The organism is Granulicatella seriolae (assembly GCF_024543085.1).
Taxonomy (GTDB): domain Bacteria; phylum Bacillota; class Bacilli; order Lactobacillales; family Aerococcaceae; genus Granulicatella; species Granulicatella seriolae.
The window spans coordinates 1-57671 of record NZ_JANHNZ010000009.1 but is presented as its reverse complement, the minus strand read 5'-3'; the positions used below and the strand labels follow the sequence as shown (position 1 = coordinate 57671).

General features: G+C 38.9%; 54 protein-coding genes, 1 pseudogene, 1 riboswitch and 1 other annotated feature (1 of these 57 running past the window's edge). Of the genes and pseudogenes, 42 read left to right on the top strand and 13 right to left on the bottom strand.

All coding sequences use genetic code 11. The features are described 5' to 3' along the window. Positions 1–339, top strand: the 3' portion of a protein-coding gene (locus NPA36_RS08375; protein WP_256945676.1) for a hypothetical protein. It extends 279 nt beyond the left edge of the window; the window shows 339 of its 618 coding nt (coding positions 280–618); its start codon lies off the left edge, out of view; the stop codon is at positions 337–339. A gap of 166 nt (positions 340–505) precedes the next feature. Continuing rightward, positions 506–1006: a kinase gene (locus NPA36_RS08370; RefSeq protein ID WP_256945675.1), complete on the top strand. Its 501-nt coding sequence runs from the start codon at positions 506–508 to the stop codon at positions 1004–1006. 158 nt (positions 1007–1164) lie between these two features. On the opposite strand, the gene NPA36_RS08365 is transcribed toward NPA36_RS08370, so the two are convergent. Both NPA36_RS08365 and NPA36_RS08360 read right to left on the bottom strand, forming a co-directional pair. Beyond that, the gene (locus tag NPA36_RS08365) at positions 1165–1671 is read right to left on the bottom strand and encodes a GNAT family N-acetyltransferase (protein ID WP_256945674.1); all 507 of its coding nucleotides are present in this window, start codon (positions 1669–1671) and stop codon (positions 1165–1167) included. A 75-nt stretch (positions 1672–1746) separates the two neighbouring features. Then, a complete protein-coding gene (locus NPA36_RS08360) occupies positions 1747–2613 on the bottom strand; it encodes a LysR family transcriptional regulator (protein WP_256945673.1) in 867 nt (288 codons plus the stop codon). Between the two features lie 133 nt (positions 2614–2746). On the opposite strand from NPA36_RS08360, the gene NPA36_RS08355 reads away from it, so the two are divergent. The 22 genes and pseudogenes from NPA36_RS08355 (at position 2747) to NPA36_RS08250 (ending at position 25184) form a co-directional block, all read left to right on the top strand. Then, entirely contained in the window at positions 2747–3493 is a 747-nt protein-coding gene (locus NPA36_RS08355; RefSeq protein ID WP_256945672.1) for an SDR family oxidoreductase, read from the top strand. A 416-nt stretch (positions 3494–3909) separates the two neighbouring features. Beyond that, on the top strand, positions 3910–5370 hold the full coding sequence (abc-f, locus tag NPA36_RS08350) for a ribosomal protection-like ABC-F family protein (protein WP_256945671.1): 1461 nt from the start codon (positions 3910–3912) through the stop codon (positions 5368–5370). A 61-nt stretch (positions 5371–5431) separates the two neighbouring features. Beyond that, positions 5432–5785: a Fic family protein gene (locus NPA36_RS08345; protein ID WP_256945670.1), complete on the top strand. Its 354-nt coding sequence runs from the start codon at positions 5432–5434 to the stop codon at positions 5783–5785. A gap of 244 nt (positions 5786–6029) precedes the next feature. Beyond that, the gene (locus tag NPA36_RS08340; protein ID WP_256945669.1) at positions 6030–6230 is read left to right on the top strand and encodes a helix-turn-helix transcriptional regulator; all 201 of its coding nucleotides are present in this window, start codon (positions 6030–6032) and stop codon (positions 6228–6230) included. Then, the gene (locus NPA36_RS08335; RefSeq protein WP_256945668.1) at positions 6227–6697 is read left to right on the top strand and encodes a DUF6773 family protein; all 471 of its coding nucleotides are present in this window, start codon (positions 6227–6229) and stop codon (positions 6695–6697) included. Before NPA36_RS08340 ends, NPA36_RS08335 begins: the two co-directional genes overlap by 4 nt. Before the next feature lie 389 nt (positions 6698–7086). After that, positions 7087–7875 carry a TrmB family transcriptional regulator gene (locus NPA36_RS08330; RefSeq protein WP_256945667.1) on the top strand — a complete coding sequence of 263 codons (789 nt, stop codon included), beginning with the start codon at positions 7087–7089 and terminating at the stop codon, positions 7873–7875. 21 nt (positions 7876–7896) lie between these two features. After that, positions 7897–8751 (top strand): sulfite exporter TauE/SafE family protein, encoded by an 855-nt coding sequence (locus tag NPA36_RS08325; RefSeq protein ID WP_256945666.1) that lies wholly within the window; start codon positions 7897–7899, stop codon positions 8749–8751. 19 nt (positions 8752–8770) lie between these two features. Continuing rightward, positions 8771–9766 carry an ornithine cyclodeaminase family protein gene (locus NPA36_RS08320; protein WP_256945665.1) on the top strand — a complete coding sequence of 332 codons (996 nt, stop codon included), beginning with the start codon at positions 8771–8773 and terminating at the stop codon, positions 9764–9766. A 421-nt stretch (positions 9767–10187) separates the two neighbouring features. Beyond that, a complete protein-coding gene (locus NPA36_RS08315; protein ID WP_256945664.1) occupies positions 10188–10808 on the top strand; it encodes a hypothetical protein in 621 nt (206 codons plus the stop codon). Positions 10809–11373: 565 nt separating this feature from the next. Further along, complete coding sequence (locus NPA36_RS08310) at positions 11374–12444, top strand: winged helix DNA-binding domain-containing protein (RefSeq protein ID WP_256945663.1); 1071 nt, start codon at positions 11374–11376, stop codon at positions 12442–12444. Between the two features lie 12 nt (positions 12445–12456). Next, positions 12457–12795: pseudogene (locus NPA36_RS08305) on the top strand (GNAT family N-acetyltransferase); the annotation flags it as partial. Between the two features lie 117 nt (positions 12796–12912). Then, the gene (locus tag NPA36_RS08300; RefSeq protein ID WP_256945701.1) at positions 12913–13461 is read left to right on the top strand and encodes a DNA-3-methyladenine glycosylase I; all 549 of its coding nucleotides are present in this window, start codon (positions 12913–12915) and stop codon (positions 13459–13461) included. A 295-nt stretch (positions 13462–13756) separates the two neighbouring features. Continuing rightward, entirely contained in the window at positions 13757–15196 is a 1440-nt protein-coding gene (gene proS, locus NPA36_RS08295) for a proline--tRNA ligase (RefSeq protein WP_256945662.1), read from the top strand. A gap of 315 nt (positions 15197–15511) precedes the next feature. Beyond that, entirely contained in the window at positions 15512–16174 is a 663-nt protein-coding gene (locus NPA36_RS08290) for a hypothetical protein (protein ID WP_256945661.1), read from the top strand. A 430-nt stretch (positions 16175–16604) separates the two neighbouring features. After that, entirely contained in the window at positions 16605–18119 is a 1515-nt protein-coding gene (locus NPA36_RS08285; RefSeq protein ID WP_256945660.1) for a UDP-glucose--hexose-1-phosphate uridylyltransferase, read from the top strand. A gap of 11 nt (positions 18120–18130) precedes the next feature. Then, positions 18131–19168, top strand: coding sequence for an aldose epimerase family protein (locus tag NPA36_RS08280; protein ID WP_256945659.1), 1038 nt, complete (start codon positions 18131–18133; stop codon positions 19166–19168). 29 nt (positions 19169–19197) lie between these two features. Further along, positions 19198–19719: a signal peptidase I gene (gene lepB / locus NPA36_RS08275; RefSeq protein ID WP_256945658.1), complete on the top strand. Its 522-nt coding sequence runs from the start codon at positions 19198–19200 to the stop codon at positions 19717–19719. A 75-nt stretch (positions 19720–19794) separates the two neighbouring features. Beyond that, positions 19795–20526 (top strand): tRNA (adenosine(37)-N6)-threonylcarbamoyltransferase complex dimerization subunit type 1 TsaB, encoded by a 732-nt coding sequence (gene tsaB / locus NPA36_RS08270; RefSeq protein WP_256945657.1) that lies wholly within the window; start codon positions 19795–19797, stop codon positions 20524–20526. 28 nt (positions 20527–20554) lie between these two features. Beyond that, on the top strand, positions 20555–21616 hold the full coding sequence (gene rimI, locus NPA36_RS08265; protein ID WP_256945656.1) for a ribosomal protein S18-alanine N-acetyltransferase: 1062 nt from the start codon (positions 20555–20557) through the stop codon (positions 21614–21616). A gap of 1 nt (position 21617) precedes the next feature. After that, on the top strand, positions 21618–22646 hold the full coding sequence (gene tsaD / locus NPA36_RS08260; protein WP_256945655.1) for a tRNA (adenosine(37)-N6)-threonylcarbamoyltransferase complex transferase subunit TsaD: 1029 nt from the start codon (positions 21618–21620) through the stop codon (positions 22644–22646). Between the two features lie 527 nt (positions 22647–23173). Then, positions 23174–24238 carry a PTS transporter subunit IIC gene (locus NPA36_RS08255; RefSeq protein ID WP_256945654.1) on the top strand — a complete coding sequence of 355 codons (1065 nt, stop codon included), beginning with the start codon at positions 23174–23176 and terminating at the stop codon, positions 24236–24238. Positions 24239–24254: 16 nt separating this feature from the next. Further along, on the top strand, positions 24255–25184 hold the full coding sequence (locus NPA36_RS08250) for a 2-dehydropantoate 2-reductase (protein WP_256945653.1): 930 nt from the start codon (positions 24255–24257) through the stop codon (positions 25182–25184). Positions 25185–25520: 336 nt separating this feature from the next. Here the strand turns inward: NPA36_RS08250 and argH are convergent, their stop codons facing one another. Together argH and NPA36_RS08240 are read right to left on the bottom strand one after the other, a co-directional pair. Further along, on the bottom strand, positions 25521–26840 hold the full coding sequence (gene argH, locus NPA36_RS08245) for an argininosuccinate lyase (protein ID WP_256945652.1): 1320 nt from the start codon (positions 26838–26840) through the stop codon (positions 25521–25523). Between the two features lie 7 nt (positions 26841–26847). After that, on the bottom strand, positions 26848–28053 hold the full coding sequence (locus tag NPA36_RS08240; protein ID WP_256945651.1) for an argininosuccinate synthase: 1206 nt from the start codon (positions 28051–28053) through the stop codon (positions 26848–26850). A 66-nt stretch (positions 28054–28119) separates the two neighbouring features. After that, positions 28120–28415, bottom strand: a binding site (T-box leader). A gap of 185 nt (positions 28416–28600) precedes the next feature. Here NPA36_RS08240 and NPA36_RS08235 point away from each other — a divergent pair. Further along, a complete protein-coding gene (locus tag NPA36_RS08235) occupies positions 28601–29701 on the top strand; it encodes a DUF7309 domain-containing protein (RefSeq protein WP_256945650.1) in 1101 nt (366 codons plus the stop codon). 51 nt (positions 29702–29752) lie between these two features. Beyond that, positions 29753–30784, top strand: coding sequence for a glycosyltransferase family 4 protein (locus NPA36_RS08230; protein WP_256945649.1), 1032 nt, complete (start codon positions 29753–29755; stop codon positions 30782–30784). Between the two features lie 190 nt (positions 30785–30974). Here NPA36_RS08230 and NPA36_RS08225 read toward each other — a convergent pair whose 3' ends face one another. From NPA36_RS08225 to NPA36_RS08215, 3 genes are all read right to left on the bottom strand, one after another. Beyond that, positions 30975–32873 (bottom strand): beta-glucoside-specific PTS transporter subunit IIABC, encoded by a 1899-nt coding sequence (locus tag NPA36_RS08225; RefSeq protein ID WP_256945648.1) that lies wholly within the window; start codon positions 32871–32873, stop codon positions 30975–30977. Between the two features lie 140 nt (positions 32874–33013). After that, positions 33014–33862, bottom strand: coding sequence for a BglG family transcription antiterminator LicT (gene licT / locus NPA36_RS08220; protein WP_256945647.1), 849 nt, complete (start codon positions 33860–33862; stop codon positions 33014–33016). A gap of 191 nt (positions 33863–34053) precedes the next feature. Further along, entirely contained in the window at positions 34054–36006 is a 1953-nt protein-coding gene (locus tag NPA36_RS08215; protein WP_256945646.1) for an ABC-F family ATP-binding cassette domain-containing protein, read from the bottom strand. Between the two features lie 358 nt (positions 36007–36364). Here NPA36_RS08215 and NPA36_RS08210 point away from each other — a divergent pair, with 358 nt between their 5' ends. From NPA36_RS08210 to NPA36_RS08160, 11 genes are all read left to right on the top strand, one after another. Continuing rightward, the gene (locus tag NPA36_RS08210) at positions 36365–37015 is read left to right on the top strand and encodes a redox-sensing transcriptional repressor Rex (protein ID WP_256945645.1); all 651 of its coding nucleotides are present in this window, start codon (positions 36365–36367) and stop codon (positions 37013–37015) included. A 189-nt stretch (positions 37016–37204) separates the two neighbouring features. After that, positions 37205–37915: a response regulator transcription factor gene (locus NPA36_RS08205; RefSeq protein ID WP_256945644.1), complete on the top strand. Its 711-nt coding sequence runs from the start codon at positions 37205–37207 to the stop codon at positions 37913–37915. Continuing rightward, positions 37915–39303: a sensor histidine kinase gene (locus NPA36_RS08200; RefSeq protein WP_256945643.1), complete on the top strand. Its 1389-nt coding sequence runs from the start codon at positions 37915–37917 to the stop codon at positions 39301–39303. Before NPA36_RS08205 ends, NPA36_RS08200 begins: the two co-directional genes overlap by 1 nt. A 149-nt stretch (positions 39304–39452) precedes the next feature. Beyond that, positions 39453–40121, top strand: coding sequence for a VanZ family protein (locus NPA36_RS08195; protein WP_256945642.1), 669 nt, complete (start codon positions 39453–39455; stop codon positions 40119–40121). After that, on the top strand, positions 40078–41262 hold the full coding sequence (locus NPA36_RS08190) for a class I SAM-dependent rRNA methyltransferase (RefSeq protein WP_256945641.1): 1185 nt from the start codon (positions 40078–40080) through the stop codon (positions 41260–41262). Before NPA36_RS08195 ends, NPA36_RS08190 begins: the two co-directional genes overlap by 44 nt. Positions 41263–41542: 280 nt before the next feature. Continuing rightward, a complete protein-coding gene (locus NPA36_RS08185; protein ID WP_256945640.1) occupies positions 41543–42700 on the top strand; it encodes an ABC transporter substrate-binding protein in 1158 nt (385 codons plus the stop codon). A 153-nt stretch (positions 42701–42853) separates the two neighbouring features. After that, positions 42854–43732, top strand: a complete 879-nt coding sequence (locus tag NPA36_RS08180; RefSeq protein WP_256945639.1) for a branched-chain amino acid ABC transporter permease — start codon at positions 42854–42856, stop codon at positions 43730–43732. A gap of 9 nt (positions 43733–43741) precedes the next feature. Continuing rightward, positions 43742–44713 (top strand): branched-chain amino acid ABC transporter permease, encoded by a 972-nt coding sequence (locus tag NPA36_RS08175; RefSeq protein ID WP_256945638.1) that lies wholly within the window; start codon positions 43742–43744, stop codon positions 44711–44713. Further along, entirely contained in the window at positions 44710–45483 is a 774-nt protein-coding gene (locus NPA36_RS08170) for an ABC transporter ATP-binding protein (protein ID WP_256945637.1), read from the top strand. The genes NPA36_RS08175 and NPA36_RS08170 overlap by 4 nt, the downstream gene beginning before the upstream one ends. Position 45484: 1 nt before the next feature. Then, positions 45485–46189 (top strand): ABC transporter ATP-binding protein, encoded by a 705-nt coding sequence (locus NPA36_RS08165; protein WP_256945636.1) that lies wholly within the window; start codon positions 45485–45487, stop codon positions 46187–46189. 2 nt (positions 46190–46191) lie between these two features. Further along, on the top strand, positions 46192–46839 hold the full coding sequence (locus NPA36_RS08160) for a CBS and ACT domain-containing protein (RefSeq protein WP_256945635.1): 648 nt from the start codon (positions 46192–46194) through the stop codon (positions 46837–46839). 210 nt (positions 46840–47049) lie between these two features. Here the strand turns inward: NPA36_RS08160 and NPA36_RS08155 are convergent, their stop codons facing one another. Then, on the bottom strand, positions 47050–47616 hold the full coding sequence (locus NPA36_RS08155) for a GNAT family N-acetyltransferase (protein ID WP_256945634.1): 567 nt from the start codon (positions 47614–47616) through the stop codon (positions 47050–47052). Next, positions 47613–48461, bottom strand: coding sequence for an AraC family transcriptional regulator (locus tag NPA36_RS08150; RefSeq protein ID WP_256945633.1), 849 nt, complete (start codon positions 48459–48461; stop codon positions 47613–47615). The genes NPA36_RS08155 and NPA36_RS08150 overlap by 4 nt, the downstream gene beginning before the upstream one ends. 154 nt (positions 48462–48615) lie before the next feature. Here NPA36_RS08150 and NPA36_RS08145 point away from each other — a divergent pair, with 154 nt between their 5' ends. From NPA36_RS08145 to NPA36_RS08135, 3 genes are all read left to right on the top strand, one after another. Beyond that, on the top strand, positions 48616–49770 hold the full coding sequence (locus NPA36_RS08145) for an aminotransferase class I/II-fold pyridoxal phosphate-dependent enzyme (RefSeq protein WP_256945632.1): 1155 nt from the start codon (positions 48616–48618) through the stop codon (positions 49768–49770). Between the two features lie 12 nt (positions 49771–49782). Then, positions 49783–49894: riboswitch (THF riboswitch) on the top strand. Positions 49895–49973: 79 nt separating this feature from the next. Next, a complete protein-coding gene (locus NPA36_RS08140; protein ID WP_256945631.1) occupies positions 49974–50516 on the top strand; it encodes a folate family ECF transporter S component in 543 nt (180 codons plus the stop codon). A 190-nt stretch (positions 50517–50706) separates the two neighbouring features. Beyond that, entirely contained in the window at positions 50707–50886 is a 180-nt protein-coding gene (locus NPA36_RS08135; protein WP_256945630.1) for a 2-hydroxymuconate tautomerase, read from the top strand. Between the two features lie 68 nt (positions 50887–50954). On the opposite strand, the gene NPA36_RS08130 is transcribed toward NPA36_RS08135, so the two are convergent. The 4 genes from NPA36_RS08130 to NPA36_RS08115 are packed head-to-tail and all read right to left on the bottom strand — an operon-like array spanning position 50955 to position 54579. Next, the gene (locus NPA36_RS08130; RefSeq protein ID WP_256945629.1) at positions 50955–52169 is read right to left on the bottom strand and encodes an ABC transporter permease; all 1215 of its coding nucleotides are present in this window, start codon (positions 52167–52169) and stop codon (positions 50955–50957) included. Further along, on the bottom strand, positions 52159–52851 hold the full coding sequence (locus NPA36_RS08125) for an ABC transporter ATP-binding protein (RefSeq protein ID WP_256945628.1): 693 nt from the start codon (positions 52849–52851) through the stop codon (positions 52159–52161). Before NPA36_RS08125 ends, NPA36_RS08130 begins: the two co-directional genes overlap by 11 nt. Then, on the bottom strand, positions 52851–54035 hold the full coding sequence (locus tag NPA36_RS08120; RefSeq protein WP_256945627.1) for an efflux RND transporter periplasmic adaptor subunit: 1185 nt from the start codon (positions 54033–54035) through the stop codon (positions 52851–52853). The genes NPA36_RS08125 and NPA36_RS08120 overlap by 1 nt, the downstream gene beginning before the upstream one ends. Continuing rightward, on the bottom strand, positions 54022–54579 hold the full coding sequence (locus NPA36_RS08115; protein WP_256945626.1) for a hypothetical protein: 558 nt from the start codon (positions 54577–54579) through the stop codon (positions 54022–54024). Before NPA36_RS08115 ends, NPA36_RS08120 begins: the two co-directional genes overlap by 14 nt. A gap of 279 nt (positions 54580–54858) precedes the next feature. Here NPA36_RS08115 and NPA36_RS08110 point away from each other — a divergent pair, with 279 nt between their 5' ends. Both NPA36_RS08110 and NPA36_RS08105 read left to right on the top strand, forming a co-directional pair. Further along, positions 54859–56253 carry a sugar transferase gene (locus tag NPA36_RS08110; protein ID WP_256945625.1) on the top strand — a complete coding sequence of 465 codons (1395 nt, stop codon included), beginning with the start codon at positions 54859–54861 and terminating at the stop codon, positions 56251–56253. Between the two features lie 77 nt (positions 56254–56330). Further along, positions 56331–57230 carry a prephenate dehydrogenase gene (locus NPA36_RS08105; protein WP_256945624.1) on the top strand — a complete coding sequence of 300 codons (900 nt, stop codon included), beginning with the start codon at positions 56331–56333 and terminating at the stop codon, positions 57228–57230. Positions 57231–57671: the final 441 nt, after the last annotated feature.

The window sequence follows — 57671 nt, the reverse complement described above, 5'->3', positions numbered from 1 at the left end:
GTTTTTGCTAGTCATGTGGACCTTAGTCCGTATCAAGATAAGATTGATATGGTTAAAGAAACCTATAGTTCTACAGATAGTGTTGAAATTACTAGAGGGATTGAATCAATAGATAACAGTCGCAATACGGATTATCCAGATGATGTCTTGGTTTACTTGCTTGCTGAGAACAAAGATCCAGAAGGCTGCTGGGTGCGTTGCCTTGATGTTGATGAGAACGAGATAAAAGGTCAGTTGTTAAATGAACCTAGTCAAAGTTTTGGGATTCATAGTGGTGATGTGATTGGTTTTGGCGTAATGAGCCAAGAAGATGGCGATATTTGCGTGGCTATGGTTTGAGATAGATGATTTGTGAAGTGATTATACTACTTTAGAGTATAATCATCATGAGTAGTATAATTATTCTGGTTATTTATAGGAATATTCTAGATTTTAAAACAGTCTTTACAGGTATAAGACCACATAATTAGAACTTCCACTCTACAAACCATAAAGGAGATACAACTTGAAAAAAGTAATCATTCTAAGAGGCAATTCTGCTAGCGGTAAAACGAGTGTTGCCAAAGAACTTCAAGAGCGACTGGGATGTAATACTATGATGATTTCTCAGGACATGATTAGAAGAGACATCCTACATGTCAAAGACGGCCCCAATACTTTAGTCATACCTTTACTTACCAATCTAGTGGAATACGGACACCAGCACACAGAAATCACTATCCTTGAAGGCATATTCAAATTCGAGTGGTATGAACCATTTTTTAGTCATGTTAAAGACTTGTTTGGTGATGAGATTTATGCTTATTACTGGGACATTCCATTTGAAGAAACACTTAGACGGCATCAAACAAAGATAGACAAAGCAAAAGAATATGGCGCAACTGCTATGCACAAATGGTGGAGAGAAAAAGATTACCTCACTTCCATAACTGAAACGATTTTCCATGAAAATGTAAGCCTTGAAGAAGCCGTGAATCATATTCTTCAAGACCTAGACCAACATTAATGACATGTAGAAAATGAAGTAACTGGACAAAAAGTCTCCATTTGCTCTGTTAGACATAAGAAGAGTGGTATCACCGAAAGACGTTAGCTTTCAATGATACCACTCTTCTTATGTCTGTATTTTTCGGACACTCTTTCATGATTTAGAAATAAAAGTTTCTATTTCTGGACCCCTTGCCCAGCGACATGGCTAAAATCTGACAACAGCATTCCATAAACAAAACTATCTGTCCATTCACCTTTATTCCAATAGTCTTCTATGAAATGAGCTTCTTGTCGCATGCCAAGTCTCTCGCATAACTTGGCGGAAGAAATATTTCTAGAGTCAAGATTGGCTTGGATTCGATGGACTTTTTCAACAGCGAAGAGAAAATCTATCACAGCTTTTAGAGCTTCGGTGGCATAGCCCTTACCTGCATAGTTCTTGTTAAAGACAAAACCAATCTCTACCGTTTCTTTCATATCCGTATACCATATTGAAATATCACCTATAACTACATTACCTAACTCACAGGCCAAACTGATAGGGGAAGTTCTTGTTAAGCAATTTTCTGATAATTTCTTTTGAAATTCACTATCTTTAGTGGCACTTGTCCAAGGTTTATGCAACAAGTATCTACAGGTTTCTTCATCTTTGTAAATTTCAAAAATATTATCTATATCCATTTGCTCAAAAGCTCAAATTTTCAGTCTTTTAGTAATAATGTTCATATAAACCTCCTTATTTCATACAACCAAACCTTAGGCTGGCAGATACTTATCACTAAGTATATCCAATAATTTTTTTGATAGACGATTTTGAGTCACAGATTTCTTCCAGATGATATGCAGTCCATCGGTGTTGGGCAGCTTGACTGGCGTAAAGGAAAGTTCCGTGTCAGTCAAGTTGAGAATCCCCTCTATGGTGATGGCAATGCCCAACCCTGTTTTAACCAGCAGACTGGCATTGTATAAGAGATTGTATGTCGCTACTACCGTATAATCACCAAGTCCTTGTAAATAATGCTGACCGTGATTAGCTTGCGCAGATAGAATTAAGGGATAGTCAGTCACGTCTTTCAAATTGACTTCTGATTTACCAGCAAATGGATGGTCAGTTCGTGTCAGCACGCCCCATCTTTCCGTCATAGGCATGGGTAATCCATCATACTTTCGACTATCAAAGTCACCAATAACCAAACCTAGGTCCAAAATACCACTATCTATTCTTTCAAAGATGTCTTGTGCATTGCCACTGTGAAGATGGAATTTTACTTGTGGATATTGTCGTCTCATCTCACTGACGGCAAGTGCTAAGGGTTCAAATGATGGAATTTCAGCAGCACCAATAGAAATATCACCAGAGTATGCATCAGATTTGCGTAAATTACCCTGAGTCTTCTCTACTAAGGCTAAAATTTCTAAGGCACGATTATAGAGGTACTGCCCGTCCTCCGTTAGTTGGATTTCCCGACTACCTCGATGAAATAGGAGAGTATCTAATTCTTCCTCCAAGTCTTTTATTTGCCTAGATAAAGTCGGTTGTGTCACATGTAAATGATTGGCAGCATGTGAGATGCTTTTACTTTCTACAATAGCGACAAAATAGGTCAAAATACGAATATCCATCCAATCACTCCTTTTATTATTATAGTAGCATGATATAGGTAATAAGCATAGTAATTATGCAATATAACTATTTGTAATAGAATGAATTTGACCTTATACTAAAGACATCAAAAACAAGCAGGAGGAGAATTCGATGACAATCAAAGATAAGGTAGTAATTATTACTGGCGCTTCATCAGGAATTGGAGAAGCGACTGCTTACAAGTTGGCAAAAGAAGGGGCAAAGGTAGTATTAGGGGCTCGCCGTGAGGACAAACTAAAAGCTATCGTGGACAAGATTTCAGCTGAGGGTGGGCATGCGGTTTATCAGGTGACTGATGTTGTTAAACGGGAAGATAATCTTTCTCTAGTGGAACTGGCAAAAACAAGTTTTGGTAAAGTTGATGTAATCTTCCTTAACGCTGGACTCATGCCTAATGCACCTCTATCCGCCTTAGAACAAGATAACTGGGATGCCATGATTGATGTCAATATTAAAGGTGTTCTTAACGGTATCGCAGCCGTCCTACCAGAATTTACAGCTCAAAAATCCGGACATGTGATTACAACCTCATCCGTAGCAGGTCTAAAAGCTTATCCAGGAGGAGCTGTATATGGCGCTACAAAATGGGCTGTTAGAGATTTAATGGAAGTACTACGTATGGAGTCTGCTCAAGAGGGAACCAATATCCGAACCGCAACCATCTATCCAGCAGCGGTTCAATCAGAATTAGTCGATAGCATCACTAACCCTGATACCAATAAAAATATGAGAGCCCTCTACGACGTCTATGAAATCCCGGCAGAACGTGTTGCCAATGTTGTTGCTTTTGCAATTGATCAACCAGAAGATACCAATGTTAACGAATTTACCATGGGTCCAACGAATCAGCCTTGGTAAAGATCAAAAACATAGAATTCCTTGAACCACAAACCTCAATCAAGTATAATAAAACAAACAAATGAATTTGAGGTGGGAAAATGAAGTAATTTCTTGCAGGTAACCAAGTACAAACAAACCAAACTAGCCCATGCTTTTTTGGTGTGCTTATGCAAGAAGTTATTCTTTTCCTCTAAATGATCCACTGGGCTCAGTCTATCTATAGGTCTGGGCAAGTATATTTATGAGCTGCGAGAATAAGTCCATTCTTGCAGCTCATATTTTTTATGCAAATTTTGACAAGGAGGTTGGTCCAATGCGCATAGCTGCTAATTTACGAAGACACGTTACTTTTCAATAAAGTCTGATTTCATGGGCTATTTTAATGCCTGAGACTCCGACTTTGTTAGAAGCCATTTACAAAGGAGGACACCTATATGTCATTAATTAATGTAACAAACCTAACGTTTAGCTATGAGGGTAGCTACGATACTATTTTTGAAGAAGTTAGCTTTCAGATAGACACTAATTGGAAACTCGGTTTTACCGGCCGTAATGGTCGTGGAAAGACGACTTTCTTTAACCTGCTGCTTGGAAAATATGAATACAAGGGAACGATATCAGCTGATGTTACCTTCGAATACTTTCCTTATGAAGTTGAAAACATGGATGATGTTACCATAGACATCGTCCGCCAAATAAGCCCACAAGCCATGGATTGGGAAATTGAGCGTGAGCTGTCCTTACTAGATATGGATTATGATGCCCTATACAGACCTTTTGGCACTCTATCCAATGGCGAACAAACCAAAGTCTTGCTGGCCGCTATGTTTTTGAAGGAAAATGCCTTTCTACTCATAGATGAGCCCACCAATCATTTGGATATAGACGCCAGAAAAATGCTCAGTGCCTACTTGAATAAGAAAAAGGGCTATATTTTGATTTCCCATGACCGCTTGTTTTTAGATGATTGTATTGATCATATCTTGTCTATCAATAAGACCAATATTGAGATTCAAAAAGGCAATTTTTCATCCTGGTGGGCTAACAAAGAGATGCAGGATAATTTTGAACGTGCTGAGAACGAGAAGTTGAAAAAGGACATCAAGCGTCTGACCAAAGCCGCTAGACGTACTTCAGACTGGTCGGACCAGGTGGAAAAAAGTAAAGTAGGAGCGGCGGATAAGGGCCATATTGGGCATATGGCGGCTAAGATGATGCAAAAGTCCAAAAACCTAGAACGCAGACAAAAGAAATCCATTGAGAAAAAATCGCAACTTCTAAAAAATATTGAAGCTAAAGAAGAATTGAAGATTGTTAGCTTGAAGTTTCACGATAAGAGGGTGCTTGAATTAAGCGATATCGCCATTCATTACGGCGATAAGCTGGTCTGTGAAGGCATCAATTTTACCATTGAACAAGGAGAAAAAGTTGCACTCCAAGGTAAAAATGGTAGTGGCAAGTCCAGCATTTTAAAACTAATTTTAGGGCAAGACGTTCCTTATGAAGGTCTACTAAAAAAGAATCCTCAGCTAGTTATCTCTTATGTATCGCAGGATACCTCTCAATTACAGGGCAATCTAATAGATTTTTCGAAGCAGCATGACCTAGACCAAATTATCTTTAGGGCTATGTTGAACAAACTGGACTTTTCTAAAGACCAATTCGAGAAAAATATTGAAGACTTGAGTCAAGGACAAAAGAAAAAAGTCCTTATCGCTAAAAGTTTGTCAGAGCGTGCCCACCTCTACATCTGGGATGAGCCCTTGAACTTTATTGATGTTATCTCACGCATGCAGATTGAGAATCTGCTCAAAGAACAAGATATCACCCTTCTATTTGTAGAACACGACCGAGCATTTTGTGAGAGTAATGCTAGTAAGGTGGTTAAGTTGTAATACAATAAATTGACTAATCAAACTGTCACTTACCGCTAAAAATTCAGACGGTAATGGTCGTATGGGAAGACTTTGGCAAAATCTGATCCTATCAAAATGGAATGAGATTTTTCAATGGATACCAATTGAGACGATTGTTTATCAAAATCAATCACAATATTATGACATGCTTGCTATTGGTGGAAAAGAAAATGATTCAAGCAAATTCATTGAGTTTATGTTAGAAGTTATTCTTCAAACGGTTTCTGATGTCTATATAAGTAGAGAAGAATATTCGGAACCAATCATTTTGAGCGATAAAACGAGCGATAAAATGAGTGATAAAATGAACGATAACGAAAAATTATTTTTCAAAAAGATTTATCCATATCTAAAGGTGCATGGAGAAATTGGGAATGCAAAGCTACTCAATTAAGTCAAAAATCTAGTGGGACAGCACGTAGATATTTAGTTCGGCTTGTTGAACTAGGCTTTTTAGTAACTAAAGGTGAGAATCGAAATCGCAAGTATATATTAATAGATACAGTTAAAAAGGATAATAATTGACTATCAAAGTAGCAGACCGAAAAATGGTTTGCTATTTTTATGAAACATAATGTAATATATAGTTGACATTAAGTGTGTTATTCATTACAATATAAGTGTAAGGAGGGAACTGGATGAAAAATAAAAAGATGAAGATTGCACGTATTGAACTAGATATGAACCAAGAAGACCTTGCTAATGCAGTTGGTGTGACAAGACAAACGATTGGACTAATTGAAGCGGGCAACTATAACCCGACCCTCAAGTTGTGCCTTGCTATCTGTAAGGTACTCGGAAAAACATTAAATGATCTATTCTGGGAGGAATCACAATGAAAAAACAAGTTGTTACAGATGAAAGAGTCGTTAGTCAAAAAAGAATAGTAGCCAGTGGAGCTTTTCAAATCGTCATGATAGGACTGCTGGTATCGGTACTAGTACAACAGTATTATTTTAAGGCACCATTTTCACAATATATAGTGGAGATGATAATCTTTCTCTTTGGTACTGCCTATATTCTTATTGGAAATATACTTGTGGGAAATGATGTTTTTAGCTCAAAGCTATCTGGACAAAAAATTATTATTATCAACAGTCTGATAACAGGCTTAGTTGTGGCAATAGTAAACTCCTACCTTAATAAGGACCTCTTTAAACTAGGTACTGGAATTGGGTGGGCAGGAATTTTAGTGACTTTTATTGCTGCAACCATATTTTCCTTTCTGACATTTGAGCTTCTCTACATTTTAAATAAGAAAAAACAAGAAAAGATGGAATCAGAATTATTTGATGATAAAGATTAAAAAATAAGAATAAGCTAGTCTACGAGGTTATATGTAGGCTAGCTTATTTGTATTTAGGGGGATAGAAAAAACTTTTTAACCTGTAAACAAAGTTTTATATCACAAAAGAGTTCCCGAGAAATATTTCCGAAATAACAGTGCAAAGGCTGACGTAGAGTAGCTGTTCGACTTTTGTCGATTACAGATACGTGGCAGTTAAGCTCGGAGACTGAGGCTCACAGTGGTGCCAGCTTCCTTATTTCTGACAGCCGACATCTGGAGACTTTAATACCTTAAGCAGAAATTTTTCTAGATCAAAAAAAATTTAGCGAAAAAGATTGTAATTTCACGAACAATGATATATAGTAGTCACTAGAGTAGCTACTATATTTTAAAGAAAGGAAATGCCTATGATTTTTTCGACGATGAAACATTTTGGTTATTCAGAGTTGGAATCGAAAGTCTATTTAACACTCTTGGAACATGGCGCTCTGACCGGATACGAAATTAGTAAAAAGTCTGGAGTTGCTCGTTCGAAAGTCTACAATGTTATCGAGGGTTTAGTACAAAAAGGGGTTATCCTAGTTAACAAATCGCAACCGATTCTTTATTCAGGATTACCATCTGACGAATTTTTGGATAAACTAAAACACTCTACAACCAATGATCTCAAAGCTTTAGACTCTTACTTGACTAAGGTAAAACCAAAAGAGGAAGATAACCTACTTTGGAAATTAGACAGCATGGAAACCGTATATGAAAAGGCCATTTATATGTTGAATCATGCGCAAGAGAGTGTCTATATTCAGATTTGGAGCCAAGAATTAAGTTCGGAATTGATAGAATTGTTAACAGAAGCCGAAAAACGAATTGAAAAATTTGTCTGTATTTTATTTGGTCCGGATACGGATAACCAGTTGCCCTTTAAACGGTATTACGATCATGGTTTTACCGAGATGAAACTGCAGGACATGGGTTCACGTTGGATTAATCTAATTTGTGATAATAAAAGCGTACTTTTTGGAGCTGTTGGGGATTCTTGTGATGTTATTTGGACGCAAAATAGTTCTATGTTGTCGCTAGCTAAGGAGTACGTCAAACACGATGCCTATACTTTGAAGATTATTGGTGAGAATGAGCCTATCATGAAAAAAGTTTACGGCGATCATTTTGAAAGAGTTAGAAATATTTACGAATAAAAAAATTTAAGGAGATGTCACATGTCAGTTAAAAATATTTTGTTAATATTGGTAGTCTTAGTGAATTCATATTTTGCTTTTGTCTTAATCAAAGACTTTATTGCTCACAAAGGTGAGATTATGAAAGAAAAGGCAAGTTCGATTGGGTTGGTATTTTCAAGTGCTATTATTTTCTTCTTCTCAACGTTAGGAATTTCAGATTTTGCCGTTAGTACCTCTCTCTACCCAAAATTGAACTGGGTTAGCATTAAGAAGTTACCTGGAACCTTGAATACACAGTGTACAATTCCTGTTGCGGTTATGGCTTTGGCTTATATTCAAAGTATTGAAGTTAGTATCGTGACTCTGTCTGTGTGTATCATTAGCCAAGTTATCGGTTCTTATTTTGGGGCCAAGTTTGCGGTTAAGTTACCTGCTCAAAAACTAAAACTTTCTATCGGGATTGGTATGCTCATTGCTGCGCTAATTATTTTTGGTGGGAAATTTGGTTTTCTTCCAGCAGGCGGAACTGAAACAGCCTTGACTGGTATCAAATTAGTTATTGCAGCTGTTGCTCTATTTATCTTTGGAGCCTTAAACAATATTGGTATTGGATCATACGCGTTAACTATGATTACTGTTTACTTACTTGGACTTAATCCTGCTGTAGCTTTCCCAATTATGATGGGTGCAGCAACTTTCTCAGTACCTGTAGGAAGTATCCAATTCGTTAAATCAGGCGAATACAGCCGTAAGATTACCTTGTTTACCTCAACTTTTGGGGTTCTGGGAGTGCTTTGTGCCGTATTTATTGTGACTAGTCTAGATGTGGCTATGTTACAATGGGGAGTAGCTTTCATTTTAATCTATAGTGCATATGGTATGTTGAAAAAATAGAAGTATTGGAGGAATTTAGATGTTATTTTTAAATAAAGAAGCTATTGAAAACTCATTTAACATGGTGGATGCTATTGAAGCTAGTAAGGCTGCCTTGGTAATGTATTGTCAAGAGCAGGCCAATGTACCGCTAAGAACCAATATTAACGTGACAGAATATGAAGGTCAAAGCCTTTACATGCCAGCCTACACTAACGGCCAAGTTGAAGCTTTAGGCGTAAAAATCGTATCGGTCTACCCTAAAAATATTGAAAAAGGCTTGCCATCAGTACCATCTACCATGGTGGTTTTGAATCCTGAAACAGGAATCGTATCTGCTGTTTTGGACGGTACGCATTTGACACAGTTACGGACTGCTGCTGTTCAAGGTGCTGCAACAGACTTAATGGCTAATAAAGATGCAGAAATTGCGGCTCTAATCGGTACAGGTGGGCAAGGATTCCAACAAGCTATTGCCATGATGACGGTTCGTGACTTGAAGGAACTAAGAGTTTTCGACATTAACTTTGAACGTTGTAAGGAATTTAGTGCCCAACTACAAGAGTACGCTAATGGCAAGTTCTCTACTAAAATTATTGCTGTCGAAACATCAAAAGAAGCTGTTACAGGTGCTGATATTGTTACAACAGTTACCACGTCTAAAATGCCTACTTTTGACGCGGCGGATATCAAGGCTGGTGCTCATGTAAATGGTGTTGGGTCTTACACACCGGAAATGATGGAGTTACCGACTGAACTTTTAGTCAAAGCTAATAGTATTATCTTTGATACCAATGATGGTGTGCTTGCGGAAGCGGGTGACATTATTACACCACTGAAAGAGGGCAAGATTTCTAAAGAAGATTTGAAAGGTCAACTTGGTGAGGTGGCGCTTGGAAAAGTGACAGCTAGACACAGTAACTCAGACATCACAGTCTTCAAAACCGTAGGAACAGCCGTCTTAGATGTAGTAACTGCTCATCTAATCGTAGAAAAATGCCAAGAAAATGGTCAAGGTGTAGAAGTTAATTTTTAAAATTAAGAATGGGGCTAGGCAAAAAGTCCCTGCTGCTATTTAAACAAAAGAGTTTTGCGAAAATCTTATCAGAAATGAGAACGGTGGCACCGCCGTGAGCCAAGGTCTCACTGGCTTAGCTGTCTACGTGGCTGTAATCGGCTGAAGCCGAAACATCCACTGTACGCCAGCTATGCTTTACACCGTTATTTCTGGTAAGATTTTCGCAAAACTCTTTTGTGCTTTAAAAATAAATAATAATCGTTATGGACTTTTTGCCCAACCATCGTACTCCTCGCTCGCTATTAAAGAAGCTACTTCCATGTTAAACTGGGTATGTATGACAAGAGAAGCTGCGTGAAAAATTCAAGGATTATCTAGTAGGATACACAGAAACTTAAGTGTAGTAGATGTTATCGGTGTAAGCGGAGGGGGAGATTGTATGAGAACATTACAATTAGAAAGAGATATATTTTTTATATCGAAGGAGTTCTATGATGGCAATATAGAAACTTTGCGGAATGTTTTAGTGATTCCTAAAAAAGATTTTTTTGATCACTCTGACTACTCAAACGTAGTCAATGTAAGCAATCATGCTACTTGGAAAATAACGTTTGACTATGCCATTATTACAAAAGAAGGTTGGTATGAATCAAACAACGAGTTGTTTAAAAAGGCCTTATTGGAAGAATCTATCAAAAATGGAACGATGATGGTACTTAATGATGAATTATTAACCATAAAAAAATGGAATGGTTTAGATTTTGAAGCAAAAACTAAGTTTATTGAACAACGGGATGACCCTGAATATAAAACAGATCTTGATGCTATAGAAGGGTTGGAACATTTAAAAAAATTCCATAATATATTTCCAAATAATCATGGAGCAAACTGTTTTGCCAGTGTCATGTATGCTGTAACTACCAACGAAGAATTGATTAATAATTGGGTGTTTAGTGATACACTATTTTTATTTTTAGAGACATATGGTTACCAAAAGCTAACAGAGTCAGATATCAATTTGATAGAATCTGGAGATGTTTTAGTTATTTATTCAAGTTAAAAACCCATACATGGGACCTACTGTATTAATGATGAGCTATGTTTTAACAAGTTTGGACAAACCATGCACGAGCAGTGGGCCATATGCGAAATAGATTATGTAATCCAAGAATTTGGTGCTTCTTCTTGGTCCATCTATAGAGAAGACAAAAGTAAGCTGAACAAAAATTTGTAATAAATAAAATTCACTTTTAAAGCATAAAATAAAGGGCTGGGCAAAAAATCTAAATGCTAACCAAATAAAATAGTTCCCCAGAAATCTATCCGTACAGAACGGTGTAAAGCATAGCTGACGTACAGTGGATGTTTCGGCTTCAGCCGATTACAGCCACGTAGACAACTAAGCCAGTGAGACCTAGGCTCACGGCGGTGCCACCGTTCTCATTTTGGATAGATTTCTGGGGAACTATTTTATGATTTAAAATGCTTTTATTTTACTCTAGACTTTTTGCCCAGCCCCACTCGATAGCAAGCACGAAAAGCTCTTGTTCGCTATTAAAGCAGCCATTTTCATGCTAAACTGGGTTCATATGTGAAGTCAAATTTCAGTAGAGGGAGCTATTTTTATGGACAATCACTTGCTGACAATACGAGAAGACCGACTATTGAAGAGTGGGCTAGTGGATCAATATCAGTCGTTGGAAACTTGTGTCAGAGATCATATTGGGATTCAAGCACAGTATACCAACTATTCCTTAATATCCATGCTACTTCGAACCCAAGAACACGTGGACATCGATGATATCTATCAAAGCCCAAACTTGATTCGTTCGTGGATTCAACGAGATACCGTTCATTTTCTGCATAAAGATGATTTCTTTGCCATCAGTAGCCTAAGACAAAGCAAGCATAGTTGGGTATATGACTACTTTGAACGTCACGAGATTCAACATAGGGATGTCTTGGACTTTATTCATAAACAAGTTCCAGAAGAAGGGATTCTTTCTACCCGCCTTTCTGAATTACTTAAGGCGCAATTCGGCAAAGAAGCCAATAACTGGAGTAGCGCTCTAATTCTAGGGAACATCAACCACCGTATTTATGGAAAAGCCAGTGACAAGGGCATTCTTTTTTATCAATTCCAAGATTCGGATAAAGGTCAGATGACACATTTAGACTGGCAAGACCTCTTTGAAAATTATCTTAAAACCTATGGGCCTGCTACCTTGAATGACTTCGCTCACTGGATGGGAATTGGGATGATGCAGCTTCAAAAGGTTGTTGATTTGAACGCAGAGGTAGTCGAGAAAATAGAACTTGGTAAGAAGAGTTACTATTCATTTAAAAATACCCAGACTAAGAAAGTTAGTCCTTCCAAAAAGATTGACTACCCAATTATTCTGAGCAAGTTTGACCCACTAATGGTTTCCTATAAAGATAAATCTTGGCTGCTCAATGATATGAATGCTAGAACTATCTGGGGTAGTGGTGGTCAGATCGAGGCAGTTATCCTTGATGAAGAGGGCATTATGGCAAGTTGGCGTATGAAGACTACTCCTAAAACAATAAGCATAACGATTCAAGCATTCAAGCCAATTCAAGAAAATGACAAAGCAAAGCTCCGTGAAAAATTCGAGCTATTATCTAGGCGAATGCATCGAGACATGGTTACGATAGAGTTTATTAGTGCAACTTAAGGAGGTCAATCCATGGGGATAGGCGAAATAACCAGCAATAAGAAGGTCTTTTTAGACTTGTTACTTTTAGCAGATGAGCAAGAGAGCATGATTGATAGCTATTTAGAAAGAGGTAGATTGTTTGTCCTTGAAGAGGATGAAAAGCCAATAGGGCTCTGCCTTGTGACAGACCAAGGAGATTCTATCTTAGAGCTTAAGAATTTAGCGGTGGCTGCTGACTATCAAGGTCAAGGTTACGGTAAGCAGTTAATCAATTATATAGAAGAAACTTTTCAAAACGACTTTTCTGTACTGAGAGTTGGTACGGGTGATAGCCCACTAACGCTTGGTTTCTATGAGAAATGTGGCTTTATCAAGACTGATATCATCAAAAATTTCTTTATCGATAATTACGACCAGCCCATCTATGAAGCTGGTAAACAGTTGATAGACATGATTGTGTTAGAAAAAACACTCAAGGCAAATACTATCAGCAGATGTTCTTGGGCGATCCATAGCCCTTTAGAAGAAAAATACCACGATACGGAATGGGGCAAGCCAACTCATAATGAAAGAGAACTTTACGAGTTTTTGCTATTAGAAAGTATGCAAGCTGGCTTGAGCTGGTATACGATTTTGGTGAAACGTCAGGCGTTTTCAGATGCTTTTGACCAGTTTGATTACCAAAAAATTGCCACTTATGGCGAGGAGAAAGTAGCTGAACTCTTGGGCAATGCTGGAATTGTTCGCAATCGGCTTAAAATCCGAGCCGCCATTTCCAATGCACAGGCTTTTATGGAGGTTCAAAAAGAGTTTGGTAGTTTTGATGCTTATATTTGGAACTTTGTTGAGAACACACCTATTACGAATCCTTGGCAGACGATCGAACAAGTTCCGGCTAAGACTCCTCTAGCTGAAATCATCAGCAAGGACCTAAAAAAACGAGGCTTCAAGTTTGTCGGACCGACCATTGTCTATTCCTACATGCAGGCTATTGGCATGGTCAACGATCATTTGGTGACTTGCGCCTTTAAATAGCAGATTTTGTTTGAAAACCTGTGATAAATCAGTTATGATAGGAACAGTGATTAGACTAGTAGATAGCCTATGTGTACAGAAAGCTCCGTTGCTGAGAAGGGGCCACCGCTGAACTATTGAACCTGCTAAGAGAATTGTTTATGAAAATAGACCGGTGTAGGCACCGTTATCAATGTACAAGAGAAATAAGTAGTCAAATCGCTTATTTAATAAAGGTGGTACCGCGAGTCTTTCGTCCTTTTCATAAGGAGAAAGACTCTTTTTTATTGAAAAAATACAAGAAAGAGGGAAAAAGATGACCAACTTACAAAAAGAAGATTTTTCAAAATGGTATATTCAAACGATTCAACAGGCTGACTTAATGGATTATTCGCCAGTACGGGGCTGTATTATTTTTAAACCAGATAGTTATGAGATCTGGGAACATATTCAAGAGGAGTTTAACCGCCGTTTCAAAAAAGAAGGGATTCGCAATGCTTACTTCCCAATGTTAATTCCTGAAAGTTTTTTTACCAAAGAAGCAGACCATATTGAGGGCTTTGCACCTGAATTGCCATGGGTAACAGAAGCAGCTGGTGAAATATTAGAGGAGCGTCTTGCTCTACGTCCAACCTCTGAAACAATGATTGGGACAGCTTTTAGTGATTGGATTAACTCTTACCGTGATTTGCCATATGAAATCAATCAATGGGCCAATGTATTCCGTTGGGAAAAGAAAACTTTACCATTTTTAAGAACATCTGAGTTTCTTTGGCAAGAGGGACATACCGCGCATGAAACCGAGTCTGAGGCTCGTCGCCGTACCTTACGTATGTTGACCATCTATAAAGAAGTAGTCGAAGAACTATTGGCGGTTCCTGTTTACGAAGGGCAAAAAACTCCTTCAGAACGCTTTGCTGGTGCTGTAGATACCTTCTCCATCGAATCTATGATGAAAGATGGTAAGGCGGTTCAAGCTGGGACGTCTCATTACATGGGGACTAAGTTTGCCCAAGCTTTTGACATTAAATTCTTGAACCGTGACAATGAGCATGTTTTTGCTCACACAACGTCATGGGGCGTTTCTACGCGTTTGATTGGTGCTTTGATTATGACCCATGGAGACGAACAAGGTTTGGTATTGCCTCCACGTGTTGCGCCAACCCAAGTTGTCTTGATTCCAGTTGGTCCTTGGAAGAAAAATCCTGAAATTGTTGAACGATTAGCTGCTATTCAAAAAGAACTGCTAGCAAAAGATGTTCGAGTGAAATTAGACGATACTGATAATTCACCAGGTTACAAGTTTAATGAGTGGGAACTAAAGGGTGTACCATTGCGCATTGAGTTTGGCCCAAGAGACATGGAAAACAACCAAGTTATGACCAAACTTAGAGACCAATCTGAAAAAGTTGCGGTTAAACTGGACGACTTAGAGGATTACATTTTCACTCAACTGGACCTTATGCAAGGTAGATTGTTAGAAAGTGCTAAGGAAATGAACCGAGCTAATGAATACACCAATATAGATACCTTAGAAGAATTGAAAGCTCATATTGAAGCTAAGAAAGAAGAAGGGGAAGTGCCTGGTTGGGTATTAGCTGGTTGGGATGGAACAGAAGAATCTGAAGCAAAAATCAAGGAAGAAACTGGCTTTACGACTAGAAATATTCCATACGCACCACCAGTTCTTAAGAGTAAATGTATCGTAACAGGAGAAAAAGCTAAGCATACTGTTTGGTTGGCAAGAGCCTATTAAGTTTAATCTGGATAGGCAAGGAAATTTAATTAAACAAATGTTCTTGGTCAGTAAAGAGTCTCCAAGGTATTGGTCAGAAATAACGGTGTATGAGCATAGCTGACGCACAGTGGATGTTTCGGCTTTAGCCGATTACAACCACGTAGACAGCTAAGCCGGGAGACCAAGGCTCACGGCGGTGCCACCGTCTTTATTTCTGACCAATACCTTGGAGACTCTTTGCTAAGCACTAATCAATAGAAAATTCTACCACAAACCAATATCGCTAAGAAATCGAAATCGTAAACCAATTGGAACACCACCCAAGGAGCAACTATGTCTACCAACAATAAACACCTATCAGCTTTTCAAACCATTTTCTATCTAACCGTATCCATCCTCATTAACGCTATGGGGAATGGATTAACTGTGGCCTTAAACCTAGGTAGTGCTATGTGGACGGCTTCGGCTGTCAATATTTCAAACTATTTTAATATACAGCTAGGCTCGGTCATGGTTGGTTTGGGAGTAACGTGTATCGTCATCAATGCTATCATAAATAAAAAAGTAGACTGGAAAAAAATATTAGGGAATCTAGTTTTTATGGTTCCCTTCAGCTACTTAGTCGCTATGTTCTCGCTTTTGTTCGCTTACTCAGGAATAGGTGAATTACCTTTAGCTATTCGCGTCTTCTTAGATATTTTTGGCATTATGATGTTAGCCACAGGGGTATCCATTTACCAACGGGTCAACTTAATCTTGCACCCAATAGATGAACTCATGCACAGCATACGTTTCATCTACTGCAAGGGAAATCCTGCAATAGCGCAAATCGTATCATTTATCCCACCTATGCTTATCCTAATCGGTATGTTCATCATCAGTGGGCAACTGTACGCTGTTAACATCGGAACCTTAGTGTCTTTACTCTTCCAAGGAAGTTTTGTTGGACTAGCGGACAAATACATTTTCCCAAGCTTAAAGCACCGCTTTTTATAATTAGGTAAAAGTTGCAGCAGATACCTGATGTAGGTAAAGATATTAGCATATTAAAGAGTTTTTAGCTCCTCTATCGGAAATAACGGTGTATGAGCATAGCTGACGCACAGTGGATGTTTGGCGCTTTAGCTGATTACAGCCACGTAGACAGCTAAGCTAGTGAGACCTAGGCTCACGGCGGTGCCACCGTTCTGATTTCCGATAGAGGAGCTGGAGACTCGCATAGATCAAGCAAAATTAATGACTAGTCTCTTTATTAATCTAACCAAGAACACAAAATGTATAAGGAAACGCTAAAAAGAAGAAAAACTCTTGTATTCAAGAGTTTCTTTTACTAGTATTGAATGTAAAGGAATACATTACCCTTGTGAGCATAAGTCCAATTGACAGAAAGCTCAAAACAAGTGATAAGAGAAAGGACCTTTGCCTTATGCCAGTAGCCATTGAGCAACTTATTGTTGACTTTGTAACGGAGTCTGTAAGAAAGAACCTCACCCATAGTCTAGATACGACCTATACGATCAACCGACTTGCAGTCATTTTACAAGTCAAGGGTTTGATAACCGGCTTATCAGCCAGAGAAGAGCGACCAAGCTTATTAGAATTATTGGAACAATTAGTGGATTACGGACAAGTTAGTGGACTGATTGAAGATAGCTCAACTCAACGGCAACAATTGGAAAATGACATCATGGACCAAGTGACGCCAAAACCATCCACCATCAATAAAAAGTTTTGGGTTAATTACAAGACAGCACCCATCAAGGCTACAGACGAGTTTTACCGCCTTTCGCGCAAGGCCAATATTGTACGAACAAAAGATATTGAAAAAAATATCGTCTTCTCAGGACCAAGCCCATATGGTGACCTAGAAATCACCATCAACCTGTCCAAACCCGAAAAATCTTCCAAAGACATTGCTCTCGAAAAAATGGCCACAGCACAAGAATACCCTATTTGCCGACTATGTATTGAAAATGAAGGGTATGAGGGCCGTGTCGATTGGCCAGCAAGAGCCAACCACCGCTTGGTACGCCTAGCACTTTTAAATGGGCTTTGGTACTACCACTATTCGCCTTACGCCTACTTTAATGAACATGCCATCTTCTTGTCTGAAAAGCACGAACCAATGGTGGTTAACCAAAATGCTGTTAACCGTCTCTTGGAAATCGTCACTATCTTTCCACATTATTTTGTGGGCTCCAACGCTGGGCTTCCTATTGTTGGAGGGTCTATATTAGGTCATAACCATTATCAAGGTGGTCGCTATGTCTTTCCCATGAATAAGGCAAAAACGTTTGCTCAGGGGTCTATGAAGGATTTTTCAAGTGTCAAAGCCGACTTACTTCACTGGCCAGTTTCCGTGGTAAGACTTAGAGGTCAAGACCGAGACCAAGTTGAAATGGCGGCACTAAGCATCGTGGACTTGTGGAAGGATTATTCTGATGAGTCGTCACATATTTTCGCCTTCAGTGGTGGGCAAGAGCACAACGCCGTGACCTTGATTGCTAGTCGAAACGGATCGGAATATGAACTCCATCTAGCCCTTAGAAACAATCGTACTACGGAAGAATTTCCAGAAGGGATTTTCCACCCCCATCAAGATGTGCAACATATCAAAAAAGAAAATATCGGTCTGATTGAAGTCATGGGGCTGGCTATTCTGCCACCACGCTTAAAGGAAGAAATAGCCTTTGTCAAAGCTTTTCTCTTAGATGAAATAGGTCTAGATGAAGTTTCGCCAATTCATCAGGATTGGGCACAAGAGTTAAAGCTTCAACATACCTTTACAGAAGAAAACAATCAAGAACTCATAGAACAAGCTATTGTCAAGAAGTTTCAACGTGTCTTAGAAGATGCTGGGGTATTTAAACAAACACCAAGTGGCAGGCAAGCCTTTTTAGATTTTGCAGCACAATTCATGAATATTTCAAAAACAAGTTAGGAGGAAAAGTGATGAAAGACTATCAAGTAGATGTATATGGAACCTTTGAAGGGACAGAGGTTTTGCGCTACACCTTTGAAAATGAAGCTGGGCATCGGTTAGTTGTGATGACTTATGGCGCGACTATCCTAGAATATTGGACGCCAGATAAAAATAATACCTTTGAAAATATTACTATTGGGTTTGATAACTTTGAAGATTATATCCAAAACGCACCAAAATGGGGTGCTGCTATTGGTCCAGTTGGTGGACGAATTGCAAAAGGTCAATTTACCCTAAATGGGCAGGATTATCAGTTAGAAACCAATCAAAATGGCAATCACCTACATGGAGGAACGACGGGTTTTGATGGTGTTCTCTTTCAAGTGGACAGCGTAGATAACCATGGAATTACTTTATATGAAGCTAGACCTGATGGGACAGGCAATTATCCTGGCAATCTACAAACTTGGATTACTTATAGCTTGGATGAAACAGGCGATCTACAAATTGACTACAAGATGGAAAGCGATCAAGATACCTTGGTCAATCCAACCAACCATACCTACTTCAATCTTTTGGCAGATGACCAAAAAACGGTAGATTCTACCATATTCCAGTTGAATACAAAAGGCTTGGTGACGGTGAATGACAATAGCATTCCAACGGGACAAATCGATCAAGAGTCTGATGTTGTCAAAGGCTTACAAGAAGGACTCACTTTCGCACAAATTTTTGCTAGCGACCATCCTCAATTGGTGTCAGCTGGTGGCTTAGACCACCCTTTTGTCCTTGACCTTGATGTTACTGAAAAGGGTAGTCTCTATGAGGCATCAAATGGGCGTCGTCTGAGCTTTGAAACTGACAGACCAGCTGTAGTGGTTTATACTTCTAATGGATATGATGACAAGACCTTTATTAAAGGGCAGGTGCCAAAAGCACATATTGGGGTTGCCTTAGAAACACAACAACTACCTGATGCCATTAACCAAGAAGGCTTTGGCGATATTCGTTTACTAGCCGGACAAGTCTTTCAATCCACTACCATTTACCATCCGTCAGTGGTTTAAGCTAAAGCTAATGAAAAAGGAGGAAACTTATGTCTCGATTAGAAGAATTTATTAAGAATATCCTCTTGTTCCTTTTGGCTATAGCCATTGGAATTGGCTTACGAACCTTTGTTTTTGGGGCCTATATTGTTGAAGGTCAATCCATGAGCCCAACTATGCAAAACGGACAAGTTGTTATGGGGTTGAAATTACTTGGCGACATTGAACGGTTTGACATTATTACTTTTAAGGGGACAAATGGTAAGGATATGGTCAAACGGGTCATTGCTTTGCCCGGGGACCGGATTCGTTATGAGGGAGACCAACTCTATATCAATGACCAATTGATTGACGAGGTCTTTTTAGATGAGAGAAAGGCTCAAGAATCTAGTCTGGTAACCGAGGATTTTTATGTAGCAGATGTTGTTCCTCAAGGGATGTACTTTGTTATGGGGGATAATCGTGATCATTCTACTGATAGTCGGGACTTTGGTTTTATTAGCCACAGCTCCATTTATTCCAAGGTCAAACTCATCCTTTTTCCCTTTGAGTATTTTCGATGGGACCCTTAAGAGTTTTCACTTCCATCCTTTCAAAAATATGCTAAACTATTACGGTAAATGAAAGCGAAAGGAGCTAGTCAATCAATGAATATGTTAGCCATGGATTCATCCAATAAGACTATGACAGTAGCCATAATGGAAGATGACTGCTGCTTAGCGGAAATCACCGTTACCAATACTCTGCAACATAGTACACAGTTAATGCCAGCTATCGAACAAGTTTTTCAACAATCAAAACTAAAAGCTAATCAGATTGACCGTATTGCGGTGGCACAAGGACCAGGCTCCTATACTGGACTTCGGATTGGTGTCACGCTAGCCAAAACCTTAGCCTATGCGATGAATTGTGAATTGGTCGGAATCTCTAGCCTAGCCGTCTTAGCAGCAAATGTAGACGAACAAGCTGCACAAGGGTCGCAACTAGTACCTTTTTTTGATGCTCGAAGAGATAATATTTTTACTGGTGTCTATGCTTGGCGAGAGGGACAGCTAGTAGAAACACAAACTGAGAGACACATTTCTTGGGAAAAGTGGTTGGAATTGCTACAAGCTTCTAAAGAAAACTACCACTTTATAGGGCAAATGGATTCTGCTCAAGAGGCCCGTGTTTTAAGTATCTTAGGGGATAGAGCTCATTTTGCTGACGAGGGAGAAACTATTCCTAAAGCTAGTCAACTAGGGCGATTAGCCCTTTCTGCTAACCCAGTAGACCAAGCTACTTTTACACCTACCTATTTAAAGCTGGCTGAAGCAGAAGAAAATTGGATGCAAAACCATCCTGATATGCAGGAGGTTGATTATGTGGAACGTCTTTAGGGAGTGGTTTCACGGTTGGTGGAACCGAATGAAATATCTACGTGACCCATCCCGTATTCCAGTACCTGTATTTTCACAACTTGACCAAAGTCACAAGCGTATTCAGCTAGACAATGGTCATGTGGCAACCATTCGTATGGCAAATCATCAAGATATTGACGCCATTTATCAAGTGGAATATGAAGCCTATAATGGCAATCCACCCTGGTCGCGCTATCCATTTGTTGTGGATATCAAGCAGTCGGTGGATGCCGTTTATTTTCTCTTGGAATATCGTCAAGAAGTCGTTGCCTTTATCGGATCCAGATTTTCGGACAATAAAGATGTACATATCACTAATGTGGCTGTGATACCAGAATATCGCTATCTAGGCTGTGGCAAAAAGCTAATCGAACGGTTAGAAGAAGCGGCTAGACAATACGGTCAAGAGCAACTGAGTTTAGAAGTTCGGAAATCCAATGCCAAGGCAATTAAGCTCTATCACAAAATGGGCTTTTCACAGACGGGTTATAAGAAAGATTATTACACGCCAGATTTTGAAGATGCCATTGAAATGACCAAGAAATTGCTGCCACAAACACCAAGTTCATTTTTAACAGCGGAATATAGTTTTAGTCGTTTAACTGCAAATGAACCTTTACCGATTCTGCAACAAATCTATCGTTTGGTGCAACAAAATTATCATTATGCTTCTAACTGGACACAAGAAGGCTTTCAAGAAGATTTGCAAGCTGAGACTAGTCGTTATTATGGTATCTTTTGTCAAAAGGAACTAATTGGTTTTGCAGGATTTCAAACGGTCTTAGATGAGGCAACTTTGACCAATATCGTTGTCTCTCGTGATTACCAAAGACAGGGATTGGCCAAAAGACTCTGGTCCATGGCTTGGTATGACTTGAAGAGCCAAGGCGTTAAATCCATCTTTCTCGAAGTAAGAGAGTCTAACCATCGGGCGAGAGCATTTTATGAAGAAATCGGGTTTAAAGAATATTATCAACGACGAGATTACTACCATCAACCGTTAGAAGATGCATTCTTATATCGCTATGACCATGAGGAAGTAGCACATCAAACAGGACAAGGAGCTTAGTATGGAAACAGAAGAGCATAAATCAACTTTAATACTGGCTATCGAATCCAGTTGTGATGAAACCGGTGCGGCTGTCATTGAAGACGGCAAAACTATCCTATCTAATGTGGTTGCTTCACAGGTTAAATCCCACATGCGTTTTGGTGGCGTCGTGCCAGAAATTGCTAGCCGACACCATGTCGAGCAAATGACTCAAATCATTGAGCAAGCCCTGCTTGATTCTGGTAAGACCTTAGAGGATATGTCAGCTATCGCTGTAACTCAAGGGCCGGGATTGGTTGGGGCGCTCTTAATCGGTATTTCGGCTGCCAAGGCGTTAGCTTTTGCGGCACAAAAACCATTAATTGCGGTTAACCATATGGCAGGGCACATTTATGCCAACCAACTGGTAGAGCCCTTAGAATTTCCTTTGATGGCACTTGTGGTTAGTGGAGGGCACACGGAACTGGTCTATATGCCAGAAGACGGTCATTTTCAAATTATTGGAGAGACTAGGGATGACGCAGCTGGGGAAGCCTATGATAAGATAGGACGAATTCTGAATTTGCCTTATCCCGGTGGTAAGAAAATGGATGAGCTGGCGCATGAGGGGCAGGATGTCTTTCATTTTCCTCGTGCTATGATTCAAGAAAGTCATTATGATTTTAGCTTTAGTGGGCTCAAGTCGGCGGTCATTAACTATGTTCATAATGCCAACCAAAAGGGAGAGACTATTTCTCAGATGGATTTGGCTGCGAGTTTTCAGGCTAGTGTGGTGGAGGTTTTGGTTACTAAAACTAAAGCTGCCCTAGAAGAATACCCAGTTAAGCAAGTCGTTTTAGCTGGGGGAGTGGCTGCCAACAAGGGGCTTCGTAGCAGTATGAGCCAGATGATGCAAGATAACTTCCCTCAGGTTCGTTTTTCCATTCCGCCACTAAGCCTCTGTGGTGACAATGCAGCTATGATAGGTGCTGCGGCTTATAGTCAGTACCTTAAAGGGGATTTTGTGGACTATAGCTTGAATGCTGTTCCTGGATTGGAGTTGTCGTAAAGGGACTGGCAAAAAGTCCGTATTACAATAAAACAAAAGAGTTTTGCGAAAATCTTATCAGAAATGAGAACGGTGGCACCGCCGTGAGCCTTGGTCTCACGGCTTAGCTGTCTACGTGGCTGTAATCGGCTAAAGCCGAAACATCCACTGTGCACCAGCTATGCTTATACACCGTTATTTTTGATAAGATTTTCGCAAAACTCTTTTGCTTAAATAGCTGCTTGGACTTTTCGCCCAGCCCCAACATCCACTGTACGCCAGCTATGCTTTACACCGTTATTTCTGGTACAGTTCTCGGGAACTCTTTTGTGATTTAGAAATAAATTATATTCTTTACAGACTTCTTGTACAGTCCCTTGAATTATTTTATTTCTTTGGGACTGGGTTCCTCCAACTCACCACAAATTCTAAAGAAAATCATAGAATATTTTTCCGGATAATAATTTACTATTCCCTTATCAAATGGTATATTCTTACTTGTCTATGTAAAAATTATGTAGAATTAATCATAAAAAGGAGAAGGTATCATGTCACAAGTAAAAGCTTCAATTACACCCAAGCAATTTTTAATGAATATTCTAAATGGCTTAGCTTTAGGAACAGTGGTTTCATTGATTCCGGGTGCTCTTTTTGGAGAACTGCTAAAAGTTTTATTGCCAGTTTTTCCACAAGGGCAAACGTTACTTCAAGCGGTAACCATGTCAAATTCTATGATGGGAATCGTTATCGGGGTAATTATTGGATTAATGTTTAAATTTACACCGATTCAAGCAGCGTCAGTTGGGCTTGCGGTTATTTTTGCAGGAGGTGCACCAAAATTTGATCCAGCTGTTCAAGGGATTGTTTTCTCAGGAACGGGAGATATTATCAACATGGGCTTAACCGCCGCATTAGCAGTAGCTATTATTCTTTTGATTGGTGACAAGGCTAAGGCTTACACCGTTCTTGTTATCCCAACCGTCTCTCTCTTGGTTGCTGGTGGTATTGGTCGTACTATCTTACCGTATGTACAAAGCGTGACCGTTCTTTTAGGTCAAGCAGTTGCTTCATTATTAACCTTACAACCAATCTTGATGAGTATCTTAATTGCAATGATTTTCTGTTTCTTGATTGTTTCCCCGATTACAACTGTCGGAATTGCCGTTGCTATCGGAATCTCAGGGATCGGTTCTGCTGCAGCAAACCTAGGTATTTGTGCCGCTGGTTTTGGTCTTGCCATTGCTGGTTGGAAAGTCAACTCAGCAGGAACCTCTGTAGCCCATTTCATCGGTTCGCCTAAGTTATCTATGGCAAATGTTTTAACCAAACCAAAAATCTTGTTGCCAATGCTTTGTAGTGCTGCAATTCTGGGAGCTCTTGGCGCTATCTTCAATCTGCAAGGAACCCCTATGAGTGCCGGTTTTGGCTTTAGTGGGTTAGTTGGTCCAATCAATGCCTTAAACTTGGCACCTGGTGGCTGGACAATGGGTAATATTGTCCTAATCACTCTTATTTTCTTAGTAGCACCAGTTATTTTAGGCTTAATTTTTAATCATTTGTTCGTTAATGTGTTTAAAATTATTCAACCAGAAGATTATAAAATTACTATTTAAATAGGAGGATGTATTGATGAAGATTGCAATTGCAGGAGCAGGGGCTATGGGGTGTCGTTTTGGTTACATGTTGGCTAAAACAGGAAATGAAATTTTGCTAATCGACGAGTGGCCAGCTCATATTGAGGCGATTCAGAAAAATGGTTTGACTGCTGTTGACGGAGATGTGCGTGACACGATTCAAATCCCGATTGTTCGACCTGAAGAAGCAAGAGGACAAGTAGACTTGGTCATCGCCTTTACCAAATCAATGAAACTTGGCGAAATGTTAGGTAAGATTAAAGGGATTATTCATGAAGACACTAAGGTATTGTGTTTGTTGAACGGCTTAGGACATGAAGAAACGATGCGTAAATATGTACCTGAAAAAAATATTATTATGGGTGTAACCATCTGGACAGCTGGTATCATTGAACCGGGTGTTGTCCGCGTTGGTGGCGTTGGTTCTGTTGAAATCCAAGCTATCGATCCAAGTGGCGAAAAAGTAGCCCACGAAGTAGTAGAGGTCATGAATGAAGCTGGACTATGTGCCGTTTACAGCCAAAATGTTCTATTTTCAATTTGGCGTAAAGCCTGTGTAAATGGTGCTATGAACTCAACTTGTGCCTTGTTGGATACGAATTTGGCTGAGTTCTTTGCTTCGAATTATGCAGAAGACATCGTTCGAGAAATCGTGACTGAATTCTCACAAGTAGCCGCAAAAGAAGGCATCACCTTGGATATCGATCAAACAACGGATTATGTGATTACCGCTTCTAAAAAAGTTGGTTCCCACTATCCATCCATGCACCAAGACTTAGTACAAAACCATCGCTTAACAGAAGTAGACTTCCTAAACGGCATGGTCAACAAAAAAGGTGAAAAATATGGCATCAACACACCATACTGTCGCTTGATTACGCAAATGGTGCATACCAAAGAGCAAGCTTTAGGCATCAAACAATAATTTTTAAAAGAGAAAACCTTCAGGTAAGCTATCCTGAAGGTTTTTTTGTTTCATATAGAGGGGGTGTTTGGGGCTGGGCAAAAAGTCCATAATGACTAATAGTTATTTTTAAATCACAAAAGAGTTTTGCGAAAATCTTACCAGAAATGAGAACGGCGGTGCCACCGTTCCCATTTCGGATAGATTTCTGGGGAACTATTTTATTTGGTTACCATTTGGACTTTTTTCCCAGCCCCTAATAAATTTTTGTTTCGTACCCAGAATATCCAAATAAACGTTAGAAATAAGAGTGTCATCGTTCTGATTTTTGTAGGTAACTGTGTACTATAACTCCCTTTAAAACATATCCTTCTTGGTTCCTAATCTCATGATATCCTCAGGTCGCAGAGCACTATAGACATCCTCCTCAATCAAGGGGCTAAATGGTTTCATTTTCGCCAAGTCAATATCTTGTAACTGTACTTCTTCTTCAATACAATAGAGCACCATTTGACCGACGATATGGTGGGCTTGTCTGAAGGGGAGGCCTTTTTTGACTAGGTAGTCAGCTAGTTCAGTAGCGTTTAGGAAGCCGTCATTGATGGTTTCAGCCAAGCGTTCTTCTTTAACGGTTAATGTTTCTACAACGCCAGCCAAGATTTTGACGCAAGCGGTAGTTGTATCTAGCGCTTCAAAATAAATGGCTTTATCCTCTTGTAAGTCTTTGTTGTAAGTCAAAGGTAACCCCTTCATGGTCACATACATGGCTTGCAGAAGCCCGATAACTTTAGCTGATTTTCCACGAATTAGTTCTAAGGCGTCGGGATTCTTTTTTTGCGGCATCATGCTGGACCCTGTGGAAAAGGCATCTGATAGCTCGACAAAGTCAAATTCCTGACTGGAGTATATGATAAAATCTTCTGCAAACCGACTCATATGCATCATAAGACTGGACATGCAGTGGAGGGCATCCAAGATAAAATCACGGTTGCTGACGCTATCCAGAGTGTTTTTCTGCACACTAGCAAAACCCAATAAGTCCGTTGTTTGCTGCCGATTAATAGAGTAGGTCGTTCCAGCAAGAGCACCACTTCCTAAAGGGTTAGAGTCCAGTAGATCAATAGTCATATTAATCCTTGCAATATCCCGTTCAAACATGGCCACATAGGCTTGGAGCAGATAGGAAAATGGCACGATTTGCGCGCGTTGAAGATGGGTATAGGCTGGCATCAAACAGGAGACTGACTGAGCTTTTTTCTTAAACGCCTCAATCATACTTTGACAGTCCTCTTTGAGATAGCCCATAGTTTTCTTAACGTAAAGGGTCATGTCAACAGCCACTTGGTCATTTCTGCTACGACCGGTGTGCATCTTCTTGCCAGCGTCACCGCACTGCTCAATCATTTTGGCTTCGACGAAACTGTGAATATCTTCGTAATCGCCAGTCAATAAACTTGGATCAGCAGTAATGTCTTCCAAGAGTTCTTTTAACTTTTCCTGTAAGAGCAGGCTTTCTTCAGCGCTAATAATCTGGCAATCGCCCAGCATGGTCACGTGCGCAATACTTGCTGTGATGTCCTCATACCAAAGACGTTTATCTAAGGAAAACGACTCATTAAAACCTTTCATCAGGTCTGATTCCTGACCTTGGAACCTTCCACCCCATAAACTTGTCATTGGCCGTTCACCCTTTCATTTCCTGAATTTTTGTAGATAGCGTATAAATGTTGATGAAACCAGTAGCGTCATGGTGGTTAAAGAGGTCATCTTCCCCAAAACTAGATACTCCCATATCAAACAAGGCGTTAGGACTAGTCATCCCTTGAGGTAGGACATTGCCCTTATAAAGCTTCAAGGCAACTTGACCGGAGACCGTTTCTTGACTAGCTTGCATGAAGGCCTGAATAGCTTTTGTCGCCTGCGAGAACCATTGCCCATTGTAGATCAATTCAGCATATTCCAAGGCCAAATGGTTCTTAAGACGCAAGGTTTCCTTGGTTAAGGTCAAGCTCTCCAGACGTTCATGAGCATTGATTAAAAGCGTTGCCCCAGGAGTTTCATAAACACCACGAGATTTCATACCAATCAAGCGGTCCTCCACCCAGTCCAAAACACCAATTCCGTGCTTGCCACCGATGGCATTCAAGGTGGACAATAGTTGTGCCGGTGCCATCAAACTTCCATTCAAAGCAACAGCAATTCCTTTGTCAAAGGTTAAGGTGATGATTTCCGCTTGGTCAGGAGTTTCTTCTAAAGGAGTTGTAAAATGGTAGAACTCACTATAATCCAATGCTTGTGATGGGTCTTCAATTTGTCCACCTTCATGGCTAATGTGCATAATATTTTCATCTTCAGAGTAGATTTTTGCTTTGGTAGAGATAACCGGTACGCCTTTCAATTCGGCATAATCCAAGGCATCTTCCCGTGATTTAATCTCCCATTCCCGCCAAGGTGCAATCACTTTAAGGCTTGGATCTAAAGCTGCGATAGCCATCTCGAACCGAACTTGATCATTGCCTTTGCCGGTACAGCCGTGGCAGATAGCACTTGCACCCTCCAAATGGGCAATTTCCACTAGTTTTTGAGCAATCAGAGGACGGGCTAAGGCAGTCCCTAAAAGATAGGTGCCTTGGTATTTGGCATTGGCAGTGATGGCTGGGAAGATGAAGTCCTCAACAAGTTGATCAGCTACATGAGGACAGTAAAACTTGTGGGCGCCGGATTGGATGGCCTTGATTTCAACAGCATCCCAGTCTTCTTTTTGACCGACGTCAACACATACTGCGATGATGTCTCCTTGGTAATGTTCTTTCAGCCATGGGATAGATACAGAGGTATCTAGACCTCCAGAATAAGCGAGTACGATTTTTTCATGTTGTTCATTTGTCATTGTAATTCCTCCTAAGTTTTTTGTGTGGATAAGAGAGGATACAAAAAGCCCGCCTCTTATCATAAAATAAGAGACGGGCAAATAGACTAATTCACTCGCGGTACCACTCTAATTGATCGGCTATACAAAGGGACCTATAGTGGTTAATAAACCTAGACAATAGAGCCGCAAGGTATGCGAATCCAACTCATTTTGTTAACGCCTGATATGCGGAAGTGACTACCATCAATAGCTAGCAAGCTACTCTTTTTGCCACTCCATCTCAAAAGTGCGGTTCAGTTTATTGGTCAACATTAGGCTTCCACTCTGTCCTAACTCGCTGGGTATCTGAATAAACTTACTCTCTTTGTCAAAGATGTTTTGTATGAAATTATGGTAAGTATAATGACCTCTCAGACAAATGTCAACCAAAAAATGATGATTTTTTAAAATAATGTTTCGAAAAGAAACTTTTTATGCGAAAAGGTTTATAAGAGCTAGAGTCAACCCAAGCAATCATGTATAATAAGTTCAAATGCACTAGACTATTTGAAATGAGGAGATATAAGTGGCAAGTACTGAAAATTTTACTGAGATATATAAAATCATTAAAGACTTATACCAAACGCTTGACCAGATAGAAGAAGATATTATGGAAACGGTAGCCATTAAAGATACAAAAGGTAATCTCCTCAGCATTATAACATTCATGTTTGATGATTTGGGACATATACAACTATCAATTTTGGAAGATACTAGTGAATTCATCAATTTTATTAGCTATTTTGATATGATGATTAGTTACCCTAACCAACTGATGGAAGCATTGATGATGAAAAAAGGCATTGAAATCAAATTTGGTGATCGTGAAGAGCTTCCTAAAAAAAATTATCAAGCTATTAAAGATTCAGGTGTAAGCTTCCGTGGCAGAGGAAAGTGGCCTTTCCTGATAGAATTTAATCCGCTAGTTCTTGTGGAATCCATTAGTAAAGAAAAGAAACAATTTCTGGAAACAATTCTTGGAATGTTTTCAACACAAGAAAATCGTGAGGTACTCTTACAAGCTTTTCTTGCAGCGGCGAGAGAGAGGAAAGAAGATCAAAGTACAAGCATTCCGCTTCTTATCTGGAATCCAAAAAAGAAAACCGTGTCTACTAGCAAATATCATTTATCACTAAAGTCTGAAACTGTGCCGTCTAGCTTAGAACCATTTTTTCCGAAATCGATAGCACCTCTGCTTATTCCTGAATTTACTGTATATAGACTAGAAAAACAAATTAGCTCACGCTCGCCACATGTATATGAGATTTCTCTTCGGTTTAGTGAACATATCTATCGCCATTCTGATGGGGAGGATTATCTAGGATATGAATTGCTGATTGCTGACCCTGAAGAGGGATTAGTCTATTTGAAGCAGTTTGATGAGGCTAAACCCCAACAATTACAAGAAGCTTTGTTAGATTTTTTAGCTTACTACGAGGAATGTCCCACGGCTTTTGTAACAAGTGGAGTATTTGGGTTAAGATTGCTCACTCAAATTGAGGCTTTGGCAAATCGACTTGGCATTGATCTTATTTTTGAAGAAGAACTTGAGATTATCGACTCCTTAACCGAGATTGATATCTTAGAATTTATCATGAGAAGCTACGAAGATGAAGGGTTTGAATAAATCAGTCTTAAAACCTTCCTAGCTGCTAATCATGGTAGAAAGGACTAGAAAATGAATATTACCTTATACACCATTATCATGGCGTTAGCGACAGGAATCTCTACTTTTCTTTCTACATTTTTTTTAATTAGATTTGCAAAAAAGTATCACATCTATGACTATCCGGGTAGGCGGAAAATTCAAACCAAGCCCATTCCGACCATGGGTGGAATCGCTATTTTTCTTAATTTTTGGTTCTTCTATTTTTATAGTTTTCGTAGCTTTGACCAAGCGCGTATTGCTATCTTTATTGCCTCAGCAATTATCCTCCTAACAGGGATTATTGATGATCGGTACGATTTATCACCATTGAAGAAATCGATTGGGATTATACTAGCCTCTCTGGTAGCATTTTACGGTGGAAATGTACGGATTAGTACCATGACCTTACCCTTTGTGGGGTACATTTCTTTAGGTTTTTTTAGTCTTTTAATTACTGTCTTGTGGCTATTTTTGATAACAAATGCTGTAAACCTGATGGATGGGTTAGATGGTTTAGCCAGTGGTATTTCGATGATCGCCTTGATGACGATGGGGACAATAGGTTACATCTTTTCTAGTGATGGTTCCGTTCTAGCTTTGGCAGGGATTATTCTATTATGGTCAGCCATTGCAGGCTTTTTCCCACATAACTTTTTTCCCGCTAAGATTTATTTAGGAGATACAGGAGCCCTTTTTATTGGGTTTATGATTGCTGTATTTTCATTGAATAACCTGAAAAATGCTACCTTCTTTACCATGATTATCCCTTTTGCAGTTCTTGGAGTTCCGATTTCGGATAGTGTAGCGGCAATTTTTAGAAGGCTTATGCGCAAAGAACCTATTAGTAGAGCTGATAAAGCTCATTTACACCATCGTTTACTAAGGCTTGGCTTTAGCCATAAGCAGGCTGTTCTATTAATTTTTGGCTTGTGCCTAATTTTTAGCTTAACAGCCTTGATTTTCCCGATCTCGCCTATAATAGGTGGTATCTTGTTAGTAGTCGGATTGATTTGCGGTGGCGTTCTGTATTGGTTGTCTATCAGAGAACGTAAGGAAAAATGAAAGTTAGCTACTTAGATATTCAAAAAGGCTTAGAATCAATGTTCATTAGAACGTAGATTCTAAGCCTTTTTTTAATGATGTAAGAGTATCCAGATAAGACTCGGAAATAGCGAGGTATCTAGCATAGTTGCCCTTAGTAGTTCTGGTTCTTACCTGGGAAACTTTGTAGCGTGAGTTATGCTCTAGGAGCTTAATTTGCAATAATAGTAGTGATTAAGAGGTCTCCTTGTTTAGCTGCTGGTTCAGAAGTGGCAATGACATCAACATAATCAGGCGTATTTGTAATAATGATTGGTACTTGTGTGCTATAACCTGCCTCTTCGATAGCTTTTATATCGAAAGATACTAATTTGTCGCCTTTTTTTATCCGCGCATTCTGTTCAACAAAGGATTCAAAGCCTTTTCCTTCTAGTTGAACAGTGTCGATACCGATATGGATTAACAGCTCCGTTCCATTATCTGAGATTAAGCCAATAGCGTGTTTTGTAGGGAAGACTGTCAATACCGTACCATCAAATGGTGCGACAACTTCACCCTTACTTGGTTCAATAACAACACCTTTCCCCATAATACCTTCTGAAAAGGCAGCATCTCTAGCTTCACTTAAAGGGAGTACTTTTCCTTCAATTGGTGAAAAAACATCATCTTTTGCTAGTTTCTTTTTTTGACCAGTTGCTGCTAATTTTGCTTCTTCTTTTGATAGCTGAATAGTTGGTTCATCATCTTTAAAGCCTAGAATCCAAGCTAAACCAAAACCTGCAATAAGTGCAGCGGCATCTAGAATCATATTGTAGATAGCAAATGTCATGTTACCATCCGGAGAAATACTTGAAGTATATCTAAAAATACCCAATCCTCCCATTTGGTAACCTACAATGCCTAGTCCCATTGCAATAGCTCCTGTTACCCCACCGACAATACAGGAAGCCCAGAAAGGTTTTTTCTTTGGTAAAGTAATCCCATAGATTGCTGGCTCAGTAACACCGAATAATCCGGAGATAAAAGATGGTACGGATAGTTCTTTTAGTTTTGAATTTTTAGTTTTTAACATAACGGCAAGGACTGCTCCTGTTTGTGCAAAAGAGACACTTCCAGCAGGAGTTAGGAGAGCGGTTGGCTGACCTTGGGATAAAGCAATAATGGCGAAGGGGATAATTGCCCAGTGCATACCGAACATTACTAAAACCTGCCAAGAGAAGCCAAGAATTGCACCAAAGAGGATTGGATTGAAGTTTTGAATAGCAAGCAAAGCATTTCCAAGTCCGTCAGATGCAAAATTCATAACTGGCCCAATCACTAAAAAGGTTAGTGGTATTGTAACCAAGGCTGTAAAGAAGGGTACTAAGAAGAGTTTTACGACGTCTGGGATGATTTTTCTTAGCTGTTTTTCTAAGAAGGATGCAAATGCTGCCGCTGCAATAATTGGCATAACTGTTGAACCGTAGCCTGCAGGTGGAATCGAAAATGGGACACCAAAGAAATTAAGTCCACCACTTTCAGCAAATAATGCAGTTGCTGAACCATCAATGAATCCAGTATAGAGCAAACTTGTAGCAATCATCATACCAAGAAAAGGTGAGCCACCAAATTTTTTCATGGCGGTGTATCCAATAAAGATTGGTAAGAAGAGGAAGAGGCCATCCCCCATTGCGTTAAAGACAGCATAAGTGGAACTGGCAGAAAAATTAGCTCCTAAAGCAAATGCCAAAATCGCATTAACCCCTTTTAACATACCGGCTGCAGATAAAGGCGCTAGAATAGGTTGAAAAATACCTGAAATCATATCAACGAATTGGTCGAATAAATTACCTTTTGGTCCATCGTTAGTAGTTTCTTCTAAGACACCTAATACAGCATCTACATCTTTACGAACATCAGGCACATGATTCCCAATGACAACTTGGTATTGACCGCCTGCTTGCATTACGGTGACAACACCATCCATATTTTTTAAGGCTTGCGTGTTTGCCTTACTTTCATCTTTTAGTTTAAAGCGAAGTCGAGTGATGCAGTTGGTTAAGGAGTTGACATTTTCTTTTCCACCGACCTCTTTAACAATATTTGTTGCAAGTTCTTCATATTTACCCATTTATAATTCCTCCAAATGTTTTCTTATTTTTTATTCAGAGGTCTCGCCAACCGAATGTCACGATCCAATGCCCTTCCACAGGCAAATGACTACCTACGCTCCTTTTAGGTGGTTATTTAGATAAGGAGATAAGTCTCCTTCTAATTTGTTTTATCGAGAATACGAGCTAAGTGAATGGTAATGTATACCTTCTCGTCTTTGGACATAGTATAGTTACGCCGATTCTCCAATAACTCAGCTACTTTTTTTGTTGCCACAAAAGCTTCAGGATATTGACTAGTAACAAGCTCAAAAAGCTCATTTTGTACTTGATCCTCAGCTTGAGGAGCTGCATCACTTTTTAAAACTTGTTCAGTGAAAAATTTTAGATGTGTGATAAAACGTTGAAAGTATATATCGTTTTCAGCAAAGCTAATTCGTAGAGTGTATTTGATAACCGTTAATATCTCTTCCATCAATTGAGTTAGGCTGATGGCATCTTCATTTTGATTGTCAATCTGTGCATTGGTGATGTGTAGAGCTAGAAAACCAGCTTCATCATCTGTTAATGAGACATGAAGTTGTTCATTGACCATTTGAATTGCTTTTCGGGCTATCTCCAATTCGGTTGAGAAGAACCGTTTAATATCCCATAGTAAGAAATTCTTTACTTGTATATTTTTCTGATACCGTTGGATAGAAGAATGTAGGTGATCCGCGATGGCAATAAAAGAGGATTCATTCAACTCTTTATTCAAAGTCTCTTTAGCATCTGATAAAATCTTATAAGATATATCGATGATTTCTTCGGGAATTTCTGCAAAAAGTTGTTTGATTTGCTCGGATTCCATTTGGTTTTCAAGTTTAAAAATCTTTTCGACCTTTTCAGTGTTGACTTCTGAGCCTGGCTTCATCTGGAAACCCAAGCCATTGCCCATAAGTATTACTTCTTCATTTTCCTCATTTAGGACGATGACCACATTATTATTTAATACTTTTAGAATTTCCAAAATAATCGGCCCCCCTTAATTTGATGAAAGAGATTGTATATAGAAAAAAACCTAAACAAGCCCCACTATTGGCGTTGTTTAGGTCTAGCTTAACTCAATAATAACTATCCATTAACAAGGCCAATATACACTATAAAGGAAGCGTTGTCAATGGGTTTTTGGGAGATTGCTCCATAATTAGAAGGTGATACTTATTCTTTCTCTAACTCCAGACTCAATTCCTCCCAAGCTAACAAATCTTGCTCTTGTTTGAACTCCAATTCTTCCAATCTAACTTGCAATTTAGAGCTTTGTACGGGGTCTGAATAAACGGATTCTAAACTTAATTCTTCATGAATTTCTGCTACTTCATTTTCTATATCTTCTAATTCCAATTCAATTTGTTCAATTCGCCTTTGTAGGCTCCTTAAGCGTTTTTGTTCTTCCTTAGATAAGTGATAGTGACTTTTAGCTTGTGGAATATCACTTCTTTCATCGGATCCGTCTTTTGAAGAGTCTACCGTGCTTAATAACTGTTGAATCTCTTCTTCCTCTTTTTTCTTTTCCAAGTAGTAGTCATAGTCACCTAGATAGAGTTTGCTGCCAGTAGGTGACAACTCCAGGATGGATGTGGCAAGTTGATTAATGAAATACCGGTCATGGGAAACAAAGAGGATTGTTCCATCAAAGGAAGCTAATGCCTCCTCCAAAACCTCCTTACTATCAATATCCAAGTGGTTGGTCGGTTCATCTAGAATAAGGAAATTATCGTGCTCTAAGGATAGCTTTGCCAAAGACAAGCGAGCCTTTTCGCCCCCACTTAGTTGAGCACTAGTTTTCTCGACATCACTACCACTAAAGAGAAAGCTTCCTAGAATTGTACGGATATCTTTTTCATTCATGGTGGAGTGGTTTTGCCACAATTCTTCAATCACTGTATTGTTAGGAGTCAGTCCTGATAAATTTTGGTCATAATACCCCAATCGAACATTAGCTCCCAAAGTCGCTTGACCTTTAATAAAGGGAATTTCTTGTCGGATGGATTTTAATAGGGTGGATTTGCCAATACCATTAGGGCCAACAATAGCGATAGAGTCTTGTTTGCGCACTTGGAAGGTAATTGGTCCAGAAAAAATCTGTCCGTCATACCCCACATAGGCTTCATCTACTTGTAATACCTGATTACCAGATTCTTTTTCAGTAGCGAAACTAAATCTAGCAGAGCGTTCATTGCCTTTAGGACGTTCGATTCGCTCCATTTTTTCCAATTGCTTTCTACGAGATTGAGCTCGCTTGGTGGTAGAAGCACGCACCAAGTTTCTTGCCACAAAGTCTTCCAACTTATGGATTTCTTCCTGTTGTTTTTCATAGGCTTTTTGTTGCAGTAAGAAACGAGCCTCACGCTCCTCCAAATAATACGAATAGTTACCTGAATAGTGCTGGGATTTTCCATGTTGGATTTCATAAACTTCGTTGCACACTCGATCCAAAAAGTATTGGTCATGGGAGACAATCACTAAAGCCAAGTTTGAAGCTTTTAGATAATCCTCTAACCAACTCAGGGTTTCGATATCTAAGTGGTTGGTTGGTTCATCAAGAATCAGTAAATCGTGCTTTTCTAATAGAATTTTTGCCAAGGCCAACCGTGTACGCTGCCCACCGGATAATTGCTGAATAGGCTTATCATAGTCTGCTTCATAAAACTGAAAGCCATGTAAGACTGTTCGAATTTCAGAAGGATAGCCGTAAGCATTCTTTTCTTCCAAAAGAACTTGCAATTGATCATACCGTGCCAAGGCCTGTTGATAGAGTTGTTCATCTGCTAAAATAAGTGGATTTCCCAAACTTTCTGCAGCTTTCTGAGCCTGTTCCTTCAAAGTTTCAACATCTTCAAAAAGCTCAACCATCTCCTGCCAAATGGTATTGGTCGACTCGATAGCAGCATATTGATCTAGATACCCAATAGAAAGGTCGCGCTTTTTGGAAACCGTTCCTAAAGAGGGTGATTCAATCCCAGCCAACATTTTTAAGAGTGTTGACTTGCCGGTACCGTTGCGCCCAACTAAGGCAATTCTAGATTGCTCTTGAATGTCGATAGAAATATTTTCAAAAAGCACATCAGGTCCAAAATGACGTGCCAATGATTGTCCTTGTAATAAAATCATCTTAATTCCTCATATCATAAAAATTTATTGGGTGTGCTCTGTAAGAATAACATCTTTACTACATTATTTAAGTAGCTTTCCACCTAATCACTATATAGTGTACCATATTAGTGCAGCCCTGTAATTGAATAGATACCAAAAGATGAAATGACATTCACAAACAGGGCTAGAAAAGATTGTTAAAAAAATATAGAAATTTTTATTGAATTGTAGCCTTTCTATAGATTAATTGTGAAAAAGTGGTATAATGAACATCGTAAAGTACTGTTGAAATTATGCTATCTATGAATTGAGTGTGATAAAGCTAGCATGATTCAAATAAGGAAATCGAAAATATATTAAAGGAGCGAATACACTAATGAAAGTTCTTGAAATACCAAAGGCTACAGCAAGACGTTTACCTATTTATCATCGCTACTTGAGATTCTTACATGATGCCGGTAAAAGAAGAATTTCTTCTACGGAATTAAGTGAGGCAGTTAAAGTAGATAGTGCCACTATCCGTCGAGATTTCTCATATTTTGGTGCCTTAGGAAAAAGAGGTTATGGGTATGATGTTGAATACCTATTAGATTTTTTTAGCCACACCTTAAACCAAGACCGTTTAACCAACGTAGCTCTTGTTGGCGTAGGTAACTTAGGCCAAGCTTTATTGAATTATAATTTCCATCAAAGTAACAATGTGCGTATTTCGGCAGCTTTTGATGTTTCAGATGATTTGGTTGGCAAGATTCTAAGAGGCGTACCAGTTTACCCAATGGATGAAATGGTTGAACAAATCCAATTACAACAAATTGAAGTAGTTATTCTAACGGTTCCTCAAGAAGTGGCTCAAGAGACAGCACATGATTTGGTCAAAGCTGGAGTGAAAGGCATCTTGAACTTCACACCTCTGCGTCTATCATTGCCAGAGTCTGTGCGCGTGCAAAATGTTGACTTAACGAATGAATTGCAAACCTTAATCTATTTCTTGGATAAACAAAAAGAAATAGAAGCAGCACAAGAGTAAATAAGTCCAATCCACTGTTCAGCAAGTTATTTCTTGTTGGACAGTTTTTTGTTTGCAAACAAGCAGACCTTTCACGTAGCTTTCATAGTTTTTTCATATCTTTTTGTTAAACTCACCAAACAGAATATAGTATACTTAGGTTAAGAGATGAAAAGATAAGACCAAATCCACTAAAGTGAGGAAACGACTATGAATATACTCATGATTGAAGACAATGAAGCAGTATGCGAGATGATGGAAATGTTTTTTGAAAAGGAAGATTGGGTAGCTAAGTTTTACCATGATGGAAAAGAAGGCTTTGATGCCTTCAAACTGGACCAAGACTCATGGGACTTTGTTATTCTAGATTTAAACTTACCGTCTATGGATGGTATGCAGATTTGCCGAAAAATTCGTCAACTGGATGAGTTGGTGCCCATTATCATGCTAACGGCTAGGGACTCTGAGAGCGACCAAGTGATTGGTTTGGAAATCGGGGCCGATGATTATGTCACTAAACCGTTTAGTCCGCTGACCTTGATGGCTCGGATAAAAGCCCTATACCGTCGTTTAAACTTGAGCTCTAAGAATGTTGAAAATAAAGAAGGGGACTTTGACATTATTACGGAACATGTTTCCATCAACACGAAAACCCATGAGGCCTTTTTAGATGGACAAGAGATTGTTGGTCTAACTCCAAAAGAGTTTGACCTCTTAGTGGTTATGGCCAAACACCCAAGGCAAGTGTTTACCAGAGAACACCTCTTGACTCGTATCTGGGAAGATCCCTATTTTGGTGATGAGAGAACTATTGATGCCCATATTAAAAAGTTGCGTCAAAAAATAGAATTGGCAGGGCCGCAAGTCATCCAAACAGTTTGGGGAGTCGGCTATAAATTTGACGATAGTGGAGTTGTCTAATGAAATATTTCTATCAACAATTATTCGGCTTCTTAGCAGTTGCTCTCGTGACCATTTCAGTTTGTGGCGGAATGATATACAGTTTCAATATGCAAAATATTTATCTGCAACGGGCACAACAACTATCAGGGTATGCTCAATCCATTATTGTCAACCAATTAACTAGTGAAGAACTGCAACAAGCCACCAAACTAATGGAGAATGAGCATGTTCAGATTGCCATTTTTGATAAGAATAACTACATGACGTATCCCTTTTCTACCTTTGTTCAGTCAAGTACCCTATCGCAGTCGGAGCTACTACGCTTACGTGGTGGGGAAATTATTCAGTTTCGTCGGACAAATTTTTCTCTGTCGGATACTGAGATGGTGACTATCTATTACCCCATCTTTAAGTCGCAAGAATATTCGGGTTTTATAGCCATAGGGTCACCGGTTAGTCGAATTCAAGCACAACTCAATGAATTGAGAGATAACTTAATCCTTGCTTTTGGTATTGCAACCTTGGTGGCCATGCTTTTGAGCTTGTTCTTTGCTCGCTACCAAACCATTCGAATCAACCGACTCAGAAAAGCTACGCATGAGATTGCACAAGGAAATTTTGATATTGAAATTCCAACTAAATCTAAGGATGAATTTGATGATTTGGCAACAGACTTTAACCAGATGGTCTGTTCACTTAAAAAATCTGAGCAGGAGATTGACCGACAAGAGAATCTTCGCCGGCAATTTATGATGGATGTGGCTCACGAGATGCGGACACCTTTAACAACTATGAATGGTTTGCTAGAGGGATTGGCGCATAATATGATTCCAGAAAGCCGCAGAGAACGTAGTTTAGAATTAATCAGTAACGAAACGCAACGCTTAATCCGCCTGGTCAATGAGAACCTGGACTATGAAAAAATTCGTTCCGACCAGATTGTTCTAACCAAGCAAGTGTTTGATGGTAAAAAAGCCTTTCAAACAGTGGTTGACCAATTGCAAGAGCTGTCTAAAACAAAGGAAAATAGCCTATCCTTTGAATGCTCAGACAACTTTAAAATCTATGCAGATTATGACCGATTCGTTCAAATTTTATTTAATATTACAAAAAATGCTATCCAATTTACCGACCATGGGAATGTTTTGATTAAGGGTTACCAAGAAAAGAATGATTCGGTGATTGAGATTAGTGATAGTGGTATTGGTATTAGTGCCAAAGAAATCGAGTCCATCTGGGAGCGGTTCTATAAGGCGGATGTTTCAAGGAAGAGCACCAAATATGGTGAATCCGGTATTGGATTAGCTATTGTAAAATCTCTGGTGAACCGTCATAATGGAACTATTGATGTAACTAGTCAAGAAAATGTTGGAACCACCTTTACCATTCGTTTACCCAAAGCTTAAAACCCCTTGAAAACTACGAAGATAACTAAGTTCTTGTGGAGCTCTATGTCTATCAACGTAGTTTTCATGATGTAAGGCTCATATAAGAATATCTTAGGATATTACTAAGTAAGTTGAGCGTGAGTCAGCTATCTATACAGGAGGGCTATATGTACTTTTTTGAACCACTCTACCGTCAGTTAGAGAGTCAGTATTCAGATAAAATAAACCATTTTCCACTTATTCGTCTAATCCTCTATAGTTTGGACCACGCCTTATTCCTATTCTTAATCTGGTTATGTATATGGGTAGTTCTAGTCTGGATTCGACATCGGAATAGGATGCCCATCCATTGGCGACGTGAACATTTGAAGAATGGCTGCATCTTTTATATGCTGCTGCTCTTTCAATTGACTGTATTTCGGAATAGTACCACCATTTTTACAGTTAAGATAATTCCCCATCCTTTGAGTGATATCTATTTGATACCGTTTGAGGATTCTTATAAATTGTTTTTTGGGGATTCATTATTTTCGGCTTACTACAATGTCTTGGGTAATATTATTTGGTTTGTACCTTTGGGGATATTTGTAGGAGCATTATCTAGGAAAGAAAAAAATGTTTGGAGAGCTTTAGTAACAGGCTTCACCGTCTCTTTTACCATAGAGACTATGCAATTCTTGTTTTACACAGGAATTGCCCACATCGATGATCTTTTGCTAAACATTGTAGGAACCTTGCTGGGATATGCCATTTATGCAGGAATCAAAAAAATTAGAAAAAAGAGGAATAAACATGGAAACAATAGTAGTCAGACGACTAGCAGCAGGGAATATTAAAAAGGGGAGCCCACTCATTCAGGAATTGGATTTGGCTAGACCTATCAGAGGAAATCAAGGTGAACAAGTGATTGTTTCTGATGAAAGAGGTAATTTTTTAGGAAAAGCCTATTTAGGGCAACAACACAAAGGGGTTGCTTGGATCTACAGTAAGGATCCCAATCAAGTTTTAGACAAAGATTTCATTACAGAGCTTTTATCTAAGGCTATCCAGTCTAGGCAAGGACTCTTCGCTAATCCAGATACAAATGCCTTTCGTATCTTTAATGGAGAAGGTGATGGTTTAGGTGGTGTGACCATTGATTGGTATGCTGGTTATGCTGTCTTTTCTTGGTACAGTCAAGGGATTTATCTTTACCGTGATGATGTGATTGAAGCTTTCTATGACTTGCATCCGGAAACCTTAGGGATTTATGAAAAAGTTCGTTTTGAAACAGATGGTGCCCTAGAGGAAAGCCAACACGTTTGGGGACAAGAGGCCCCAGAGCCATTACTGATTAAAGAGAATGGTGTGACTTTTGCAAGCTATTTGAACCAAGGTTTGATGACTGGAATCTTTTTGGACCAAAGAGAGGTTCGACGTTTGTTGCTGGAGGACTATAGTGCTGGAAAAACAGTCTTGAATACTTTTTCTTACACAGGGGCTTTTTCAGTGGTAGCAGCTTTGGGTGGTGCAACCCAAACAACCAGTGTTGACGTAGCCAACCGTAGTAAGGAGAAAACGCAAGAACAATTTATGGTCAACCATTTGGATCCAGAATCGCAACTGATTTATGTCATGGATGTGTTTGATTACATTCGTTATGCCAAACGCAAACAGTTAAGTTTTGATACTATCGTTCTTGACCCACCAAGCTTTGCTCGCACCAAAAAACGGACCTTCTCGGTTGCGAAAAACTATGGAGAGCTGATTGCTGACTTGGCCAGCTTGATTTCTTATAAAGGCGTCTTAATTGCTTCAACCAACGCAGCTAACGTAAGTGACAAGCAATTCGACCAAATGATTCAGGAAGGCTTGTCTAGTGTGAGCCGTAGCTATAGCTATGAACATAGCTTGGGTCTACCAAAAGATTTTCCAAGTGCCCCAGCAACACCGGTTAGCGATTACCTAAAAGTCCGTGTGATTCGATTGGACCAATAGATTTTATAAAAACCTCCCTCACTCCTAGATTGTTATGGAAGTGAGGGGCTTTTTTTATAGGATAATATTAGTTTAGAGATAATCGTCGATAACATTTGTTGAAGTTAACAAAAAAATCGCCAAATATATCTTTATTAAAACATATTTTATGAAAATAAGAAAAAACTTTGAAATAATTAGAAAAAGATTAGTATTTGTACTTGCATGAATTGTCAGAATATTATATACTACTTCCAATCACAGGTGATACACCTAACATACATGGGAATGAGGGATTTTTATGAATTTGAAAAAATATGGATTAGGCTTAGTTGTAGCGGCACTTTTAGCAGGTTGTGGAGCTAATGGCGGTGCAGGCTCGTCAGATGAAGTGAAGTTAGGTGGGAATTTTGAGTTGACTGGTGGCGCAGCAGCTTATGGTACACCAATGTCAGAAGGAATGCAGTTGGCTGTCGATCAAGTCAATGCAGCAGGCGGGGCCTTAAAGAAAAATGTTAAAGCAATTATCTCAGATAACAAAACAGACAAAACCGAAACAGCAGCCGTTGCTACAAAATTAGTTTCAGAAGGTGTAGTTGGAATCATTGGACCAGCAACAACTGGGGATGCGCAAGCAGAAATCCCAGTTGTAGAACGTGCTAAAATTCCAGTTATCTTCCCAGCAGCAACAGGGAACGGAATTACTTTAGATGCAGCAGGAAGCGTGTATGAATATATCTTCCGTGTTTGTTTCCAAGATGAATTCCAAGGGGTTGCAGCAGCCAAGTTTGCTAATAGTAAATTTACCGCTAAGACCGCAGTTGTTTTATTTGATAACTCTAATGATTATTCACAAGGATTGAAAGATAGTTTCGCTAAAACTTTTGAAGGGCAAGGCGGAACGCTAGTTGCTCAAGAAAGCTATACAGCTGGAGACACTGATTTCCAAGCGGTATTAACTACTTTAAAATCTAAGAAATTTGATGTCTTATACTTGCCTGGTTACTATGAAGAAGTTGGGCTAATCATCAAACAAGCTCGTGAAATGGGCATTACACAACCAATCTTAGGTGGTGACGGTTATGCTAGTGATACTTTGATTGAATTGGCTGGAACCAGCAATTTGAATGATATCTATTATACATCTCATTTCTCACCTGAAAGTACTGATAAAGTTGTTCAAGATTTTGTAGCGGCTTATAAAGAGAAATTTGGTAAAACGCCAGATACCTTCGCAGCCTTAGCTTATGATGCAACAAATCTACTTGTCAAAGCAATTGAAACAGCAGGTACAACGGATTCAGCAAAAGTAACAGAAGCTATTGCAAAAACAACTGATTTTACAGGTGTGACAGGAACTTTCTCTATCGATGAAGAACATAACCCAGTAAAAACTGCTGTTATGATTGAGTTGCAAGATGGTAAAGTGGCAAGCACTGAAAATGTGTCAGGAAATTAATTGTAAGATAGATTCTCATATTATAAAGTAATCATCCATGGAAAGAGGCAAAGGGATCTTCTCTAGGCCTCTTTTTAGGTCAGATTAAGAAGTAAAAGAATTCTTGGTCAAAAACGTAATCATTTTTGATTGGGAAACGAAAGGAGTAAGAAAATGGATTTATTCTTCCAACAATTAGTTAATGGCCTATCGCTAGGTAGTATCTATGCATTGATTGCCTTAGGGTATACCATGGTTTATGGAACGATCAAGTTAATCAACTTTGCTCATGGCGATGTCTATATGATGGGTGCTTTTGTTGGCTTTTACGCCATCAATATCTTGCACTTAAATGTCTTTCTCGCTTTGCTCATAGCCATGGTTTTCTGTGCAGTATTAGGCGTGATTATTGAACGAGTGGCTTACAAACCACTAAGAGGGTCAACTCGAATTGCCGCCTTAATTACAGCGATTGGGGTATCTTATTTATTAGAAAATGTGATGATTTACTTTTTCGGTGCGGAGGTAAAAGCCTTCCCGTCACCAATGGAAAATGTAAACTACAACCTGTTAGGTGTCACGATTAACTCCAAACAGATTTTGATTTTTATCACCACCATCAGTTTAATGGTACTGTTACAATTTATCGTTAAATATACAAAAATGGGGAAAGCTATGCGAGCGGTAGCGGTGGATGAAGATGCGGCAAAACTAATGGGGATTGATGTGGACCGAGTGATTTCCTTTACCTTTGCACTAGGATCAGCTCTTGCGGGTATTGCTGGGGTTTTAGTTGGTCTGTATTACAACTCAATTTCAGCAACCATGGGTGTGGTACCGGGGCTTAAGGCATTTATCGCAGCGGTTCTAGGTGGAATTGGTAGTATACCGGGTGCCATGGTTGGTGGCTACGTCATTGGTGTTCTTGAAACGTTAGTTAGCTATCTAGGTGGTTCATCCTTTAAAGACGCTGTAGTTTATTTATTGTTAATTGTTATTCTAATCGTCTTACCACAAGGTTTATTTGGTAAGAATGTCAAAGAGAAAGTGTAGGTGAGGGAGATGCAACGATTTCACAAAAAAAATATAGCATGGGCACTCCTAGCCATAGTCGGATATCTTGTTCTTTATCTATTAATTCAGGCTCGTGTTATCAACGCTTACTATGAAATTACGCTAGTAACCATCATGATCAATATCATCTATGCCGTAGGACTTAACTTAATCCTGGGTGTAGCCGGGCAATTCTCATTGGGACATGCCGGATTTATCGCCATTGGAGCATACGGTGGTGCCATCTTAGGGACAATGGTTCCGGGTATGGCAGGCATGTATCTAGGGATGCTAGCTGGAGTTGCTGTATCAATTATTGTGGCACTACTAGTAGGAATTCCAACCCTTCGTCTAAAAGGGGACTATCTAGCCATTGCCACCCTAGGAGTAGCCGAGATCATTCGAGTTGCCCTTATCAATATGCAAGGCATTACAAATGGTGCTGCCGGTATTAATGGAATTCCACTTAGTACAACTTGGACGATTGTTTATGTTTTCTTAGTTTTGACGACCATTTTAATCTTAAATTATGCTTATTCTAGTGCCGGAAGAGCAACTTATGCGGTACTTCAAGATGAAATTGCTGCTGAATCTATGGGGGTTAATGTAACCAAGTATAAGATTATTGCCTTTATTCTAGGTGCCGTTACCGCAAGTATCGGTGGTACCCTGTCAGCAACCTATATCGGTGTCGTGACCCCAAGTGACTTTACCTTCACCAAATCCATTGATATTTTGATTATAGTTGTTTTTGGTGGGATTGGTTCTTTTACAGGTTCCTTTGTAGCAGCTATTTTATTAGGCTTAGTCAATATGATTTTACAACCTTATGGACAAATTCGGATGATTATCTATGCCGTTGCTTTAGTGCTTATCATGGTCTTTCGTCCAGGTGGGCTCTTGGGAACGAAAGAATTCCGTTTCGGATCCTTAGTTGAAAAATTCTTCAAGAAAAAAGGTAAAAAGGAGGAGTCTGCATGAGTTTATTAGAAGTTAAACACCTAACCAAAAACTTTGGTGGACTTGCGGCCGTATCCAACGTCTCTCTTTACCTCAACCAAGGAGAATTAGTTGGTTTAATCGGGCCAAATGGTGCAGGTAAAACTACCTTGTTCAACCTTCTAACTGGTGTTTATGTGCCAAGTGAAGGAACAATTGAACTAGAAACCCAAAGCGGTAAGCAGGTATTAAATGGGCTAGCTCCAAATAAAATTACCGAACTTGGCTTGGCTAGAACCTTCCAAAACATCCGCTTATTTAAAGACTTAACCGTTCTTGAAAATGTCATGATTGGCATGCATGCTCATGGGGAAAACTCACTCTTTTCAACACTTTTTCGAACTAAGCCTTATTATGAAACCGAAGAAAAAATGCGTGAACAAGCATTAGAACTTTTGAAGATTTTTAATTTAGAAGCCAACCAAAATGACCAAGCTAAAAATCTAGCTTATGGGCAACAAAGACGTTTAGAGATTGTGCGGGCATTAGCCACAAAGCCGAAAATTTTATTCTTAGATGAACCAGCTGCGGGTATGAATCCACAAGAAACAGCTGAATTGACTAATTTAATTGCGCAAATCAGACAGCAATTTAACTTGACGGTTGTCTTAATTGAACACGATATGTCCTTGGTTATGGAAATTTGCCAACGCTTATATGTTTTGGAGTATGGACGTTTATTAGCCCATGGGACACCTGATGAAATCAAAGCAAACCCTGATGTTATCAGAGCTTATTTGGGAGGTGAATGAGATGTTACAAGTAGAGGACTTAGAAGTACATTACGGCATGATTCAAGCGGTCAGAGGAGTTTCTTTTGAGGTTAATCAAGGCGAGATTGTCTCTCTTATAGGGGCTAATGGAGCTGGAAAATCAACCATCTTAAAAACTATTTCTGGACTAGTCCGTCCATCAAAAGGAAGCATCACTTATCTAGAACAAGACATCTCAAAAATGCCTACTAAAAAAATAGTTTCTTTAGGCTTAGCTCAGGTGCCAGAAGGGCGACACGTATTTAAAGGACTAACCGTTAAGGAAAACCTTGACTTAGGCGCTTTTTTGCGGAATGATAGAGATGAGATACAAAAAGATATGGAGACCATTTTTCAACGGTTTCCGATTCTTGAAGAACGAAAAAATCAAGATGCTGCGACCCTTTCAGGTGGGGAGCAACAAATGTTGGCCATGGGACGTGCTTTAATGACTCGCCCTAAACTCTTATTGTTGGATGAGCCTTCCATGGGTCTGGCTCCTATTTTCATCAGGGAAATTTTTAATATTATTCAAGATATTCAGTCACAGGGGACTACAGTACTTTTGATTGAGCAAAATGCAAAGATGGCGTTGTCAATTGCAGATAGAGGGTATGTCTTGGAAACTGGTCAAATCGTGTTAAGTGGAACTGGTCAGGAATTGTTGGCTAGTGACGAAGTTCAAAAAGCCTATTTAGGAGGATAATCATGGATGTAAAAACATATATGTCAACGGATATGGTGACCATCTCGCCGGAAACAACTGTCATTGAGGCTTTAGATTTAATGAAGGAGCATGATATTCATCGTCTTCCAGTCGTTGTAGATGGCCACTTAGTTGGTTTGGTAACGGAAGAAATTATTGCTCGAAACTCACCATCAACAGCCACTAGTCTGAGCGTGCACGAATTGAATTACTTGCTCAATAAAACGACGGCAAAAGATATCATGATTAAACAAGTCGTAACTGTTCATAAAGATACCTTGCTTGAAGAAGCAGCGGTCTTGATGCGTACAAAAAATATTGGTGTACTGGTCGTTGTCGAAGACCAAAACAAACTTCTGGGTATCATTACGGATAAAGATATCTTTGATGCTTTCGTAGATATTTTAGGTTACTACACACCAGGTTCACGCCTAGTCATCGAAATAACCGAAGACAGAAAAGGGACGCTTGAAGATATTTCTAGCATTATGAAAAATAACGATATCAACATCACCCAAATCGCTGTCTACCACCAAGAAGGTGCCATAATGGTAGTGCTGCAAGTAGAAAGCCAACAACCTGACGAAGTAGCTGACCTACTAGCACAAAAAAACTACAAAGTCGTAAGCGCAGTGAAAAAAAGAGCGTGAGGACGACTGTTCAGCTATGACAGGATTTTAGGAAATTTTTACGAAAGCCTTGAAGAGGCTGTAGAAAAATTTATCTAAATCCCGAATAGCTAGGAGTCCGAACGCGTTAAAAAAAGAGCGTGAGGACGACGTTATAGGATTTATCTAATAAAACAAAAAATCTTCCAACTTCTACGTTGGAAGATTTTTTATTAACACTTAAATACAAAATTAAACCACCCACTGCATATGTTGGTATTGATGGCTACCAATCATGCGTATACTATGGTCTTTGAAACCAAGAGAGCTATAAAGTTTATAGGCCCCCTGATTATCCACTTCGCAATTCAAGCCAATTTTGGTTTGATTAGTGGCTCTTGCCATTTCTGGTAGTGATTTGAGTAGGGCGGTTCCTACACCAAGTCCGCGGTAGTCCTCATGTGTTACTAAGGAGTCCAAATACCATTCACCAGGGAAGGTTTCCTTGTCAATGAAGAGTTTGTTGCCTGTTGGATAATTATAGGCTGCAAACAAATCGTCCATAGCAAGGTCAATAGTGTCCTCAATCTCACCAGGATAGCCAAAGGCGACACCTGCTATCGCTCCGTCAATATCAGCTACTAAGGCGTGGTCCATGCTATAGCGGTAGCCCGGAGTCCCCATAGCGTGAAAGAGCATTTCTCTAACATCTTTGGGGTCAGCTTCCTTGAGGAATTCTAAATCCATACTGTTTAAAATGATCATTAATAAAGGAATTAATTGTTCTCTCTCATCTAATCTAGGTTTACGAATTATCATGCTTCTTGCCTCTCTTTTCGATAGTTGCTTGGAGAAACACCAATTTTTTGTTTAAAGGTTTCTGAAAAATAGGACTGATTAGAAAACCCTACGATAGTAGCGATTTGTGTAATCGAATAGTTGGTTGTCTCCAATAATATTTTACTTTCTTTAATTCGGATGCTGTTTAAAAATTCCATAGGGGACATGCCTACTTTATTTTTAAAGGTATGGGAAATATAATACCGGTTCAAATGAGTCACCTGTGCCAGATGGTCTAGCGTAATTCGTTGATGATAATGGTTTTGCATATATTGCTTCATTAAGGTAACATCTTTGGTCAACTTATTTTTCGGAGCTGTATCCAACTCGAAAGTTTGTTGCCGAAGCAATTTAATAATCAAAGCCTCTAGCATGGCATGACATATCATTTCATAACCAGGTTGTTCATTATCAATTTCCGTTAAAATGGTGTTCAGATAGTTTAAGAGGTCCTTATTCTCATCGTGAAAACTTGAGATAGAGAAGAAGGTTTCCACTTCGTCATGGATTTCCTTAGTAGGCTTAGAAAAAGATAGACCTTGAATACCAGCAACAATATACTTGAGTGGCTTGTTGTCAGATGATGCCTCCGTATGTTCGATATGCGGATTTACAATAATTAAATCATTTTCTCGTACTGAGATTTTGCTAGTATTGGTTACGAAAAAGCCTTCTCCCTCAGTGACGTAAAATAACTCTGTAAATGGGTGAGTGTGCAAGGTACTGTGCCAATCCTCATCAAAACTGGATAGGGTAATAGACTCTAACTTAAATGTTAAATTACGCAGACTGGATTCCATCAATAAAAACCGTTGATTACTCATCTTCATCCCCCTTGAAAACGTTATTATCTTTTTCATTATAACAAATTACAGACTTGATTCAAAGTTCATAAAAAAACAAGGCAAATTGTTGACCCATACTAAAAATAACTGTATCCTAACGATAGATTAAAAGTTAATGAAACGAGGTGTGTGTATGCAAACAAATTACTTATTGGAAAAAATTCTCCCATCACAAATTCTTTACATGAATGAGGTTTTTTCAAAGCAAGAAGGCATTATTAAGTTAACACTAGGAGAGCCTGATTTTAATGTCCCACAAAAAATTAAGGATGCGGCCATTGCCGCAGTAGAAAACAATCACTCACATTATACCCACGCTGCAGGAACACCTGAATTGCGTCAAGCGATTGCCGATTATTTACAAAGACGTCAAGGCCTAACATATGACCCTAATCGTCAAATTTTTGTTACAGTAGGGGCAACTGAAGCTCTAACTGCTGCTGTAACAGCCATGTTAAACCCCGGCGACAAAGTTTTAATCCCATCTCCATATTTCCCTTTTTATGAAGCTATTATTTCTATGGTAGGGGCTACAGTAGTGACAGTTGATACTGCTGCGGATGGGTTTATCCTGACGCCTGAAAAACTACATGAAACCATGAAGCGAGAAGAAGGCATTAAAGCGGTTCTGCTGAATTTCCCATGTAATCCAACAGGAGTTACCTATAGTCGTCAGGAAGTTAAGGATTTGGCAGAAGCCATCTCACAATATGACGTGGTTGCCATTAGTGATGAGATTTATAGCGAGTTAACTTATGGCCCTCAACATACATCGCTTGCTGAATTTATTCCAGAACAAACCATTCTAATTAACGGAACGTCAAAAGCATTTGCTATGACGGGTTACCGGGTTGGTTTTATTGCTGCACCACTTCACTTGGCTATTCCACTTTTTAAAGCCCACCAATTTATGGTGACTTGTGCCACAGCTATCGCACAGGCTGCAGCGGTTGTTGCGTTTAACGAATGCGATGAAGAAGTTCAAGAAATGAAAACTGCTTACTTGAAACGTCGTGACTACATGCAAACAGCCCTAGAAAAAATTGGTTTCAGCATGACACAGCCTAAGGGAGCTTTTTATCTCTTTGTAAAAGTCCCAGAATTTTTAGGCTTGAACGATGAAGAATTCTGTATTGAATTAGCAGAAACAGCTAAAGTAGGTACTATTCCAGGTTCTTATTTTGGACCAGGAGGAGAAGGCTATTTCCGTTTAAGCTATGCAGCTAGCAAGGAGAATTTAGAAGAAGCAGTGAAACGTATGGCTGCCTACCTTGAATCAAAAAAATAAATAAAGAAAAATGACAGAGTAAAAAGCAAAGCGTCAAGTGTCAGTTGGATGGGATGTTGCCACTGAACGAAAGGCCCAAAAGAATCGTTAAAGGACTTGCGATTTTGCTTTTGCATTCGCTGCATTTAATGGAATTTCGGGTAAATCCCCATAAATGGAGCAACTCTATACATTTGAATCACTCAAATAAGGAGATGCTAACAATGAAAACAAACTATCAAAATCAATCAAAAATGAATCCAGCATTAAGTTTAACTATTATCGCCATGGTAATTGCCTTTCGATTAGCCTTGTCTTACATTCCTTCCTTTAAATTTGGAAGCTATGCTGAAATAGGAGTAGGGTTTATCGGAGCTGCTTTGGCTGCGGTCTTGTTAGGCCCTTGGCGAGCAGCAGGCGTAGGGGCTGTAGTAGATATCTTGAGTTTCTTTCTAACTGGAGGGGGACTCTTCTTTCCAGGATACACCCTAAGTGCAGCACTAGGGGGTCTCTTATATGGTTTGATGCTCTACAAAAAAGAGCCAAGCTTCCTACGCGTGTTAGTAACAGTAAGCTTAGTGACCCTGATTATTAACTTAGGGCTAGGCTCCTTATGGATTCACCTCTTGTACGGTAAAGCTTTTGAAGTCTTTATGGGTGTCAGAATCATCAAAAACCTCATTTCATGGCCGATAAATACGCTAGTTTTATACTTGTTATTAAACAATGACAATGTAAAGAGAATCATAAACAAATACAGACTGTAAGACAAGAAACCATATCCTGCAATAAAATGGGGAATCATTAATCTTAGTTAATGAGGGAATTTGTCTGATTTAAAAGGCCCTTGTCTCAGGAAATAACTTCAATAAAATAAAGCTGGTAACAAGTTTTTAATTCATCTAAAAGTCTTCCGCCAAAGACACGTATTGCCCAGCTTAAAGAAAGGAAACCCATATGCCATTTGTACATGTAGAAATGCTTGAAGGACGCACTCGTCAACAAAAAGAAAACTTGGTCAAAGAAATGACTGAGGTTATCTCTAGAAATGCAGGTGCACCTGTTGAAGCTATTCATATCATCATTTCAGAAATTAAAGCAGAAAATTTAGGACAAAATGGAAAACTTAGAGGATAAGAAAAAGCTTAGCTAAGTCAGAAAAATCTGAATAGCTAAGCTTTTTTTATAGTAAAGTTACTTAACTCTTAACGCAGTATTTCAATAACATCTTTCTCTGCTGCAGAGCGGGCTGGGAAGACGCTAAAGACAATTCCGATAAAGACGGAGATGCCAATGGATAGGAGAATAGCTGATATATCTAGAGAAATATTGAAAGGCAAGAAGAGAGCTATAATCGTTGCGATAGCAATCCCAAAGATATATCCTACTACGCCCCCAATTGAGGTGATCATAATGCCTTCAAGCAAGAACTGCAATTGTATGGAGCGCTTGGTAGCTCCCATTGAACGGCGGATTCCAATTTCTTTAGTCCGTTCAGAAACAGAAATATACATCATATTCATAACCCCGACTCCCGCAATAAAGAGCGAAATACCGGCGATAGCTGATACAAAGTAGGTTAAACCATCTAAGACTTGTCCAATTTGTTCCAGAATTTGAGACATATCAAAATAGCCATAAGTTCCCATTTGTTTTAAGCTACCATGCTCCTTTAAGTAATCTTGAACTTTATTAGCCACTACTTTGGTTTGTACATTTGGCTGGAGGTAGACTAATAAGTTCTGTTTAGGTTCAGGTGCTCTAAAAAGTTGGTGGTAGGTATTTTCAGGAATTTCTATTTCACTTTCCGGTTTTTGGTTTTCTGAAAAATTAAAGGAGATACCACCTGAAAAAGGTTTAATTCCCTTGATATTGAAGACATTACCACTTAAGACAATTCCTTTACCAAGAGCATTCTCGGCACTATCGTACAATTCACTAGCTAATCTCTCAGAGATAACAGCTACTTTTTGATAACCATCATTATCAACCGCTTCAATAGGGCGACCAAACGAAACGGCACGTCCCTCACTTTTTATCAAATCCGAAGTTAGAGAAGTGTTCCCATTTTTAGTTTTTAAGTCTACATAATTACTGGAGTTACTTGTTGACGCAGGTATTTCAGCCGAGTGGACACCCTCAATTTCTTCAATACCTAAAATATCTTGTTGCGTAAAGCTGCTGAAGGTAGTGAAATCCATTGTGGGATTGGTAGGGTTGAAATAAAAATTAATGCTCACCCGATTTTCTTGGCCGGACGTTAAACTAGAAATGGTAGCTTTCTGGAATCCGCGCCCTAGACTAATGATCGTAATCACAGAACTGATTCCTACAATAATTCCTAACATAGTTAGCAAAGTTCGACGAGCATTTCCTTTTAGAGACCTAATGGCCGAGGAAAGGAGTACACTAAATTTCATCTTTCGTCACCATCCGATCTTCTGTGATGACACCATCTACTACTCGCACAACACGCGTGCAGTATTTAATCAAGGTAGGGTCGTGTGTGACCATAACAATTGTAACACCTTCTACCTTATTTAAGTGTTCGATGATTTCCATAATAGTTTGAGACGTTTTCGTATCTAAAGCCCCTGTTGGCTCGTCAGCGATGATGAATTTTGGTGAGTTGACCAAGGCTCTGGCAATAGCCACCCGTTGTTTTTGACCACCAGATAGTTGTTTAGGTAATTGGTGAAGTTTGGTTTCTAACCCAACTCGTTCCAAAGCTTTTTCTACTAAAGGCAGCGTTTCTTTTGGAGAATAACCATTGTAAAGTAGCGGCAATTGAATATTCTCCAAAATACTGGCTGATTCAATCAAATTAAAGTCCTGAAAAACAAAACCTACCGTAGAATTTCTAACCTTAGAAATAGCGTTGTCACTAAGATTATGGATAGATTCGCCTTCAAAAAGATAGTCTCCTTGGTAATTAGAGTCCAAAAAGCCTAATACATTTGCTAGAGTAGATTTTCCTGAACCGGATGGCCCCATAATAGCAACAAATTCACCCTCATCAATGGATAAGGAAACATCGTTTAATACGTGCAAGTGGGTATCGCCAGTTTGATAGTACTTGTTGATTTTTTGTAATTCGATCATTAATTCCCAGCTCCTTGGCTAGAATCTTCTGTAATGGTTGTAATAGCTTGTCCATCTGTCAGTTGGCCACTTGGATTTGAGACGATGACATCTCCCTTATTTAAGCCTTGGGATATAATTTTTTGGAAGCCTTGTTTAGTTCTGCTGATGACTTGTCGTTTAGCATGACCATCAACTACAAGAAAAACATATTCTTCTTCGCCATCACTTAGAACAGCACTTTCAGGAACGATTAAGGATGATTGTGGCACCTTAACTTGAACATTGAAGCCGTTTGGCAATTCTTCAGAAGGGGTTACCTCGACTTTGTACTGAGCAACATTAGGGGTTGACATACCAGTAGTAGTCGGTGGTTCTTGTGTTGGTTCCTTGGCAATAAAAGTAATCTGTCCAGTAATATCACGGTCTTGAGCATTAATATAAACCGTCACAGCTTGACCAACAGAAGCTCGAAGAAAGTCATACTCAGTGATTGTTGTCTTAATGATGGCATCTTGACTAACCACTTTGATAAATGGCTGTGTGGCATTGGTTCTGCCCGCTTGGTTTAAAGTAACGATACCGCTATTGTCCGCCAAGATAATTTCTTCTGTTTTTTCTTGCGCTCGAACGATTTTGACTTCTAAATCTTCAATTGAAGCAGTCAAATCAGCAATACCTTTTTTGCTGGCTTCAATCCCTGCATCAAAACTACTAGTATCGACAGTTGCTTCTGGGTTTCCCATAGCCTCACGTGTCTCAACAATATATCTCCAACGAGCATTTTGTTGCTTGGTTAACTCTTCTTCAGCACTTGCCCGCTGATCGTACAAGCGCGTTTGTTGGCGACTCATATCAGATAATTCTTGACTCAAAGTTTCGTTAGAATACCGAAACAGAGCTTGACCTTGTGTCACTTCTTGGCCATCGACTACAGAAACTGTTTCGATAGAACCTTTTTGTGGGTCAAACGTATAACTTGTCTCATTCGTTGCAGTTAACTGACCATTTAAAATTAAATCTTCCTGATCACCAACTGTATAGATGGTGAAACTATCGCTAGTATCTTTGCTTTTTGGTGGGTTGAGAAAGGTATATGCAATGGCAATTGCACCAATTGCAAAGAGAGCAATAATTCCTCTAACTAGCCATTTGTTTTTCTTGGTAGTTGGTTTATTTGTTTGTTTTCTTTTATTCGTTTTCATCTGTTATGAACTCCTCAGCTAATTCAAAAGTTAAGTCTTCCCAATCATTACGAGTATTTAAGTACCAGTATTGCATTAATATTCCAAGTGATGCAACGATAACAGCACCGATGATTACAGCTACTTCTAATGATCCAATTATGGTGTGGATTTGCAATAAAAATACAAGTGTATCAAAGGCGATTTTCCCAAAGACAATATACGAAACTAAAGCATCAGGAAGGATATTTTTGCGTGCTTTCATGTAGTTTTGAACATAAAACACTAATACAATGATGGTTAAGATGACCGTGATACCAAGTAAAATCCTAGCCATTAAACTGTCTTGATAGGCGAAGGTATCTTGTAAGAGTTTGATAGCCTGAGCTTGTGTCTCTGAGTCGGAATTGTTGATATTCAAACTAGCTTTAGTATTTTCAATCAATTTTTCACGATTTATCGGCCAAAAAGTAACAACCAAGGCTAAAATTGAAAATAAAGTAAACAGAATAGACAGTAGCTTGTAGGTTCTGACTTTTTTATCAATAAGTGCTTGTGTTTCCATGAGATTCCTCCTATTTATAAAGCTTTTGATAATATTTCTATAGTAACATAATAGAAATAAATTTGAAATATTATTCTCAAACTTCAGGTGATTTTCAAAAGATGTGTGGAAAGTTAACGATTTTTTGGGAATATTCCTTAGTTTTAAAGAGAACAAAACCATTTTTTAGCACCGGTTTCAAACTTAAATATTCTTAAGGCAATAAGAAATAAATAGGAAGAAGCCTAAGTATTTGATATAATAACTTGTGACGAGCGTTTAGTTTAAGGAGGAGTATCTATGAAACAAGTTGGCGGATTTCGCACAACCAGAAAAATAGTCACCGCTTTAGTTGATGTATTATTATTTTTTGTGTCATTCTATATTTCATTTTTTGTTCGATATGGAAGAACCTTTCCCGTTGAAAATTTCCAAAGTTTTACCCAATCTTTTTGGTATATTATTCTGTTCTTTTTAGCTTTGAATATCCTTTCAGGCGTTTATGTCTACTATAATAAATCAGTTGGAGATTTACTTTTCATTACCATCATTGATCAGTTCTTCCTGTCCTTGTTTATTATGGTCTTGACTTTTGCAGGTAGATGGCTAGCCTTTCCTAGGTCAGTTATCTTATTGAATTTAATTTTTAGTATTATCCTGCTCTTCTTATGGCGGTATGCGGTTTTTGAATTTTACCGTCGTTTTAGTGGTAGCAAAAAAATTATGGTTATTGGAAAGCAAGAAAAAGTTTTTGCGGCAATCGATAATTTCAAGAGTTCCAAGAGTGTTCGTCACATCGTCACACACGTTGCCTTGGACCGTTATCTAGAAAATGTCCAAGAGTATTTAAAAGATGTTGATATCGTCTATATTGCTAGTCAAATCAACCAAGATGAACGTATTGAAATCTGTGAGTACGTTATGCGAAATAACAAAAAAGTTTTCCTTAATACAAGTTTTGATAATCTATTGTTAGTGAATCCAAACCTAATGAATATTGAAGATGAAAGTATTATGGAGTTATCTGGGTTTGAAATACCACAAGAAATTGAGATGATGAAACGCATTGCCGATATTTTAATTTCTCTCGTATTGCTTGTGATCACTTCACCCATTATGTTGGTAGCAGCGATATTAGTAAAAAGAAGTTCGGAAGGTCCAATTTTCTATCGCCAAACACGAGTGACTAAAGGTGGATTAGATTTTGAAATTCTTAAATTCCGTTCAATGGGTGTCACGGCAGAACAAGAGTCTGGACCCGTACTGGCAACGTCAAATGATGTAAGAGTTACACCTGTTGGTAAATACCTAAGAGCCTTACGAATTGATGAACTTCCACAGTTGATCAATGTTCTTAAAGGGGATATGTCCCTTGTTGGACCACGTCCAGAGCGACCATTTTTCGTGGAACAATTTAAAGAAGAAAATCCTTATTACTATCTACGTCATAACGTCAGAGCTGGTATCACAGGTTACGCTCAAGTTTATGGGAAATACGCATCAAATTTTAATAGCAAACTGAATTTTGATTTGATTTATATTAAAAAATATAGTCTAGTCTTAGATATCAAAATCATGCTTCAAACCGTTAAAATATTATTTGACAAGGTTTCTTCCCAAGGGTTGGAAGAAGGAGAACAACATATCTACACAGAAAGAGAATTAGAAGAAAGTGGTATAAGCGTGTTGCGCTAAAACGATAGTATGATAAAAAGGCTAGAAGTGCTTGAACAAGCCCTAGCCTTTTTCTATATAGTTAAGGAGTGAAGTGGTTGGAAAATGAAGGGATTAGAACAATCAAAACAATAGCTATAATAGGGTTAGGAGTTGTAGGTGGTTCTTACGCACAAGCCATTCGCCTAAGCTGCGGCCATCGATATAAAATCATTGGTATAGATACAGATGAGCTAACTCTAAAGAAAGCGAAACAATTGGGTTGGATAGATCAAGGTTATAAAGATGGGAAAGAAGTTCTTCCACAAGCGGATTTAGTTATTTTTTCTTTATATCCTGTGATGATTAAGACATTTATATTGGATCACCTTTCCTATTTTAAAGAAGGGGCTTTGCTGACAGATGCAACAGGTGTCAAGAAGCCCTGCATGGAAGAAGTGCTACCAATTTTACCATCTCATGTGGATTTCGTTTTTGGACATCCTATGGCAGGACGAGAGAAAAGTGGAATAGACTATGCAAGTGCTCAAGTATTTCAGGGAGCCAATTACTTAATTACTCCAACGCCATTAAATAAGAAAGAAAATATTGATTTTATTGAAAGCTTTATGAGAAGTTTAGGTTTTGGACGTGTGACGCAAACCACTATTGATTTTCATGATGAAATTATTAGCTTCACTAGCCAACTAACTCATGCTATTGCGGTCTCTCTTATTAATAGTGACCGTGAGGGGCGAGAAACTGTAAGATTTATTGGTGACAGTTACCGTGACCTAACACGAATTGCTAATATCAATGAAAAACTATGGAGTGAACTTTTTATCGAAAATGCCCCTAACCTTCTCCAATCCATTGAAGCGTTCGAAAAGGAGCTAACTCTTATGAAAGCAGCAATAGCCAATAAAGACAAAACTTCTTTGGAAAAGCGATTTGTAGAAGCGGGTAAACGCCGTGTTGCCTTAGAAGAAGCAGATTATTCTCTTAAATACAAAGACTGATAATGAAGTTATTTGTTGAAATACCTTTAGACTTGTAGTTTAGAATACAAGTCTAAAGGTATTTTAGTTAAAATTTTTTGATGTAATTCCTTTGTATTTTTAAGTTGACAGAAAACGTGACTGTGAATAGAGGAGTGAGGGGACAGAAGACCACTAGATGTTGTGTGCTAAAACCCTTGATATCACTAGATTTACAAAAGGTTTGAATTTAATTTTTAAAACTTGCAAGCACTATCAATTTGTGGTAGTCTATTCAGTGAACACCAGTCGAACTCTAATAAAAAATATCTGTAAAATTTTTTGAAAAAAAGTGATATATTTTGTTGACATACTTTAGAGACGATGATAATATATAGAAGTTGTCAAAACGACAACGAAAGACATTGACCTTTGAAAACTGAACAAAGAAGACAAACCAAATGTGTAGGGAACTTCATCAAA

What these genes read in the sequence shown, in the direction of transcription:
- NPA36_RS08365 (WP_256945674.1), bottom strand. Translation starts at nt 1,671, where the DNA reads ATGGATATAGATAATATTTTTGAAATTTACAAAGATGAAGAAACCTGT.
- NPA36_RS08360 (WP_256945673.1), bottom strand. Translation starts at nt 2,613, where the DNA reads ATGGATATTCGTATTTTGACCTATTTTGTCGCTATTGTAGAAAGTAAA.
- NPA36_RS08355 (WP_256945672.1), top strand. Translation starts at nt 2,747, where the DNA reads ATGACAATCAAAGATAAGGTAGTAATTATTACTGGCGCTTCATCAGGA.
- abc-f (WP_256945671.1), top strand. Translation starts at nt 3,910, where the DNA reads ATGTCATTAATTAATGTAACAAACCTAACGTTTAGCTATGAGGGTAGC.
- NPA36_RS08345 (WP_256945670.1), top strand. Translation starts at nt 5,432, where the DNA reads ATGGGAAGACTTTGGCAAAATCTGATCCTATCAAAATGGAATGAGATT.
- NPA36_RS08340 (WP_256945669.1), top strand. Translation starts at nt 6,030, where the DNA reads ATGAAAAATAAAAAGATGAAGATTGCACGTATTGAACTAGATATGAAC.
- NPA36_RS08335 (WP_256945668.1), top strand. Translation starts at nt 6,227, where the DNA reads ATGAAAAAACAAGTTGTTACAGATGAAAGAGTCGTTAGTCAAAAAAGA.
- NPA36_RS08330 (WP_256945667.1), top strand. Translation starts at nt 7,087, where the DNA reads ATGATTTTTTCGACGATGAAACATTTTGGTTATTCAGAGTTGGAATCG.
- NPA36_RS08325 (WP_256945666.1), top strand. Translation starts at nt 7,897, where the DNA reads ATGTCAGTTAAAAATATTTTGTTAATATTGGTAGTCTTAGTGAATTCA.
- NPA36_RS08320 (WP_256945665.1), top strand. Translation starts at nt 8,771, where the DNA reads ATGTTATTTTTAAATAAAGAAGCTATTGAAAACTCATTTAACATGGTG.
- NPA36_RS08315 (WP_256945664.1), top strand. Translation starts at nt 10,188, where the DNA reads ATGAGAACATTACAATTAGAAAGAGATATATTTTTTATATCGAAGGAG.
- NPA36_RS08310 (WP_256945663.1), top strand. Translation starts at nt 11,374, where the DNA reads ATGGACAATCACTTGCTGACAATACGAGAAGACCGACTATTGAAGAGT.
- proS (WP_256945662.1), top strand. Translation starts at nt 13,757, where the DNA reads ATGACCAACTTACAAAAAGAAGATTTTTCAAAATGGTATATTCAAACG.
- NPA36_RS08290 (WP_256945661.1), top strand. Translation starts at nt 15,512, where the DNA reads ATGTCTACCAACAATAAACACCTATCAGCTTTTCAAACCATTTTCTAT.
- NPA36_RS08285 (WP_256945660.1), top strand. Translation starts at nt 16,605, where the DNA reads ATGCCAGTAGCCATTGAGCAACTTATTGTTGACTTTGTAACGGAGTCT.
- NPA36_RS08280 (WP_256945659.1), top strand. Translation starts at nt 18,131, where the DNA reads ATGAAAGACTATCAAGTAGATGTATATGGAACCTTTGAAGGGACAGAG.
- lepB (WP_256945658.1), top strand. Translation starts at nt 19,198, where the DNA reads ATGTCTCGATTAGAAGAATTTATTAAGAATATCCTCTTGTTCCTTTTG.
- tsaB (WP_256945657.1), top strand. Translation starts at nt 19,795, where the DNA reads ATGAATATGTTAGCCATGGATTCATCCAATAAGACTATGACAGTAGCC.
- rimI (WP_256945656.1), top strand. Translation starts at nt 20,555, where the DNA reads ATGAAATATCTACGTGACCCATCCCGTATTCCAGTACCTGTATTTTCA.
- tsaD (WP_256945655.1), top strand. Translation starts at nt 21,618, where the DNA reads ATGGAAACAGAAGAGCATAAATCAACTTTAATACTGGCTATCGAATCC.
- NPA36_RS08255 (WP_256945654.1), top strand. Translation starts at nt 23,174, where the DNA reads ATGTCACAAGTAAAAGCTTCAATTACACCCAAGCAATTTTTAATGAAT.
- NPA36_RS08250 (WP_256945653.1), top strand. Translation starts at nt 24,255, where the DNA reads ATGAAGATTGCAATTGCAGGAGCAGGGGCTATGGGGTGTCGTTTTGGT.
- argH (WP_256945652.1), bottom strand. Translation starts at nt 26,840, where the DNA reads ATGACAAGTTTATGGGGTGGAAGGTTCCAAGGTCAGGAATCAGACCTG.
- NPA36_RS08240 (WP_256945651.1), bottom strand. Translation starts at nt 28,053, where the DNA reads ATGACAAATGAACAACATGAAAAAATCGTACTCGCTTATTCTGGAGGT.
- NPA36_RS08230 (WP_256945649.1), top strand. Translation starts at nt 29,753, where the DNA reads ATGAATATTACCTTATACACCATTATCATGGCGTTAGCGACAGGAATC.
- NPA36_RS08225 (WP_256945648.1), bottom strand. Translation starts at nt 32,873, where the DNA reads ATGGGTAAATATGAAGAACTTGCAACAAATATTGTTAAAGAGGTCGGT.
- NPA36_RS08215 (WP_256945646.1), bottom strand. Translation starts at nt 36,006, where the DNA reads ATGATTTTATTACAAGGACAATCATTGGCACGTCATTTTGGACCTGAT.
- NPA36_RS08210 (WP_256945645.1), top strand. Translation starts at nt 36,365, where the DNA reads ATGAAAGTTCTTGAAATACCAAAGGCTACAGCAAGACGTTTACCTATT.
- NPA36_RS08205 (WP_256945644.1), top strand. Translation starts at nt 37,205, where the DNA reads ATGAATATACTCATGATTGAAGACAATGAAGCAGTATGCGAGATGATG.
- NPA36_RS08200 (WP_256945643.1), top strand. Translation starts at nt 37,915, where the DNA reads ATGAAATATTTCTATCAACAATTATTCGGCTTCTTAGCAGTTGCTCTC.
- NPA36_RS08195 (WP_256945642.1), top strand. Translation starts at nt 39,453, where the DNA reads ATGTACTTTTTTGAACCACTCTACCGTCAGTTAGAGAGTCAGTATTCA.
- NPA36_RS08190 (WP_256945641.1), top strand. Translation starts at nt 40,078, where the DNA reads ATGGAAACAATAGTAGTCAGACGACTAGCAGCAGGGAATATTAAAAAG.
- NPA36_RS08185 (WP_256945640.1), top strand. Translation starts at nt 41,543, where the DNA reads ATGAATTTGAAAAAATATGGATTAGGCTTAGTTGTAGCGGCACTTTTA.
- NPA36_RS08180 (WP_256945639.1), top strand. Translation starts at nt 42,854, where the DNA reads ATGGATTTATTCTTCCAACAATTAGTTAATGGCCTATCGCTAGGTAGT.
- NPA36_RS08175 (WP_256945638.1), top strand. Translation starts at nt 43,742, where the DNA reads ATGCAACGATTTCACAAAAAAAATATAGCATGGGCACTCCTAGCCATA.
- NPA36_RS08170 (WP_256945637.1), top strand. Translation starts at nt 44,710, where the DNA reads ATGAGTTTATTAGAAGTTAAACACCTAACCAAAAACTTTGGTGGACTT.
- NPA36_RS08165 (WP_256945636.1), top strand. Translation starts at nt 45,485, where the DNA reads ATGTTACAAGTAGAGGACTTAGAAGTACATTACGGCATGATTCAAGCG.
- NPA36_RS08160 (WP_256945635.1), top strand. Translation starts at nt 46,192, where the DNA reads ATGGATGTAAAAACATATATGTCAACGGATATGGTGACCATCTCGCCG.
- NPA36_RS08155 (WP_256945634.1), bottom strand. Translation starts at nt 47,616, where the DNA reads ATGATAATTCGTAAACCTAGATTAGATGAGAGAGAACAATTAATTCCT.
- NPA36_RS08150 (WP_256945633.1), bottom strand. Translation starts at nt 48,461, where the DNA reads ATGAGTAATCAACGGTTTTTATTGATGGAATCCAGTCTGCGTAATTTA.
- NPA36_RS08145 (WP_256945632.1), top strand. Translation starts at nt 48,616, where the DNA reads ATGCAAACAAATTACTTATTGGAAAAAATTCTCCCATCACAAATTCTT.
- NPA36_RS08140 (WP_256945631.1), top strand. Translation starts at nt 49,974, where the DNA reads ATGAAAACAAACTATCAAAATCAATCAAAAATGAATCCAGCATTAAGT.
- NPA36_RS08135 (WP_256945630.1), top strand. Translation starts at nt 50,707, where the DNA reads ATGCCATTTGTACATGTAGAAATGCTTGAAGGACGCACTCGTCAACAA.
- NPA36_RS08130 (WP_256945629.1), bottom strand. Translation starts at nt 52,169, where the DNA reads ATGAAATTTAGTGTACTCCTTTCCTCGGCCATTAGGTCTCTAAAAGGA.
- NPA36_RS08125 (WP_256945628.1), bottom strand. Translation starts at nt 52,851, where the DNA reads ATGATCGAATTACAAAAAATCAACAAGTACTATCAAACTGGCGATACC.
- NPA36_RS08120 (WP_256945627.1), bottom strand. Translation starts at nt 54,035, where the DNA reads ATGAAAACGAATAAAAGAAAACAAACAAATAAACCAACTACCAAGAAA.
- NPA36_RS08115 (WP_256945626.1), bottom strand. Translation starts at nt 54,579, where the DNA reads ATGGAAACACAAGCACTTATTGATAAAAAAGTCAGAACCTACAAGCTA.
- NPA36_RS08110 (WP_256945625.1), top strand. Translation starts at nt 54,859, where the DNA reads ATGAAACAAGTTGGCGGATTTCGCACAACCAGAAAAATAGTCACCGCT.